Source organism: Streptomyces polygonati, from assembly GCF_042650325.1.
GTDB lineage: Bacteria > Actinomycetota > Actinomycetes > Streptomycetales > Streptomycetaceae > Actinacidiphila > Actinacidiphila polygonati.
Genome location: NZ_JBHSBB010000002.1, coordinates 1 through 56,588, shown reverse-complemented (window position 1 = coordinate 56,588; position 56,588 = coordinate 1). Strand labels below are relative to the sequence as shown.

54 protein-coding genes and 1 pseudogene (1 of these 55 running past the window's edge) are annotated in these 56,588 nt (G+C 71.4%); 30 read left to right on the top strand and 25 right to left on the bottom strand.

The genetic code is table 11. The annotated features are described in order from the left end of the window. The 5 genes from ACFO3J_RS01670 to ACFO3J_RS01650 form a co-directional block, all read right to left on the bottom strand. Nucleotides 1-205: the 5' portion of an FABP family protein gene (locus tag ACFO3J_RS01670; RefSeq protein ID WP_386425220.1), read on the bottom strand. Its footprint begins 359 nt before the window's first position; 205 of the gene's 564 nt are visible here — the first part of the coding sequence; it begins with the start codon at nt 203-205; its stop codon lies off the left edge, out of view. 228 nt (nt 206-433) lie between these two features. Further along, nucleotides 434-1,354 (bottom strand): hypothetical protein, encoded by a 921-nt coding sequence (locus ACFO3J_RS01665; RefSeq protein WP_386425218.1) that lies wholly within the window; start codon nt 1,352-1,354, stop codon nt 434-436. After that, on the bottom strand, nt 1,354-2,205 hold the full coding sequence (locus ACFO3J_RS01660; protein ID WP_386425216.1) for a hypothetical protein: 852 nt from the start codon (nt 2,203-2,205) through the stop codon (nt 1,354-1,356). Before ACFO3J_RS01660 ends, ACFO3J_RS01665 begins: the two co-directional genes overlap by 1 nt. Then, nucleotides 2,202-3,026 (bottom strand): hypothetical protein, encoded by an 825-nt coding sequence (locus ACFO3J_RS01655; protein ID WP_386425215.1) that lies wholly within the window; start codon nt 3,024-3,026, stop codon nt 2,202-2,204. The genes ACFO3J_RS01660 and ACFO3J_RS01655 overlap by 4 nt, the downstream gene beginning before the upstream one ends. 46 nt (nt 3,027-3,072) lie before the next feature. Beyond that, entirely contained in the window at nt 3,073-3,831 is a 759-nt protein-coding gene (locus ACFO3J_RS01650; RefSeq protein ID WP_386425212.1) for a hypothetical protein, read from the bottom strand. A 114-nt stretch (nt 3,832-3,945) separates the two neighbouring features. On the opposite strand from ACFO3J_RS01650, the gene ACFO3J_RS01645 reads away from it, so the two are divergent. After that, on the top strand, nt 3,946-4,308 hold the full coding sequence (locus tag ACFO3J_RS01645; protein WP_386425209.1) for a DsrE family protein: 363 nt from the start codon (nt 3,946-3,948) through the stop codon (nt 4,306-4,308). A gap of 164 nt (nt 4,309-4,472) precedes the next feature. On the opposite strand, the pseudogene ACFO3J_RS01640 reads toward ACFO3J_RS01645, so the two are convergent. The 8 genes and pseudogenes from ACFO3J_RS01640 to ACFO3J_RS01605 form a co-directional block, all read right to left on the bottom strand. After that, a pseudogene (locus ACFO3J_RS01640) lies at nt 4,473-4,727 on the bottom strand (DUF3099 domain-containing protein); the annotation flags it as partial. Nucleotides 4,728-4,918: 191 nt separating this feature from the next. Then, nucleotides 4,919-5,209, bottom strand: coding sequence for a DUF1416 domain-containing protein (locus ACFO3J_RS01635; RefSeq protein WP_386425207.1), 291 nt, complete (start codon nt 5,207-5,209; stop codon nt 4,919-4,921). 28 nt (nt 5,210-5,237) lie between these two features. Further along, nucleotides 5,238-6,074, bottom strand: coding sequence for a sulfurtransferase (locus ACFO3J_RS01630; protein ID WP_386425204.1), 837 nt, complete (start codon nt 6,072-6,074; stop codon nt 5,238-5,240). A 203-nt stretch (nt 6,075-6,277) separates the two neighbouring features. Next, on the bottom strand, nt 6,278-6,358 hold the full coding sequence (locus tag ACFO3J_RS01625) for a putative leader peptide (protein ID WP_370673354.1): 81 nt from the start codon (nt 6,356-6,358) through the stop codon (nt 6,278-6,280). A gap of 227 nt (nt 6,359-6,585) precedes the next feature. Continuing rightward, entirely contained in the window at nt 6,586-7,281 is a 696-nt protein-coding gene (locus ACFO3J_RS01620; RefSeq protein WP_386425201.1) for an LmeA family phospholipid-binding protein, read from the bottom strand. 115 nt (nt 7,282-7,396) lie between these two features. After that, a complete protein-coding gene (locus tag ACFO3J_RS01615) occupies nt 7,397-9,022 on the bottom strand; it encodes a hypothetical protein (protein ID WP_386425198.1) in 1,626 nt (541 codons plus the stop codon). Beyond that, complete coding sequence (locus ACFO3J_RS01610) at nt 9,019-9,312, bottom strand: MoaD/ThiS family protein (RefSeq protein WP_386425195.1); 294 nt, start codon at nt 9,310-9,312, stop codon at nt 9,019-9,021. Before ACFO3J_RS01610 ends, ACFO3J_RS01615 begins: the two co-directional genes overlap by 4 nt. 150 nt (nt 9,313-9,462) lie before the next feature. Then, entirely contained in the window at nt 9,463-10,356 is an 894-nt protein-coding gene (locus ACFO3J_RS01605; RefSeq protein ID WP_386425193.1) for an alpha/beta hydrolase family protein, read from the bottom strand. A gap of 228 nt (nt 10,357-10,584) precedes the next feature. Here ACFO3J_RS01605 and ACFO3J_RS01600 point away from each other — a divergent pair, with 228 nt between their 5' ends. The 5 genes from ACFO3J_RS01600 (at nt 10,585) to ACFO3J_RS01580 (ending at nt 16,140) form a co-directional block, all read left to right on the top strand. Continuing rightward, on the top strand, nt 10,585-11,424 hold the full coding sequence (locus ACFO3J_RS01600; protein WP_386425190.1) for a response regulator transcription factor: 840 nt from the start codon (nt 10,585-10,587) through the stop codon (nt 11,422-11,424). 43 nt (nt 11,425-11,467) lie between these two features. Then, nucleotides 11,468-12,496 (top strand): LacI family DNA-binding transcriptional regulator, encoded by a 1,029-nt coding sequence (locus tag ACFO3J_RS01595; RefSeq protein ID WP_386425188.1) that lies wholly within the window; start codon nt 11,468-11,470, stop codon nt 12,494-12,496. A 181-nt stretch (nt 12,497-12,677) separates the two neighbouring features. After that, entirely contained in the window at nt 12,678-13,838 is a 1,161-nt protein-coding gene (locus ACFO3J_RS01590) for a S1C family serine protease (RefSeq protein ID WP_386425185.1), read from the top strand. Between the two features lie 110 nt (nt 13,839-13,948). Beyond that, nucleotides 13,949-14,689, top strand: a complete 741-nt coding sequence (locus ACFO3J_RS01585) for a response regulator transcription factor (protein ID WP_386425182.1) — start codon at nt 13,949-13,951, stop codon at nt 14,687-14,689. After that, nucleotides 14,686-16,140, top strand: a complete 1,455-nt coding sequence (locus ACFO3J_RS01580) for a sensor histidine kinase (protein WP_386425179.1) — start codon at nt 14,686-14,688, stop codon at nt 16,138-16,140. Before ACFO3J_RS01585 ends, ACFO3J_RS01580 begins: the two co-directional genes overlap by 4 nt. Here the strand turns inward: ACFO3J_RS01580 and ACFO3J_RS01575 are convergent. Continuing rightward, nucleotides 16,130-17,902 (bottom strand): bifunctional metallophosphatase/5'-nucleotidase, encoded by a 1,773-nt coding sequence (locus ACFO3J_RS01575; RefSeq protein WP_386425176.1) that lies wholly within the window; start codon nt 17,900-17,902, stop codon nt 16,130-16,132. The two genes, ACFO3J_RS01580 and ACFO3J_RS01575, sit on opposite strands and share 11 nt — an antisense overlap. A gap of 470 nt (nt 17,903-18,372) precedes the next feature. Between ACFO3J_RS01575 and ACFO3J_RS01570 the strand changes: the two genes are divergently transcribed. From ACFO3J_RS01570 to pstB, 9 genes are all read left to right on the top strand, one after another. Then, the gene (locus ACFO3J_RS01570) at nt 18,373-19,527 is read left to right on the top strand and encodes an MFS transporter (RefSeq protein ID WP_386425174.1); all 1,155 of its coding nucleotides are present in this window, start codon (nt 18,373-18,375) and stop codon (nt 19,525-19,527) included. Nucleotides 19,528-19,613: 86 nt separating this feature from the next. After that, entirely contained in the window at nt 19,614-20,636 is a 1,023-nt protein-coding gene (gene mshD / locus ACFO3J_RS01565; RefSeq protein ID WP_386425171.1) for a mycothiol synthase, read from the top strand. Nucleotides 20,637-21,084: 448 nt separating this feature from the next. Then, nucleotides 21,085-23,307 (top strand): RNA degradosome polyphosphate kinase, encoded by a 2,223-nt coding sequence (locus ACFO3J_RS01560; protein WP_386425168.1) that lies wholly within the window; start codon nt 21,085-21,087, stop codon nt 23,305-23,307. Nucleotides 23,308-23,614: 307 nt separating this feature from the next. Next, nucleotides 23,615-24,838, top strand: a complete 1,224-nt coding sequence (locus ACFO3J_RS01555; RefSeq protein ID WP_386425165.1) for a CHAD domain-containing protein — start codon at nt 23,615-23,617, stop codon at nt 24,836-24,838. After that, nucleotides 24,835-25,284: an NUDIX hydrolase gene (locus ACFO3J_RS01550; RefSeq protein ID WP_386425163.1), complete on the top strand. Its 450-nt coding sequence runs from the start codon at nt 24,835-24,837 to the stop codon at nt 25,282-25,284. The genes ACFO3J_RS01555 and ACFO3J_RS01550 overlap by 4 nt, the downstream gene beginning before the upstream one ends. A gap of 402 nt (nt 25,285-25,686) precedes the next feature. Then, the gene (gene pstS, locus ACFO3J_RS01545; protein WP_386425161.1) at nt 25,687-26,838 is read left to right on the top strand and encodes a phosphate ABC transporter substrate-binding protein PstS; all 1,152 of its coding nucleotides are present in this window, start codon (nt 25,687-25,689) and stop codon (nt 26,836-26,838) included. 111 nt (nt 26,839-26,949) lie between these two features. Further along, nucleotides 26,950-27,939 (top strand): phosphate ABC transporter permease subunit PstC, encoded by a 990-nt coding sequence (pstC, locus tag ACFO3J_RS01540; protein WP_386425158.1) that lies wholly within the window; start codon nt 26,950-26,952, stop codon nt 27,937-27,939. Further along, on the top strand, nt 27,936-29,012 hold the full coding sequence (gene pstA, locus ACFO3J_RS01535) for a phosphate ABC transporter permease PstA (protein WP_386425155.1): 1,077 nt from the start codon (nt 27,936-27,938) through the stop codon (nt 29,010-29,012). Before pstC ends, pstA begins: the two co-directional genes overlap by 4 nt. 62 nt (nt 29,013-29,074) lie before the next feature. Further along, on the top strand, nt 29,075-29,851 hold the full coding sequence (pstB, locus tag ACFO3J_RS01530) for a phosphate ABC transporter ATP-binding protein PstB (RefSeq protein ID WP_386425152.1): 777 nt from the start codon (nt 29,075-29,077) through the stop codon (nt 29,849-29,851). Nucleotides 29,852-29,968: 117 nt separating this feature from the next. On the opposite strand, the gene ACFO3J_RS01525 is transcribed toward pstB, so the two are convergent. Together ACFO3J_RS01525 and ACFO3J_RS01520 are read right to left on the bottom strand one after the other, a co-directional pair. Further along, entirely contained in the window at nt 29,969-30,964 is a 996-nt protein-coding gene (locus ACFO3J_RS01525) for an inorganic phosphate transporter (RefSeq protein ID WP_386425149.1), read from the bottom strand. A 5-nt stretch (nt 30,965-30,969) separates the two neighbouring features. Further along, nucleotides 30,970-31,590: a DUF47 domain-containing protein gene (locus tag ACFO3J_RS01520; RefSeq protein ID WP_386425146.1), complete on the bottom strand. Its 621-nt coding sequence runs from the start codon at nt 31,588-31,590 to the stop codon at nt 30,970-30,972. Between the two features lie 191 nt (nt 31,591-31,781). Here ACFO3J_RS01520 and ACFO3J_RS01515 point away from each other — a divergent pair, with 191 nt between their 5' ends. Beyond that, a complete protein-coding gene (locus tag ACFO3J_RS01515; protein ID WP_386425144.1) occupies nt 31,782-32,108 on the top strand; it encodes a metal-sensitive transcriptional regulator in 327 nt (108 codons plus the stop codon). 47 nt (nt 32,109-32,155) lie between these two features. Here the strand turns inward: ACFO3J_RS01515 and ACFO3J_RS01510 are convergent, their stop codons facing one another. Both ACFO3J_RS01510 and ACFO3J_RS01505 read right to left on the bottom strand, forming a co-directional pair. Continuing rightward, complete coding sequence (locus ACFO3J_RS01510) at nt 32,156-32,290, bottom strand: hypothetical protein (protein WP_386425370.1); 135 nt, start codon at nt 32,288-32,290, stop codon at nt 32,156-32,158. 166 nt (nt 32,291-32,456) lie between these two features. Beyond that, nucleotides 32,457-33,515, bottom strand: coding sequence for a hypothetical protein (locus ACFO3J_RS01505; RefSeq protein WP_386425141.1), 1,059 nt, complete (start codon nt 33,513-33,515; stop codon nt 32,457-32,459). A 534-nt stretch (nt 33,516-34,049) separates the two neighbouring features. Here ACFO3J_RS01505 and ACFO3J_RS01500 point away from each other — a divergent pair. Both ACFO3J_RS01500 and ACFO3J_RS01495 read left to right on the top strand, forming a co-directional pair. Next, nucleotides 34,050-34,268, top strand: coding sequence for a hypothetical protein (locus tag ACFO3J_RS01500; protein WP_386425140.1), 219 nt, complete (start codon nt 34,050-34,052; stop codon nt 34,266-34,268). A gap of 166 nt (nt 34,269-34,434) precedes the next feature. Beyond that, on the top strand, nt 34,435-36,063 hold the full coding sequence (locus ACFO3J_RS01495; RefSeq protein ID WP_386425137.1) for an FAD-binding oxidoreductase: 1,629 nt from the start codon (nt 34,435-34,437) through the stop codon (nt 36,061-36,063). 49 nt (nt 36,064-36,112) lie between these two features. Here the strand turns inward: ACFO3J_RS01495 and ACFO3J_RS01490 are convergent, their stop codons facing one another. Both ACFO3J_RS01490 and ACFO3J_RS01485 read right to left on the bottom strand, forming a co-directional pair. Next, nucleotides 36,113-36,955, bottom strand: a complete 843-nt coding sequence (locus tag ACFO3J_RS01490; protein WP_386425134.1) for a hypothetical protein — start codon at nt 36,953-36,955, stop codon at nt 36,113-36,115. A 170-nt stretch (nt 36,956-37,125) separates the two neighbouring features. Beyond that, a complete protein-coding gene (locus ACFO3J_RS01485; protein WP_386425131.1) occupies nt 37,126-37,794 on the bottom strand; it encodes a hypothetical protein in 669 nt (222 codons plus the stop codon). A gap of 291 nt (nt 37,795-38,085) precedes the next feature. Here ACFO3J_RS01485 and ACFO3J_RS01480 point away from each other — a divergent pair, with 291 nt between their 5' ends. The 5 genes from ACFO3J_RS01480 (at nt 38,086) to ACFO3J_RS01460 (ending at nt 41,066) form a co-directional block, all read left to right on the top strand. Beyond that, entirely contained in the window at nt 38,086-38,403 is a 318-nt protein-coding gene (locus ACFO3J_RS01480) for a hypothetical protein (protein WP_386425129.1), read from the top strand. Nucleotides 38,404-38,481: 78 nt separating this feature from the next. Further along, the gene (locus tag ACFO3J_RS01475; RefSeq protein ID WP_386425127.1) at nt 38,482-39,393 is read left to right on the top strand and encodes a hypothetical protein; all 912 of its coding nucleotides are present in this window, start codon (nt 38,482-38,484) and stop codon (nt 39,391-39,393) included. Further along, a complete protein-coding gene (locus tag ACFO3J_RS01470; protein WP_386425125.1) occupies nt 39,356-39,829 on the top strand; it encodes a hypothetical protein in 474 nt (157 codons plus the stop codon). Before ACFO3J_RS01475 ends, ACFO3J_RS01470 begins: the two co-directional genes overlap by 38 nt. Beyond that, nucleotides 39,826-40,440 carry a hypothetical protein gene (locus ACFO3J_RS01465; protein WP_386425123.1) on the top strand — a complete coding sequence of 205 codons (615 nt, stop codon included), beginning with the start codon at nt 39,826-39,828 and terminating at the stop codon, nt 40,438-40,440. Before ACFO3J_RS01470 ends, ACFO3J_RS01465 begins: the two co-directional genes overlap by 4 nt. After that, on the top strand, nt 40,437-41,066 hold the full coding sequence (locus ACFO3J_RS01460; protein ID WP_386425121.1) for a hypothetical protein: 630 nt from the start codon (nt 40,437-40,439) through the stop codon (nt 41,064-41,066). The genes ACFO3J_RS01465 and ACFO3J_RS01460 overlap by 4 nt, the downstream gene beginning before the upstream one ends. A gap of 15 nt (nt 41,067-41,081) precedes the next feature. On the opposite strand, the gene ACFO3J_RS01455 is transcribed toward ACFO3J_RS01460, so the two are convergent. Both ACFO3J_RS01455 and ACFO3J_RS01450 read right to left on the bottom strand, forming a co-directional pair. After that, nucleotides 41,082-41,771, bottom strand: coding sequence for a phosphatase PAP2 family protein (locus tag ACFO3J_RS01455; RefSeq protein WP_386425118.1), 690 nt, complete (start codon nt 41,769-41,771; stop codon nt 41,082-41,084). 306 nt (nt 41,772-42,077) lie between these two features. Next, entirely contained in the window at nt 42,078-43,076 is a 999-nt protein-coding gene (locus tag ACFO3J_RS01450) for a C40 family peptidase (RefSeq protein WP_386425115.1), read from the bottom strand. Nucleotides 43,077-43,360: 284 nt separating this feature from the next. Here ACFO3J_RS01450 and ACFO3J_RS01445 point away from each other — a divergent pair, with 284 nt between their 5' ends. From ACFO3J_RS01445 to ACFO3J_RS01420, 6 genes are all read left to right on the top strand, one after another. After that, nucleotides 43,361-43,669, top strand: coding sequence for a hypothetical protein (locus ACFO3J_RS01445; RefSeq protein ID WP_386425112.1), 309 nt, complete (start codon nt 43,361-43,363; stop codon nt 43,667-43,669). Between the two features lie 192 nt (nt 43,670-43,861). Further along, a complete protein-coding gene (locus ACFO3J_RS01440; RefSeq protein WP_386425109.1) occupies nt 43,862-44,707 on the top strand; it encodes a hypothetical protein in 846 nt (281 codons plus the stop codon). Then, the gene (locus tag ACFO3J_RS01435) at nt 44,697-46,124 is read left to right on the top strand and encodes a hypothetical protein (protein ID WP_386425107.1); all 1,428 of its coding nucleotides are present in this window, start codon (nt 44,697-44,699) and stop codon (nt 46,122-46,124) included. The genes ACFO3J_RS01440 and ACFO3J_RS01435 overlap by 11 nt, the downstream gene beginning before the upstream one ends. Further along, nucleotides 46,121-47,665, top strand: coding sequence for an SCO6880 family protein (locus tag ACFO3J_RS01430; RefSeq protein WP_386425104.1), 1,545 nt, complete (start codon nt 46,121-46,123; stop codon nt 47,663-47,665). Before ACFO3J_RS01435 ends, ACFO3J_RS01430 begins: the two co-directional genes overlap by 4 nt. Before the next feature lie 32 nt (nt 47,666-47,697). Continuing rightward, nucleotides 47,698-49,119, top strand: a complete 1,422-nt coding sequence (locus tag ACFO3J_RS01425; protein WP_386425355.1) for an ATP-binding protein — start codon at nt 47,698-47,700, stop codon at nt 49,117-49,119. A gap of 10 nt (nt 49,120-49,129) precedes the next feature. After that, nucleotides 49,130-50,812, top strand: a complete 1,683-nt coding sequence (locus ACFO3J_RS01420; RefSeq protein WP_386425102.1) for a type VI secretion protein — start codon at nt 49,130-49,132, stop codon at nt 50,810-50,812. 27 nt (nt 50,813-50,839) lie between these two features. Here the strand turns inward: ACFO3J_RS01420 and ACFO3J_RS01415 are convergent, their stop codons facing one another. The 3 genes from ACFO3J_RS01415 to ACFO3J_RS01405 all read right to left on the bottom strand — a co-directional run bounded on the left by ACFO3J_RS01415 (nt 50,840) and on the right by ACFO3J_RS01405 (nt 55,178). Next, the gene (locus ACFO3J_RS01415) at nt 50,840-52,516 is read right to left on the bottom strand and encodes a cytochrome c biogenesis protein DipZ (RefSeq protein WP_386425099.1); all 1,677 of its coding nucleotides are present in this window, start codon (nt 52,514-52,516) and stop codon (nt 50,840-50,842) included. 130 nt (nt 52,517-52,646) lie between these two features. Beyond that, nucleotides 52,647-53,801, bottom strand: coding sequence for a LacI family DNA-binding transcriptional regulator (locus tag ACFO3J_RS01410; protein WP_386425097.1), 1,155 nt, complete (start codon nt 53,799-53,801; stop codon nt 52,647-52,649). Between the two features lie 231 nt (nt 53,802-54,032). Beyond that, complete coding sequence (locus ACFO3J_RS01405; protein WP_386425094.1) at nt 54,033-55,178, bottom strand: glutathione-independent formaldehyde dehydrogenase; 1,146 nt, start codon at nt 55,176-55,178, stop codon at nt 54,033-54,035. A gap of 298 nt (nt 55,179-55,476) precedes the next feature. On the opposite strand from ACFO3J_RS01405, the gene ACFO3J_RS01400 reads away from it, so the two are divergent. Beyond that, nucleotides 55,477-56,472: a hydroxyacid dehydrogenase gene (locus ACFO3J_RS01400; RefSeq protein ID WP_386425091.1), complete on the top strand. Its 996-nt coding sequence runs from the start codon at nt 55,477-55,479 to the stop codon at nt 56,470-56,472. Nucleotides 56,473-56,588 lie beyond the last annotated feature (116 nt).

The window sequence follows — 56,588 nt, the reverse complement described above, 5'->3', positions numbered from 1 at the left end:
GGACCTTCTTGCCGTCCGCGTCCAGCACCCAGGTGTGCGAGGTGTACTCCAGGAACGGCCGGCCGTCGTGCGTGAAGACGACCTCCTGCCCGAAGTTGCACTTCTCGGCGCCGGGGAAGTCGTGCACGCCGGCGCCCGTCCAACGCCCGAGCAGGAACGCCAGCGGCACCAGCTCGGGGTGCAGGTCGGAGGGGATCTCGATCATGTCAGCGCTGGCCCTGGTAGAGCTTCTTCACCGCGTAGAAGGAGAACAGGGCGACGCCCACGCAGACCAGGACGAGCAGGGCGTCAAAGAAGTACTGGATTCCCACGGACATGCTCCTAGAGCGGGGGGCGGTCAGGGCCGCGCACGAGTCTAATGCGCGGCCCCGACCCGGGCACGGGCAGGCCGGGCCAGCCGGGGGCCGACGGGCGGCGCCGGGGTACGCGCCCGTCAGCCGAGCAGCTGCGCCTGGAGCCGGACGGTCTGGGAGAAAGGCGCCTCGGGGACGAGGCCGCCCGTGCGGGAGACCTCGACCAGGGCCAGTACGTCACCCGAGCGGATGTACGCGTAGCGCGTGTCCTCGGCGTCCGGTTTGCGCTCGGCGTAGGCATTCACGTTCATCTCCGAGGGGATGACCTTCGATGCCACCGTGTTGTCCACATCGGCGTCCTCGACACCCTTCAGATCGTCGGCCTCGACGTCGTTGAGGCTCACCCCGGCATACGCGGTGCTGAGGTACTGCAGCAGATAGACCTGGGTACGGGTGCCGTCCGGCATGGTCCAGCCCTCGGCGGCGATGTGCCGCAGCCCCTCGTCCTTGAGCGTCGTCCTCATCAGCGTGGTGAGATCCGGATCAAGGCTGTACGCCTCCAGGAAAGCGCCGACCGGCAGCCAGCCGGTCTTCCCCGGCAGGGCCGGTTCGGCCGAGGCGGTGAGGGGCCCGGGCAGCAGCAGCGAGCGCAGGTCGACGTAGTGATGCCCGCCCGGGTTGGCCGCCATGTCCAGCGCACGCGGCTTGCCCGCCGGCAGCTTCGGCAGCGCGATCGGCGGATACGTCCAGCGCCCGTCGTCCGGTGTCTTCAGCCCCGGGATCTTCGTCCGCTCGGGCTGGGTCACGGCGTAGGCGCTGGCGCCGCCGAGCGCGGCGAACACCAGCACGGCCGAGGTCCACCGGAGCACGGCGCGCAGCTTGCGGCGGGGGGCTTTGGCGGGGAGGTCCGGGGCGAGCGGGGGCTCGGCGACCGGCGACTCCCCGGGCGCGGCGGACTCGGCGGCCGGTGACTCAGGAGTTGGCTGCTCGGCCGCCGAGAGCTCGGGAGCCGGGGGTTCGGGCGCGGCCTGCGCGGTCCGGACTTGCGTGGGCTCGGTCATCAGACGGCCTGCCCCGGGTCCTTGATGCGGCTCAGCTGCTGGCGCAACAGGTCCACCGCCGATGTCTTGTCCAGCGGCCGGGCGCCGTGGACGGTCATGGTCACCTTCAAGTCGCCCTCCGTGGCCTCGCACGTCATCGAGTCGAGCTGATCGCCGGGCTCGGCGGGCGGCAGCACACAGACAGCCTGCGGGTAGCCCTGCACCTTCGGCCCGACCCGGAAGATGCCCATCGCCTTCGTGAACTCGCGGAAGAACTCGGGTTCGGCCCGCGCCGCCTCCTTGTTCTTCATCTGCACCAGCGCCATCTGGACGACCAGGTCCCCGTTCCAGCTCCGGTAGGTCCGCAGGCCCTCGCCCTCGATGTGCAGGGCGTCGATGGCCGCATCGACTTTCTTGCGGTCCTTCTTCGACATCCAGCTCAGGTCGCCCTTGGCCAGTGCCTGGGCCTGCTGGGCGTCGAGCACGGCGTCGTTGCCGTAGCCCGCCACATCAGGACCCGGTTTGTGGTTCTGATCGACCGGCAGGAGCAGCAGGTCGAGGCTGCCGAAGTGGCTGCCGCCGGATTTCGCGCCGAATGCCTTGGTAGCGGAGGGGGTGGGCGCGATCCACGGCCTGGCAGCGGCTGCGGCGGCGGCGCCTCCCCGGCTGCCGTCGTGCTCGAGTACGGCGTAGCCGATGCCGCCGCCCGCCGCGATGGCGACCAGGGCGCCGGTGATCCCCAGCGCGAGACCGCGCTTCGGCCGGCTGCCGGTGCCCGGGACCTCCGGCGGATCGTCCGGCGGTACGTCGGGCAGGTCCGGCGGTACGTGCGCTACATCCGAAGGCTGCGCGGGAGGGGTCTCGTCGGTCACAGCCGCTCCAGTTGCTGGTCGATCAAAGTCCTGACGGTCGAGGACTTCACCGGGCGGGGGGAGTCCACGAAGACCTCGATGAGGATGTTGCCGACCTCGGCCAGCCCATGACCCCGGTATTCCGGCTGAAAGCCCGACTTCTTCCACTCCTCCCCCGATGGCCACACCGAGCCGTTCTGGACGCCGGCGATCTGCTCGCTCGGACCGAGCCAGGTGTAGCCGTCGATGTCGGCCCACCACTCCGAGAACCTGGCGCGGGCGGACGGGGACGCCTCGTCCCGGAACTGCGTGAGGTCGACCTCGCGGAACACACCGTGCGCGTCCGTCCAGTCGGCGCGCGCGCCCTGCTGGAAGTCGTCGCTCGCCATGTCCTCGAAGGCACCGGCGGGCTTGTCGAAGGTCTCCGCGTAGTCCCACAAGGGCACCCGCAGCCGCTCGGGGTCCTCGCCGCTCTTGGGAACCTGCACGAGGAACTTGAGCAGGTCGCCGTCGTAGAGCGCCGCCCGGTCCTGGCTCACCGGCAGGGCGGGCACCGCCGGGCCCGCGCCCTTCGGCTGGGCCGGCATCGCCCCGGTCAGCGGTGGCGGTGGGGTCGGATCCCGCTGCTGCTGTATTCGGTAACCGACCCCGCCGCCTGCCACCACCCCCAGCACGGCGGCGACGGCGATCAGCCGCGCGGTCCGCCCGCGCCGCCTGGGCTTGTAGACGGTGGGCGCCGCCTCGGAGTCGCCGTCCGGCGCTGCGGCGGCCGGCTCGGGCGCCGGCTCCGGCTCGGCCGGCGGCGCGGTCTCCCCGGCCGTCGGGGGTGCCGTGGGCGGCACAGGGGTGTCCTGGGACAAGGGGTGACTCCACGGGTGGGAGAGCGGGTCAGCGACCCGACCTGAGGCGCTGGTGCTGCTGGTCGAGCAACGACTTCAGCAGCGCGCGGGAAGGGGCCTTGCCGCCGGTCACGGTCAGGGTGATGTGGACATCGCCCTGGTAGGAGATGGCCAGCACGGTGTCCGTGCTCTCGGCCGAACCGGAGGCGAGGTGGTAGGCACGGGCGGGGAAGTCCTCGCCGAGGGAGATCTTCGTGCCCTCGTAGTAGTGCGACGCGTAATAGGCGGCGGCCTGGCTCGGCCCGGCGAAGCGGACCAGCTTGACGGTGACCTCGGAGGCCCCGTCGGCGGTCAGATAGGTACGGAAGGCGCCACCGCGGAAGCCGTACGTCCTGAGGGCGCTACGGGCCTCGGACGGGTCGGAGGCGCTGGCCGCGATGTCGTCGGCGGTCAGCGGCGAACCTGCGGCGTCGCCGTAGACATCCGCGTCACCCGGCGGCTTCAGCAGGAAATACCGCAGGTCACCGGTGTGCGCGCCGTCCTTGACGTGGCCGGCGGCGGAGGCGGCCGGCGAGGCGCTCACCGGGGCCGATCCGCCACTCGCGGACGGACTCGCGGACGGGCTGGAGGCCGCCGAGGTCCGTGTGCCGGCGGACGCGGGCGTCGCCGCGGCGTGGGTCTGCCCGACGGGCGACGGGCCGAAGGCGATCACCGCCCCCGCCGTCAGGGCCACCAGCGCGATCAGACCGGCGGCGGTGGCGAGCAGCCTGCCGCGGCGGCGGCGCGAGCCGCCGTCGTTGTTTTCCACGAAGCCCCCCCGGGCAAAGATCCACACGTGTGCGATGCACACGGATCTGCTTTTATATCACCGCGAGCGAGGCCCTTGATCCCACCACCGGCCGGGGCGGCCTAGGGTGTGGCCATGGCGAAGAAGCTCGTGATCAAGGTGACAGCGGGTGCCGACGCACCCGAACGCTGCTCGCAGGCGTTCACCGTGGCGGCGCTGGCCGCGGCCAGCGGGGTCGAGGTCTCGCTCTGGCTGACCGGGGAATCCGCGTGGTTCGCGCTGCCGGGGCGTGCCGCGGAGTTCGAACTGCCGCATGCCGCCCCGCTGCCCGATCTGCTGGACGCGATCCTGGCGGCCGGGCAGGTCACCCTGTGCACGCAGTGCGCCGCCCGGCGGGACATCGCGGAGAAGGACATCATCGCCGGGGTACGGATCGCGGGGGCGCAGCTGTTCGTCAGCGAGATCATGCCGGACGGCGTCCAGGCACTGGTCTATTGACACGGCCCATTGATACGGCCGATACGACCGGTACAGTCAACACGCCGATATCCGCTTATAACCGAATACCGGAATTCCCGCTACCGGTCCCAGCGATTCTTCGGGTCTTTCGGCCGGCCGGATTTCTTGCCGTCCTTACCGTCCCTGCCGTCCTTGTGGTCGCCGGGCCGTTTCTTGCCGTCCAGCTCCGCCCACCACTCGTCCGACTGCTCGTCCCCGCTCTCCTCGTCCCACCAACGGTCCTCCGGCCCACGCCGGTTGGCCACGATGGCGGCGACCGGCGGGATCGCCGCGGCGATGACGCACATCCCGATGGCGGCGGGTACCGACCACAGGCGCACGACTGACCACGCCAGGACGAAAAGCACCACACAAGTGCCCATCATGGCGAAATACCAGTGACGACGGCGCACATACACAACTCCACCGTACGTCCCCATCACCCGAATGGCACCTGGCGGCGGAACGCCCCCGGGGAAGGCCGAACCGGCCGCCGGCCGGCCCCCTCCCGGGCGCCCGGCGGGCCACCATGCCGAAGGGCCGCGATCCCCTTGCGCGGGATCGCGGCCCTTCGGCGTTCAGTGGGCGGTCGGGCGCCTCGGCGGGCGTCTCAGAGCGCGATCGCCACCTCGGCGGCCGCGCCCTGCTGGGCCACGACCGTACGGTCGACCGTGGCGCCGGGGACGAGAGCGCGCAGCGTCCAGGTGCCGGGGGCCGCGAAGAAGCGGAACTGGCCGGTCGCCGAGGTGGGCACCTCGGCGGTGAACTCACCGCCACCGTCCAGCAGCCGTACGTAGCCGCTGACCGGCTCGCCGTCGCGGGTCACCGAACCCTGGATGATCGTCTCGCTCGCCACATCGACTCCTGCCAGGTCCGGGCCGCCGGCCTTCGCTCCACACATAGGGATCAGTCCTCCAGTCGCGCAGCGGTCAGTTGGCGCCGAGCTCGATCGGCACGCCGACGAGCGAGCCGTACTCGGTCCACGATCCGTCGTAGTTCTTGACATTGGCCTGGTCCAGCAGCTCGTGCAGCACGAACCAGGTGAGCGCGGAGCGCTCACCGATGCGGCAGTACGCGATGGTGTCCTTGGCCAGGTCCACGTTCTCGTCCTGGTAGAGCTGGACGAGCTCCTCGTCGGACTTGAAGGTGCCGTCGTCGTTGGCGTTCTTCGACCACGGGATGTTGCGGGCGCTCGGCACGTGGCCGGGGCGCTGCGACTGCTCCTGCGGCAGGTGCGCGGGGGCCAGCAGCTTGCCGGAGAACTCGTCGGGCGAGCGGACGTCCACCAGGTTCAGCGAACCGATCGCGGCCACGACGTCGTCGCGGTAGGCGCGGATCGAGACGTCCTGCGGCTTGGCGGTGTACTGGGTCTCGGGACGCGCGGGCACGGCCGCCACCAGGTCGCGGGAGTCCAGCTCCCACTTCTTGCGGCCGCCGTCGAGCAGCTTGACCGCGTCGTGGCCGTAGAGCTTGAAGTACCAGTAGGCGTAGGAGGCGAACCAGTTGTTGTTGCCGCCGTAGAGCACCACGGTGTCGTCGTTGGCGATGCCCTTGGCGGACAGCAGCGCCTCGAAACCGGCCTGGTCGACGAAGTCGCGGCGGACCGGGTCCTGGAGGTCCTGCTTCCAGTCGATGCGGACCGCGTTCTTGATGTGGTTCTTGTCGTAGGCGGACGTGTCCTCGTCCACCTCGACGATGACCACCTTGGGGTCGTCGATGTGGGCCTCGACCCAGTCGGCGTCCACCAGTACGTCACTGCGGCTCATGCTGTTCTCCTCCGGGGCAGTACGGATGTGCGGTGCGCGGTGCCGCGGCGGGCGCGACGACATGCGGGCGTGCTGTGCGACGTGCGCGAGGCCGCGAAGACACCGACAGCACGGGATTCGGCGGGTCTGAACGGGCCCTGAGCGGGGGAGGCAGGGGCGCCGGGGCCTACGGCCGGCTTCGGCGCGGGGGAAACTGCCTGCCCCTAGGGCATGCGACAGAGCATGGCGGCTACGCGGCACAGGTCGACTGCCCGCCGCTTGGTGAGATCCGCCTGTCGCGTCATAGGCCCGATCGTAAGGAAATGAACCGTCGGGTGTCACCGCCGTATCGCATAGCGAGACAGGATTGTCCGAATGGCGGTACGAAGGTCAGGACGTGTGTGCGAGAGGGGCGATCGGGGGCGCGAACGCGTTTTCGGACCGCCCGGCTCGGCCGGCGACCGGGGGCGTCCCGGTCAGTGTCCCGGTCACCGTCCCACCCACTGTCTCAGTCGCCGTCTCAGCCGCTGTCTCAGTTGGCGAGAACGACTCCCTTGCCGGTCGCCGCCACGGACACCCCGTCGGGGCCCGGGGTCACCGACGACAGCCCGATGCCCGCCGGGAGGTGGGTGAGCTGGAAGGTGAAGTCGATCTTCTGGCGCAGCTGGTCCTCCAGGCCGAGGGCGGTGAAGGCCTGCGGCAGCGCGTCGGCGTGCAGTCCGATCGAGTCGCTGCCGTGCACCGAGACCTGGCTCAGCACGCTCAGCTGCGAGCCCAGGATCGTCCCGCTCAGCTTGACCATCGGCCGGCCGCTGTTGTCCGTGCCGCCGTAGGCGACGGTGACCCCGGGAGGCGCGACCTTGGTGAGGTCGGCGTAGCTGAGGAAGGCGGCGCCGTCTGCGTGGTCGGCGACCGCGTGGTGGAAGCCGTTGGACAGCCGCACGCCGTGCAGGTCGGCGTGGAAGCTCTGGATCCGGACCGCCTGGCCGCCGTCGGTCGCCGCGATGTCGTCGGCGGTGATCTTCACGTCGTCCAGCTTCTTCCCGGCCACCTGGGTCAGGAAGGGGAATCCCTCGATCGACACCTTCGGCTTGACCGACAGTCCCTCGCTGGTCTGCGCCCGCTGGGCCGCCGTGTTCTGGGCCACATGGACGGCGATCCGGTCCGCCGCGACGAACAGACCCCCGAGGATCACCACGACGATCAGAAGTATCCGCGCCACTCGCATGCGTCCGCCATTCCCCGCTGGTACATGAACCTTCTCTTTCCCGAAACGCCTGACGGGCGAGGGGCTCCGGTGGTTCCCCCACGAGTCGAACTGTTATCCGTACCTCAGCCGGGCCTCAGCTCAGCGCGCGGCCCAGGATGTAGACGAGCGGCGCGGCGGCGGTCAGCGGAAGGGCGACGCCGGCGGTGAAATGGACGAAGCGGGACGGGAAGTCGTAGCTCGCCACCCGCAGGCCGATCAGCGCGCACGCGCCGCTCACCACCGCGAGCAGGGCGGCGTCGGCGCCGCCGAGTCCGGTGGCCGGACCGGTCACCAGGCCGGTCGCCGTCGCGGCGGCCAGCGCGAGCACCAGCGACACGGGTTCGCCGCCGGGCAGCCGCAGCGCGCGGATCACGGTGGCGGCGGCGACCGCGACGACGCCCACGATCACCGGGTCGGTGCCGGCCTGCGAGGTGGCGGTGGCCAGATAGCAGGCGGCCAGTACGGCCAGCAGCGTCGAGGCGGAGGTCGCCGTCAGCGAGGACAGCCGCTCGTCCGGGCTGCCGTGGTGCCGCAGCTGGAGCACGAGCACCAGCAGCAGCCACACCCCGAGGGTGCCGGCCAGCGCGAGCGGGCCGTGCCCGCCGTCCACCGCGAGCAGCGCCACATCGGCGGTGACCCCGCCGAGGAAGGCCAGCAGGATGCCCTGCCGGGCCGGCCACATGCCGTTCAGCCGGAACCAGCCGGCCGCGGTGACCGCCTGCAGCAGCACCAGCACGACGGCGAGCCCGGGCTTGCCGACCGCCGCGCCGCCCGCCAGCAGCAGTCCGAGCGCCGCGGTCAGCCCGGCGGGCTGGATACCGGGCGGAATGATCGGCGAGCCGGTCCGTACCGGGCCCTGCGGCCCGGGGTCCGGCGGCGCGGCTTCCGCGGCCTGCCGCGTGTCCGCGTCCTCGATCACCGGCAGCACGGCGGTGTGCTCAAGGCCGCCCGGGGCGTACGGCTGGGGGTCGGCGTAGGCGTGCGGGGCTGTCCGGGGCTGGTACGAGGGCTGGTACGGGGGCTGGGCCTGATAGCCGTCCGGCTGATAGGAGGGCTGCTGCGCGGGGGCGCCGTAGGCCGGGGGCTGGAGCTGGTCGCCGTACGCCGGCTGGAGCTGGTCGCCGTACGCCTGAGGCCGGCCGTACCGCTCGCCGTACTGCTGGCTCTGCGGCTGGCCGTGCGGCTGCTCCGGGCTGCCGTACGCCTGCCCCGGGCCGTGCTGCTGACCCTGCTGCTGCCCCGGGCCGCCCTGCGGCTGGCTCCCGTACGCCTGCGGCTGACTGTGCTGCTGGCCCTGCGGCCGGCTCTGCTGCTCCGGGCCGCCGTACGCGTAGCCGCCGGCGCCGGGCTGCTCCCAGTCGCCGGCGGGCGCGGCCTGCCACTGCTGCTGGCCGCCCGCTTCCGGCCAGCCGCCGGCCGCCGGGGGCGCCTGCCCGGACCAGGTGCCGTCGGCGGCCGGGGTGCCGTACGCCGCCGGGTGCTGGGGCGGGGTCTGCCCGTCGGCCGCCTGCTGCCCGTAGGTCCCGTCGTCGTATCCGTACGGCTGGCCGGGGCCGTAACCGCCCTGGCCGCCGTACTCCCCGTAGCCGGGTCCGTAACCGGATGCGGACGCCTCGCCGTAGGGGCCGGGCTCCGGCGGGTAGCCGTAGCCCTCGCCGGGCCGGCCGGCCGGGGCGTGGTCGCCGCCCTCCGGGGCGGAGCCGTAGTCGTGGGTGCTCATGCGTTTCCTCCCGCGAACGGTGGGAGGACCTCCACCGTGCCGCCGTCGGGCAGGGGGACCGCGGTGTGGTCGCGGGTGCCGACGGGTGTGCCGTCGACGAGGAAGGAGCAGCGCAGCAGGACCCGGGCGAACTCCGGCTCGCGGGCGTGCCGTTCGCGTGCGGCGGCCAGCGCCTCGGCGAGGGTCGCGGCGCGGTACGGCTCCTCCGCCGTGCCCGCGGCGGCCTTCGCGGCGGCCCAGTAGCGGATCGTGCCCGCCACCTGCCTCGCGGCCGTATCGGGTCCAGCCATCACGGCTCCGTCCTTCGTCGTCCTTCGTCGTCCTGGTCGTCGTACGTCGTCCGGCGCGCGGCGGGGGTCAGCAGGCGTCGTCCGGCCACGGCCGGCGGCGGCCTGCGTCATCGCCGACGTCGTGCCGCCGTCCATCATGGCCCGTCCGCGTCAGATCCCGGGAATCCCGGCGGTCCGCTCGGTCAGCCAGTCGCCGAGGCGGGCGAGCAGCGCGGGCTCGGCGGCGTTCTCGGCGTGCCCGAAACCGCGCTCGATCCACAGCTCGGCACCGCCCTCACCGGCCGCGGCGGCCAGCGAGTAGGGATGGTCCAGCGGGAAATAGCCGTCGCGGTCGCCGTGCACGATCAGCAGCGGGGTCGGCGCGATGTACGGCACCGACTCGACCGGGGACAGCGGCACCGGGTCCCACTCCCCGGCCTGGATGCGGGTCTTGAGCCCGAAGCGGGACACCAGCCGCCCGGCGGGCCGGGTGATCGCCCAGTGCACCCGCCGCATCGGGGCGGTCCCCCGGTAGTACCAGCGGGCCGGCGAGGAGACCGACACCACGGCGTCCACTTCCGCCGGGGCCTGCGCCGACCCTCCCGACCCGCGCCCGGCGCCCCCCGCGTGCCGCAGCACCACGGAACCGCCCATCGAGAAGCCGACCGTGGCCACCCGCCGATAACCCAGACTCCGGGCCCAGCGCACCACCGCGTCGAGGTCGAGGACTTCGAGGTCGCCCACCGTGGAACGGCCGCCGGAGCCGCCGTGGCCGCGGAAGGAGAAGGTCACCACTCCCCCGTAGGCGCTGAAGCCCGCCGCCACCCGTCGCACGGCGGGCCGGTCCAGCGCACCCGTGAAGCCGTGCGCGACGACGATCGCGAGTCGCCCGGGGCGCCCCGGGCGGTCCGGACGGCCGGAAACATCCTGCTCGGGCACCCTCATGGGCAGCTGCTCGGCCTCGATGGACACCCCGTCCGAAGTCAACAGAACCACGCGTCGACCACCCGAAGTGATCGGAAAAACACGCGGACGTTTGTCTTTGGTCTCGGCATGGCTGTCCATGTCGGCTATTCTTCCGTGCAAGAGGACCTGGGCAATGTCGCCCCCGGGTCCTTTCGTGCTTTCCAGCACGAGACATATCGTCCTCGCGGGGACCGAGGAGGGTTCAGTTTTGAGCCAGCTCTGCCAGTTCGGCCAGCTCTGCCAGCTCGACCCGGCGGCCGCGTCCGCTCCAGGTGCGGGACGCACCACGACGTGTCAAGTGCGGACGACGATCGACGGGAGCGCCCGGTGAGTTCACTTCTGCTGCTGACCAATGCCCTTCAACCCTCCACCGAAGTGCTGCCCGCGCTCGGGCTGCTGCTGCACAGCGTGCGTGTGGCACCCGCCGAGGGCCCGGCCCTGGTGGACACCCCCGGCGCCGACGTGATCCTGATCGACGGCCGCCGCGACCTGCCGCAGGTGCGCAGCCTGTGCCAGCTGCTGCGCTCCACCGGCCCCGGCTGCCCGCTGCTGCTGGTGGTCACCGAGGGCGGACTCGCCGCGGTCACCGCGGACTGGGGGATCGACGACGTGCTGCTGGACACCGCGGGCCCGGCCGAGGTCGAGGCGCGGCTGCGGCTGGCCATGGGCCGCCAGCAGATCACCACCGACGACAGCCCGATGGAGATCCGCAACGGGGACCTGTCGGTGGACGAGGCAACGTACAGCGCGAAGCTCAAGGGCCGGGTCCTCGACCTGACCTTCAAGGAGTTCGAGCTGCTCAAGTACCTGGCCCAGCACCCGGGCCGGGTCTTCACCCGGGCCCAGCTGCTCCAAGAGGTGTGGGGCTACGACTACTTCGGCGGCACCCGCACCGTGGACGTGCACGTACGGCGGCTGCGGGCCAAGCTCGGTGTGGAGCACGAGTCGCTGATCGGCACCGTGCGCAACGTCGGTTACCGCTTCGTCACCCCGGAGAAGGTCGAGCGGGCGGCGGAGGAAGAGGCGCGCAGCCAGGCCGCGCAGGGTCGTGGCGGTCCGTTCGCCAACGGCCGGACGGCGGGCGGCGACCACCTCGGCGGCGCTCAGGGCGGCGCCCTCGGCGAGCGTCCCGGCGACGGCCGCACATCGGCAGAACAGACCGTATGAAGATCAGTGTGACGGCCGGATAGACACGCGTAGACTTCGCGCCGTGCCCAAGGTGACGCGCGACGATGTGGCCAGGCTGGCGGGGACCTCAACGGCGGTCGTCAGCTACGTCATCAACAACGGACCCCGGCCGGTCGCACCGGCCACCCGCGAGCGGGTGCTCGCGGCCATCAAGCAGCTCGGCTATCGCCCGGACCGTGTGGCCCAGGCGATGGCCAGCCGCCGTACCGACCTCATCGGCCTGATCGTGCCGGACGCCCGGCAGCCGTTCTTCGCGGAGATGGCGCACGCCGTCGAGCAGGCCGCCTCCGAGCGCGGAAAGATGGTGCTGGTCGGCAACTCCGACTACCTCGACGAGCGCGAGGTGCACTATCTGCGGGCCTTCCTCGGTATGCGGGTCTCCGGGCTGATCCTGATCAGCCAGGGCCCGAGCCAGAACGCCGCCGCCGAGATCGACGCGTGGGACGCCCGGGTGGTGCTGCTGCACGAGCGTCCCGAGGCGATCGACGACATCGCGGTGGTCACCGACGACATCGGCGGCGCCCAACTGGCCACCCGGCACCTGCTGGAGCACGGGCATCCGTACGTGGCCTGCCTCGGCGGCACCGAGATCACCCCGGTCACCGGCGACCCGGTCACCGACCATGTGGTCGGCTGGCGGCGCGCGATGGAGGAGGCCGGCAAGTCCACCGAGGGCCGCCTGTTCCACGCGCCGTACAACCGCTACGACGCCTATCAGGTGGCGCTCGGGCTGCTGGCCGGCCCGGACCGGCCGCCGGCCATCTTCTGCGCGACCGACGACCAGGCGATCGGGCTGCTGCGGGCCGCCCGCGAGCTGCGGATCGACGTACCGGACCAGCTGGCCGTCGCCGGGTTCGACGACGTCAAGGAAGCCGCGCTGGCCGACCCGCCGCTCACCACGGTGGCCTCGGACCGCAAGGCGATGGCCAGGGCCGCGGTGGACGCGGTGCTGGACGACTCGCTGCGGCTGCCGGGCGGCCGCCCCGACCGGCTGCGTACCTTCCCGTCCCAATTGGTCGTACGCGGCTCCTGCGGGTGCCACCCGCGCTGACGGTCGGCGGGCCGGGGGTCCCCGGCGGGTCCGGGGCCCGGCTGCCGCAGGTCCGGGGCGGGTTACGGGCGGTCCGGCGCGAGCCCGGGGCGATCTTCCTTACATCGGGCATACCTACTTCTGTCGGGCTTCTCAGTGTGTGCTCAGGCGACTCTCATGAAGCGGGCGCAGAGTTTTTGTCATGACCGAGAGCAACCGCTACAGCGGCGAACCCCAGGACCCGCACGACGACCCGCAGCCACCGCTCTATTTCGGCCCGCAGACGCCCCCGGAGGCGGCCCCGGCCGCCGAGGCGGAAGCGGCGGGCCACGGTTTTCCCCCGCCCCCCTCGTACACGCCGGTCTATCCCTACGGCGGTCCCGGCAGCTCCGGCGGCCCCGGTGCTCCCGGCGGCCCCGGCGCTCCCGGCCTCCCCGCCGAGCACACCCCGCACCGCAGGCGCCGGGCCGGCAAGCCCTTCGCGCTGTTCGCCGCGGTGGCGGTCGCGGCCGGTGTGATCGGCGGCGGCGCGGGCGCCCTGATCGGCAACGCGACGAACCACAGCACCAGCGCGTCCGCCGCGACGACCGCCGCGATCAACGCCAGCGCGATCGACGGCAGCGTCTCCGGCGTGGCCAAGGCGGTCAGCCCCAGCGTGGTGGAGATCAACGCGACCTCCAACGACGGCAAGTCCACCGGCGCCGGTGTGATCATCACCACCGACGGCCAGATCGTCACCAACAACCACGTGATCTCCGGCGCCGACTCCGTATCGGTGACCTACAGCAACGGCAGGACCTCCAACGCCTCGGTGATCGGCACCGACCCCCAGAAGGACCTGGCGCTGATCAAGGTGCAGGGCGGCAGCGGACTGCCCGCGGCGACGCTCGGCGACTCCTCCGGTCTGGTGGTCGGCGACCAGGTGGTGGCCATCGGCTCCCCCGACGGTCTGGCCGGCACCGTCACCAGCGGCATCGTCTCGGCCTTGAACCGCGACGTGACCGTGCCCGTCGAGGACGGCCAGGGCCAGCAGCAGTTCGACGACGGCAGTGGCAGCGGCAACAGCGGGCGCTGGCCGTTCTCCTTCGGCGGCAACCAGTTCAACGGTGACACCGGCAGCTCCACCACCACGTACAAGGCGATCCAGACCGACGCGTCGCTGAACCCGGGCAACTCCGGTGGCGCGCTGATCAACATGAGCGGTCAGATCATCGGCCTGAACTCGGCGATGTTCTCCTCCTCGGACTCCTCCAGCGGTGATTCCTCCAGCGCGGGCAGCGTCGGCCTCGGCTTCGCCATCCCGATCAACACCGTCAAGGCGGACCTCGGGCAGCTGCGGTCCGGCGGCACGGGCACCAACTGAGCCGGGCATGCGAGGCTGATATCAGTACAGAGACGATCCGTGCGATGTCCGTCGGCTCTGTCGGTTCCGTCAGTCCCGTCAGTCCCGTCCCCAGCGAGGTATCCGACACCATGACCACCGGCGACAGCGGCGAGGCCCCCGCGCGCATCCTGATCGTGGACGACGAGCCGGCCGTACGGGAGGCGCTGCGGCGCAGCCTCGCCTTCGAGGGGTACGACACCGCGCTGGCCTCCGACGGCATGGCGGCGCTGGAGCAGGCGGACTCCTACCACCCGGACGCGATCGTGCTGGACGTGCTGATGCCGCGGATGGACGGGCTGACCACCGCCCGGCGGCTGCGCGCCACCGGGGTAACCACCCCGATCCTGATGCTCACCGCCCGGGACACCGTCGGCGACCGCGTCACCGGCCTCGACGCGGGCGCCGACGACTACCTCGTCAAGCCGTTCGAGCTGGACGAGCTGCTGGCCCGGCTGCGGGCCCTGCTGCGCCGCAGCTCCTACGCGGCCGGCCTCGGCCAGGGCTCCGAGCAGGGCCACACGCTGGCCTTCGCCGATCTGCGGATGGACACCGCCACCCGCGAGGTGACCCGCGCCGGGCGGCCGGTGGAGCTGACCCGCACCGAATACACCCTGCTGGAGCTCTTCCTCACCCACCCGCGCCAGGTGCTCACCCGGGAGCAGATCCTCAAGTCGGTGTGGGGCTTCGACTTCGAACCGACGTCCAACTCGCTGGACGTGTACGTGATGTATCTGCGCCGCAAGACGGAGGCGGGCGCCATGCCGCGGGTGGTGCACACCGTGCGCGGGGTGGGGTACGTGCTGCGGGCGCCCGACGGCGGGCATTCGTGAGCAGATCCTTTCTGAGCAGGCTGCCCCTGAGCAGGCTGCCGCTGCGGTCCCGGCTGACGCTGCTGACGTCGGTGGCGGTCGCCGTGGCGGTCGCGGGAGCGGCGCTGGCCTGCTGGCTCTTCACCCGGAACGAGCTCAATACGCAGCTCGACAAGTCGCTCAGCCAGGGGCAGGTGGAGGCGGCGCAGCAGCTCCGTGACAGCCTCCGCACGTTCCAGTGCACCGGCGGTCCCACCCCCAGCGCCGGCCAGTTCGCCATCAACCCGGCGAATGTCTCCGCGCAGCTCGTGCTGGCCGACGGCACGATCTGCTACGTCACCGGCGCCGGGACCTTCCCGGCCACCGCCGCCGACCGGAGCATCGCCGCCAATGCCGGTTCCGACGCCGCGAACTCGCTGACGCACACCGTGCGGGTCCACGGCCGGGACTTCCGGGTCCACACCACGAGCACCAACCTGGCGCTCAACGACCAGCCCGTCGCACTGTCCGTGGCCCGGCCGCTCAGCGACATCACCGACCCGCTCACCACCCTCGCCTGGGTGCTGCTCGCCGTCACCGGCGTCGGTGTCCTGGGGGCGGCCTCCGCCGGGCTGGTGATCGCCAGGACCGGGCTGCGGCCGGTGGACACCCTCACCCAGACCGTCGAGCACATCGCCCGCACCGAGGACCTCAGCGTCCGCATCCCCGTCGAGGGGCAGGACGAGATCGCCCGGCTGAGTACGTCCTTCAACGCGATGACCGCCGCGCTGGCGTCCTCCCGGGACCGGCAGCAGCAGCTGATCGCCGACGCGGGGCACGAGCTGCGCACCCCGCTGACCTCGCTGCGGACGAATATCGAGCTGCTGGAGCGCAGCGAGGCCACCGGGCGGGCGATCCCGCCCGAGGACCGCAAAGCGCTGCTGGCCTCGGTGAAGGCCCAGATGACCGAGCTGGCCTCGCTGATCGGCGACCTCCAGGAGCTGTCCCGCCCGGACGCGGTCCGCACCCTCGACGTGGTGCCGCTGCACGAGGTGACCGAGGCGGCGCTGGACCGGGCCAGGCTGCGCGGGCCCGATCTGAAGCTGCTGGCGGACCTGCGGCCCTGGTTCGTCCAGGGGGAGGCCGCGGCGCTGGAGCGGGCGATCGTGAACCTGCTGGACAACGCGGTGAAGTTCAGCCCGGCCGGCGGCGAGGTCGAGGTGCGGCTGCACGGCGGGCAGCTGACCGTACGCGATCACGGGCCGGGCATCCCGGCGGAGGAGCTGCCGCATGTCTTCGAGCGGTTCTGGCGCTCGCCGGACGCGCGGAGCCTGCCCGGCAGCGGGCTCGGGCTGTCGATCGTGGCCCGGACCGTACAGCAGTCGGGCGGCGAGGTGACGCTGGCCCCGGCGCCGGGGGGCGGCACGCTGGCCACCCTCCGGCTGCCGGGGGCGCCGACCGCGCCGCCCGAGGAGCCGCCGGCTACGGGATGACGGTCACCCGGTCCGCGGCCGGCGGCGCGATGGGCGCCGACGCGGAGGAGTGCGCGGTCAGATAGGCCGCGAAGGCCGCCAGGTCGTCGCCGCCGACCAGCGGGTTCGTGCCCTGTCCGAGGGCGGCGAAGCCGTCGCCGCCGCCGGCCAGGAAGTTGTTCTCGGCCACCCGGTAGGAGGCGGCCGGGTCGATCGGCGTGCCGCCCAGCGCGACCGAGCCGGCCACGATCTGGTCGGCGCCGGTCTTGGTGGTGTCCAGGGTGTAGGTGAGGCCGGCCGAGATCTGCAGGATCTTCGGGGCGGCCAGATTGGCGCCGCTGACCTGCTGCTGGAGCGCGGCGACGATCTGCGCGCCGGTCAGCGTGGTGAGGTTCACGGTGTTGCTGAACGGCTGGACCGCGAAGCCCTCGGCGTAGGTGACCACGCCGTCGCCCTCGGTGCCGGTGGAGGGGTAGACCAGGTCGGTACGGATACCGCCGGGGTTCATCAGCGCCAGCTGCGTCGTCGGGTCGAGGGTCTTGCCGTAGGCGAGCTGGGCGTCGGCGATCAGGTCACCCAGCGGGGTCTCGCGGTTGCCGGTGCGGCCGATGTCGGCGCTGATCCAGCCGATGGTGCGGCCGGCGACCGGGGCGGCCAGCGTGTTCCAGCGGGCGATCAGCGCGGTCATGTCGGCGGCCTTGGGCTGCACCCGGTCCACCACGTGGTTGGTGCCCTTGACCGAGGTGCGCACGATGTCGTGGGTGCGGACGTCGTACTTCATGTCCAGCTCGGTGTAGAGCCGGCCGAAGGAGGAGGCACTGGTGACCAGCCGGGGGTGCCCGGCGGGGTCCGGGATCGTGCACACGTAGGAGTTGTGGGTGTGGCCGGTGACCAGGGCGTCCACATCCGGCGAGATCTTCTTGGCGATGTCCACGATCGGGCCGGAGATACCGGTGCCGGCGCCGCCCGCGTCGCAGTTGTAGTTGTAGCTGCCGCTGACCGGCACGCCGCCCTCGTGGATCAGCGCGACGACGGCGTTGACGCCCTGCTGCTTGAGGACCTTGGTGTACTTGTTGACCGTCTCGGCCTCGTCCAGGAACTTCAGGCCCGCCACGCCGGCGGCGGTGACGATGTTCGGGGTGCCCTTGAGGGTGACGCCGATGAAGCCGACCTTCACGCCCTTGACGTTCTTGACCACGTAGGGCTGGAGCAGCGGCCGGCCGGTCTGCTCGTTCACGACGTTCGCCGACAGGATCGGGTAGTCGGCGCCCTGGAAGGTCTTGCCGGGCTGGTAGCAGCCGTCGACCGGGTGGCAGCCGCCGTTCTGCAGCCGCAGCAGTTCGGCCTTGCCCTCGTCGAACTCGTGGTTGCCGACGCTGGTGACGTCCAGGCCGATCTTGTTCATCGCCTCGACGGTGGGTTCGTCGTGGAACAGCCCGGACAGCAGCGGGCTCGCCCCCACCAGGTCCCCGGCCGCGACCGTCAGCGAACGGTCGTGCCCCTTGCGGGCGGTGCGCAGACTGGACGCCAGATACTCCACCCCGCCGGCCGGCACGGACTTCACACTGCCGTCCGCCTCCAGCTCGTTGACACTCCCCGAGGAGCCGGCCGGCGGCTCCAGATTCCCGTGGAAGTCATTGAGGGCGAGCATCTGCAGGTCGACCGTCCGCCCCGCCCCCGGCTTGCCACCGTGGCCGTGCGCGGGCGCGGGACAGGCCGCGATCAGGGTGCCGACAGCCGCCAGGCCGGCCACACCCACCGAGATTCTGCGTGCCAGAGACATGGATCCCCTTGGGTCCTCGGGTCAACTACGGGTCAAGAGCGGTTCATGCGCTGTGCAGCATAGAGTCAACGCGCGTAGCCCGGCAGCCCTTTCGGGATGAACCCCACATGACCAGACCCTCACCCCAGGCAGGGCCGGTCCCGCGCCACCCGCCGCGAAGGCGTGGGTACCTGTACGTCCCTCAGCGGGGCCTGCCCGCAGGCCGGTTCGGGCCCGATGGGCTCAGTCGCCGTGTTGCCGCCGCTGCCGCCGGAGAAGACCGACACCTCTTCTCCGCGTGGACACAGCCAGGGCAACGTCCTCAACCGCCTCACGCGGGCGGTGCATCTCATCATGTGGAACATACTGTCTCACTCCCCGGATGACCCGCCATAGTTGGTGGTACCACCCACCGAGGAGGTGACGGCACCGTGCGGCGTTGGATCATGTTGGCGTTGGGGACCGCCGCGCAGACCGCGGCCTGTGCGTTCGTGTATGGGATTCCGTATCTGGGGGACGAGCTGCGGACCCGGCAGCATTTGACGCTGACGCAGGTGGGGCTGCTGGTGGCATGTCCGACGGTGGGGCTGGTGGGGGCGCTCTACGGGTGGGGGGCCGCGGCGGATCGGTGGGGGGAGCGGGTGGTGATCGCGCTCGGGCTGGGTGGGGCCGGCGGGGCGTTGGGGGTGGCGGCCTGGGGGGCCAGCGGGATGGTGGCGCTCGGGGGGCTGCTGGTGGTGGCCGGGGCGGCCGGGGCCTCGGTGTATTCGGCGAGCGGGCGGCTGGTGATGGGCTGGTTCTCGGCCCGGGAGCGCGGGCTCGCGATGGGGATACGGCAGACGTCGACACCGCTCGGCATGGGCCTGGCCGCGCTGGCCATGCCGCCGCTGGCCGGGCGGTACGGGCTGACCGGCGCCTTCGGGTTCCTGGCCGTGCTGTGCGGGGTCATCGCCCTGCTGATCGCGGTGTTCGCCGCCGATCCGGCCCGTCCGGAGGCGGCGGTGGACGCGGCGCCCGCGCCGAACCCGTACCGGGGGGACAACACGCTGTGGCGGGTGCACGGTTCGGCCGCGCTGCTGGTGGTGCCGCAGTTCACCGCCGGGGCGTTCTCACTGGTGCTGCTGGTGGACGTACGCGGCTGGTCGCCGGTGCACGCCGGGCAGTTGATCGCGGTCGCCCAAGGACTGGGCGCCGTGTCCCGGATCGTGGTCGGCCGCTGGTCGGACCGGGTGGGCAGCAGGCTGCGGCCGATGCGGCAACTGGCGGTGCTGACCGGCGCCGTGGTCGCGGCCACAGCGCTGACCACGGCCTTCCCCTCGCCGCTCACCCCGGCCCTGCTGGTGGTCGCGATCGCGCTGAGCGCCAGCACCAACGGGCTGTCCTTCACCTCCACCGCCGAGCGGGCCGGGCCCGCCTGGTCGGGCCGGGCGCTGGGCGTCCACAACACCGGGCAGAATCTGACCGCCGCCCTCGTACCGCCCGCGATGGCCGCGCTCATCTCGGCCACCGCCTACTGGCCCGGTTTCGCGCTGGCCGCGGTCGTCGCCTGCTGCTCCGCGCTGATCGTCCCCGTACCGCGACGGCCGGCCGTACCGGCGCGGACCGCCGACGCCGAAGCCGGGGCCTCCCGTACGACCCCGGCCTGACCGGAACCCGCGCCCGTCCGGGCGGCCCGCGTGCCGCTGCCGGTGGCTGCCACCGAAGCGAGGGGCTCGCGCCGTACGATCTCGGCATGAGCGATCGGCGCATCGAGGCACTGTCCGAACTGAACCAGGCCACCGCCGCCGCGGTCCTGGACCTGATCGGGGCCGCCGCCGACGCCGACGGCAGGCCCGCGGTCTCCGAGCAGGGCCGGCTGTACGTACGGCGGGACGGCACCGCGGGCGTACGCCACCTGCTGCTGTGGACACCCCGCGAGGAGCCCGGCGGCGCGGTCGGCACCGGCGATCCCGGCACCTCCGACGATTCCGGCAGCCCCGGCGGCTCCGACGGCCCCCGTGACTCCGGGGAAGAGGGAGAGGAAGGTGAGGAGCTGACCGGCTACGCCCAGATCGACGGCACCGACCCGATCGAGGCGCCCGCCGCCGAATTCCTCATCCACCCGGCCCGCCGTTCCCGCGGCCACGGCCGGGCGCTCGGCGACGCGCTGCTGGCCGCCACCGGCAAGCGGCTGCGGGTGTGGGCGCACGGCGGTCACCCGGCCGCCCGCCACCTGGCCGCCGTACTCAATCTGAAGCTCTTCCGCGAGCTGCACCAGATGCGCCGCCCGCTGGACGCCGAGCTCAGCGGCCTGCCGGAGCCGCGGCTGCCCGAGGGAGTGACCGTGCGCACCTTCGTCCCGGGCCAGGACGAGGCCGCCTGGCTCGCGGTCAACGCCGCCGCCTTCGCCCATCACCCCGAACAGGGCGGACTCACGCTGCGTGACCTGGAGGACCGCGAGGCCGAGGGGTGGTTCGACCCGGCCGGCTTCTTCCTGGCCTGCCGCGGCCCCGCGATGGCCGGCTTCCACTGGACCAAGGTGCACGACGACGAGGGCCTGGGCGAGGTGTACGTGGTCGGGGTCGCCCCCAGCGAGCAGGGCGGCGGCCTGGGCAAGGCGCTGACCTCGATCGGACTGCGCCACCTGGCCCGCGACCGGGGCCTGCGCACCGCGATGCTGTACGTGGACGCGGACAACACCCCGGCGGTCGCCGTCTACGAGCGGCTGGGCTTCACCGTGCACGAGACCGACCTGATGTACCGCACCGAGAACTGAGACCCGGGGCCGGAAGGGGACGCGGACCCGGGACAGTTCCCCGGGCCCGCCGCACCGGCAGCGGCACCGGCGACAGCAGCGGCACCGGCGGCAGCAGCGACAGCGGCGGCACCCGCGACCGAAACCCGCCCCGGAACGGCACCGGACCAGCCCCGATCCGGTGCCGCGACCCGGCCTCCCCCACCCCCACCGGGCCCCCGGCCCGAACACGCTGTGTCCGGGCGCCCCTGCCGGAAGCACCGCGCTTGCCTTACGGCCATGCGCTCGTTACCGGCGATTCAATCTCACTTGCGAGCATCGCGGGATGCAGCCCGCTCCCCCCACTCCCCCGCCCGACCTGCCGAAACCCGCCGGTACCCGGGACAATGGAGCGACGGCTGAGCGACGCCTCGGAAAGGCCGCCGGTCGCGCGTTCGACGTGCCGGAACCGGAGGAGGGCTCGCAGACCATGGCCCAGACGAATCACCCCAGTGTCCCTGTCCAGCCGCAGCAGGCTGAGGGGGAGCAAGCCGGGGACGGCTCTTTCCGGCCGCGCGTGGTGCCGGACCTGGCGCCGGAGCCGCCTGACCTGGCCTCGGCCGGTGAGGACTACGACGAGGAACTGCCCGAGGGCCGCTTCCTCGACCGCGAGCAGAGCTGGCTCGCCTTCAACGAGCGCGTGCTCGAACTCGCCGAGGACCCGAGCACCCCGCTGCTGGAGCGCGCCAACTTCCTGGCGATCTTCGCGAGCAATCTGGACGAGTTCTTCATGGTCCGGGTGGCCGGCCTCAAACGCCGGATAGCCACCGGCGTCGCCACCCGTTCGGCCTCAGGGCTCCAGCCCCGCGACGTGCTGGACCTGATCCTGACCCGGTCGCGCGAGCTGATGGCCCGGCACGCCGCCTGCTTCCAGAACGACGTGGCGCCGCAGCTCGCCGACGAGGGCATCCACGTCATCCGCTGGGCCGATCTCACCGAGAAGGAGCAGGCCCGGCTGGCCACCCTCTTCCGGCAGCAGATCTTCCCGGTGCTGACGCCGCTGGCCGTGGACCCCGCGCACCCCTTCCCCTATATCTCCGGCCTCTCGCTGAACCTCGCCGTGGTGGTGCGCAACCCGGTCTCCGGGCACGAGCACTTCGCCCGGGTGAAGGTGCCGCCGATCCTGTTCCGCTTCCTGGAGGCCGGACCGCAGCGGTACGTACCGCTGGAGGACGTGATCGCCGCCCACCTGGACGAGCTGTTCCCGGGGATGGAGGTGCTCGACCACCACATGTTCCGGGTCACCAGGAACGAGGATCTGGAGGTCGAGGAGGACGACGCGGAGAATCTGCTCCAGGCCCTGGAGAAGGAGCTGATGCGGCGCCGCTTCGGGCCGCCGGTCCGGCTGGAGGTCGAGGAGTCGATCGCCCCCCGGGTGCTGGACCTGCTGGTGCACGAGCTGAAGATGAAGCACACCGAGGTCTATCCGCTGCCCGGGCCGCTGGACCTGACCGGCCTGTTCGCCATCGCGGGCCTGGACCGGCCGGAGCTGAAATACCGCCGGTTCATCGCCGGCACCCACCGCGACCTGGCCGAGGTCGAGTCGGCCTCGCCGCCGGACATCTTCGCGGCGCTGCGCGAGCGGGACGTGCTGCTGCACCACCCGTACGACTCCTTCTCCACCTCCGTGCAGGCCTTCCTCGACCAGGCCGCCGCCGACCCCGACGTGCTGGCCATCAAGCAGACCCTCTACCGCACCTCGGGCGACTCGCCGATCGTGGACGCGCTGATCGACGCGGCCGAGGCGGGCAAGCAGGTGCTGGTGCTGGTGGAGCTCAAGGCGCGCTTCGACGAGCAGGCCAACATCAAGTGGGCCCGCAAGCTGGAGGAGGCCGGCTGCCATGTGGTCTACGGCCTGGTCGGCCTCAAGACGCACTGCAAGCTGTCGCTGGTGGTCCGCCAGGAGGGCGAGACGCTGCGCCGCTACAGCCATGTCGGCACCGGCAACTACCACCCCAAGACGGCCCGGCTCTACGAGGACCTGGGCCTGCTCACCGCCGACCCGCAGGTCGGCGCGGACCTGTCGCACCTGTTCAACCGGCTGTCCGGCTACTCCAGGCGCGAGTCGTACAACCGGCTGCTGGTCGCGCCGCGCAGCCTGCGCGACGGGCTGATCAAGCGGATCATCGCGGAGATCGAGCACCACAAGGCCGGCCGCCCGGCCTATGTGCGGATCAAGGTCAACTCGATCGTGGACGAGGTGATCATCGACGCGCTCTACCGTGCCTCGCAGGCCGGGGTGCCGGTGGACATCTGGGTCCGCGGGATCTGCGCGGTACGGCCGGGGGTGGTCGGGCTGTCGGAGAACATCCGGGTCCGCAGCATCCTGGGCCGCTTCCTCGAACACTCCCGGGTGTTCGCCTTCGCCAGCGGCGGCGAGCCCGAAGTGTGGCTCGGCAGCGCCGACATGATGCACCGCAATCTCGACCGCCGCATCGAGGCGCTGGTCAGGGTCGCCGACCCGACGCACCGCGCCACCATCGGCCGCCTGCTGGAACTCGGGATGTCGGACTCCACGGCGTCCTGGCACCTGGCGGCCGACGGCAACTGGACCCGGCACAGCACCGACTCCGAAGGCCGGCCGCTGGTCAACATCCAGGAGATGCTCATCGACGCCCGGAGGCGCCGGCGTGGCCCATCAGCAGCTACCTGACGGCCCGCGGGGCGCCATCACCGGCCCCCCGCGCGACCCGGCGCCCGGTGCGGAAGTCGAACGCGCCCCGGGCCGCGGCCGCACGGCCGGGGCCCGGCCCGGCGGCGGGGCCAGCGCCGGAGCGCCGGGCGGCACCGAGGCACGTACCGGGACACGAGCCGGGACACAAGCTGGGACGCCGGCCCGGACACGTACGGAGACACGCTCGGGCCCGCGGCCCGGCGGCGGCCGGGACGCGGGAAGCGGACCGGCGGACAGGGACGTTCCGCGCGACCGCGCGGACGACGGGGACACGGGGAGCAGCACGGTGGCCAGCGGCAAGACGGCGGCGGGCGACCGCCCGGGCAACGCGGCACGGGCCGGCGACGGGGCCGGCCCGGGCAGCCCGGGGAACGCGGGCGGCCCGGCGGCCGGCGGCCGGACACCGGCCGGCGGCGGCACGGGCGGCGGCTCCCCCTTCGCCGACGACAACGAGACCGCGGGCGGCGCGCTGACCGGCTACCTCCGGGAGCAGGCCACCGCCTTCCTGCGGGGCATGAGCCTGCGCGGGGAGAGCGAATACGACGCCGACCACCTGCTGCGGCGCAGCGCCCGCCGGATCGCCGGGGTGCTGCACACCTACGCCCCGCTGACCGACCCCTCGTGGTCCGAGCCGCTGCGGGCCGAACTCGGCTGGCTGTCGGCCACGCTGGGCCGCGAGCCGCAGTACGTGGAGCGGCTCACCCGGCTGCTGGAGGCGCTGCGGCGGCTGTCGCTGCCCGCCGCGCCCGAGCCGATACGCACCGAAGGGCCGGGCGGCGGTGCCAACGGGGCCGCGGACACGGCGGCCGGCGGGGGTCCGCTGGCGCTCGGCGCCGCCCGCGCCGCCGCCCTGCTGGAGCGTCAGCTCACCCTCGCCAGGACCCGGGCGCACTCCGCGACCCTCCAGGCGATGGGCTCCTCCCGCTTCCACGGCCTCGCCGACTCCATCGCGGTGCTCGCCTCGGACGTACCGCTCAGCGCCGCCGGCGACGAGCCGGCCGCCGCCGTACTGCCGCCGCTGGCCGGGCAGGCGTACCAGCGGCTGTCGGACGCGGCCGACGCGCTGCCGCTGCACCGGGCGGCCAACCCGTACAACGCCGAGGCGATGCGGGCCTCGCTCGGCGCCGAGCTGACCGCGGACCTGCAGGACTCGCCCTGGCAGCAGGTACGGATACTGCTGCGGCTGAGCCGTTACGCCGCCGAGGTGCCCGGCGCCGGCGCGCCGGACGACCCGCGGACCGCCGAGGCCTCCCTGCTGCTCCAGCGGCACCGGGAAGCCGCCGAGTCCGCCGCCGCGGTGGCCGCCGCGGCCCGCACCCCCCGGATCGCCCCGGCCACGGCCTACGCCCTGGGCGTCCTGCACGCCGACCAGCGGCACGAGGTCGAGGCGGCCCGCTTCGCCTTCTCCCGGCTGTGGCAGTGGTCCGCCACCGACCCACAGGCGGCGCAGCCCCCGGTGGCGACCGCCGCGCCACCGGGCGCCCGCCTCCCAGGAGCACCCGGCAGATGACCGGGCCGGAGCCGCGTCGAGCGCCGTTCGGCCGGGTGGACCCGAGGACGGTCCGCGCGGCGGGGGTGGTGCTGTGGCGCCGCTCCCCCTATGACGGCCGGGTCGAGATCGCGCTGATCCACCGCCCGCGCTACGACGACTGGAGCATGCCCAAGGGCAAGCTCAAGCGGGGCGAGGAGACCGCCGCGGCGGCGCTGCGCGAGACCCGCGAGGAGACCGGCATGGAGTGCGTGCTCGGCGCGCAGCTGCCGACCGTCCGCTATCTGGTGGAAGGCCGCCCCAAGGAGGTCCGCTACTGGGCCGCCGAGGCGACCGGCGGCGCCTTCGAGGTCAACAGGGAGGTGGACCGGATGGTCTGGCTGCCGCCCACCGCGGCCCGGCACCGGCTCACCAATGACCGCGACCGCCCGCTCGTCGACGCGCTGCTGCGTACGCTCGTCGGCTGAGTGCCCCGCCGCGCCCGTCCGCGTCGTCGTGTCGCCGCGTCGCCGCGCCGCCGCGCCGCCCCCCGGCCCGCGCCCGAGATCGGTTCTGACACACCGTCACCCGCCGGGCCGGCGCCCGTGACCCGTCCGTGACTCCCGTGATCGGGTCGTGATCCCGTCGTTACCGCATCTTTTCCGTGAACCCCGTATGTCACATTCGAGACGCGTACAGCAAGATCCATAAAGTGCGCCACCACCCTGATAGACGAGGTTCACCTCACGTTCACCATCTCCCGAAGGTCGCTTCACCTGATCTGCCTAATTTCGGCCTTACCGGTGAGCACCATGTCGCCGGGTGGATGCAGATACACCAATCCTCTGCTTCGCCGTCCACCGGCGGGCTCTCGGAAGGAACACACGAAGGTGAAGCTTCAGCGTAAGAGCGGGCTCCGGGCCCTGACCGTCGGCGCGGTCGCGATTACCGGCGCGCTGGTCCTGACCGCCTGCGGTTCGGACGACAACTCCAGCAGCTCCGCGACCCCCAGCTCCAGCGGTCAGCCGACCACCAGCGCCAGCGCGGCGTCCTCGATCTCCTGCGCCAAGGGCCAGATCCTCGCGTCGGGCTCCTCCGCCCAGCAGAACGCGATCGAGTCCTGGGTGAAGAACTACCAGCAGGCCTGTGCCGGCGCGACGATCAACTACAAGACCTCGTCCTCCGGTGAGGGCGTCGTCGACTTCAACCAGGGCACGGACGCCTTCGCCGGCTCCGACTCCCCGCTGAAGGACACCGAGGTCGCCTCCTCGAAGAAGGTCTGCGCCGGCGGCGAGGGCATCAGCATCCCGATGGTCGGCGGACCGATCGCCATCGGCTACAACCTCCCCGGTGTCGACAGCCTCGTGCTGGACGCGCCCACCCTGGCGAAGATCTTCAACTCGCAGATCACCTCCTGGAACGACCCGGCCATCAAGGCCCTCAACCCGGGTGCCACCCTGCCGAGCCAGAAGATCCAGACCGTCCACCGCCAGGACGAGTCGGGCACCACCGACAACCTCACCAAGTACCTCAAGGGCGCGGCCCCGTCCGCGTGGCCCTACGAGCACGCCAAGGCGTGGGCGGGCAAGGGCGGCCAGGCGGCCGCCAAGTCCTCCGGTGTGGCCGCCCTGGTCAAGCAGACCGAGGGCTCCATCGGTTACTTCGAGCTGTCCTACGCGACCGCCGAGAGCATCAAGACGGTCAAGATCAACACCGGTGCCTCCGCGCCGGTCGAGGCCACCTCCGCCAACGCCTCCGCGGGCATCGCCTCCGCGAAGATCGTCGGCACCGGTGCCGACCTGTCGCTCGACCTGGGCGCCGCGTACACCACCAAGACCGACAACGCGTACCCGATCGTCCTGGTGACGTACGAGATCGCCTGCGACAAGGGCAACAAGCCGGCCACCCTGCCGCTGACCAAGTCCTTCCTCAACTACATCTCCAGCACGGACGGCCAGGCGCAGCTCACCGCCGCCGGCTACGCCCCGCTGCCCGACGAGATCGCCACGAAGGTCCGCTCCACCGTCGCCGCCCTTTCCTGATCACGCCCGGCGGGTCCCGCGGCCAGACCCTGGCCTCGGGGCCCGCCGTGCATCCGGTGCACCGCCGCCGGGGGAGCCGTCCGGCTCTCCCACCCAGACCGGAGAGTTCCCATGACAACCACCGCCCCACCCCCCAGCGCCCCTCCCGCCCCGCCACGGGCGACGCGGACCGTGACCCGGCCCGGTGACCGGATCTTCGCCGGTCTGTCCCGCGGATCCGGCGTCTTCCTGCTCGTGGTGATGGCCGCGATCGCCATCTTCCTGACGGTGCGCGCGGTGAGCGCGATATCCAAGGACCACACCAACTTCCTGACCACCTTCGAGTGGAACGCCAGCCTCACGCCCCCGTCCTTCGGTGTGGCGGTGCTGGCCTACGGCACGGTGGTCAGCTCGATCATCGCGATGCTCATCGCCGTCCCGATCGCCATCGGCATCGCGCTGTTCATCACCCACTACGCGCCGCGCCGCCTCGGCGGGCTGATCGCGTACATCATCGACCTGCTCGCCGCCGTGCCCAGCATCATCTACGGCCTGTGGGGCGCGCTGTTCCTGGTCCCGCACCTGCGCGGGCTGAACCTCTGGCTGGACAAGTACTTCGGCTGGACGGTGATCTTCTCCAAGCAGGACCCGAACTCGGCGCCCCGCTCGCTGTTCACCGTCGGCATCCTGCTGGCGATCATGATCCTGCCGATCATCACCAACGTCAGCCGGGAAGTCATCCGGCAGGTGCCCAAGATGCACGAGGAAGCGGCGATCGCGCTCGGCGCGACCCGCTGGGAGGTCATCCGGCTGTCGGTGCTGCCCTTCGCCCGCTCCGGCATCATCTCCGCGTCCATGCTGGGCCTGGGCCGCGCGCTCGGCGAGACGATGGCGGTAGCGACCGTGCTGTCCGCCTCCCCGCAGCTGTCCGCGCACCTGCTCGACCCGGTCGGCGGCACCTTCTCGCAGAACATCGTCGCCAAGTTCGGTGAGGCCGACGAGTTCGGCCGCAACGCGCTGATCGCCTCCGGTCTCGTCCTGTTCATCATCACTCTGCTGGTCAACGGCGCCGCTCGGTTCATCATCCAGCGCCGGAAGGAATACTCGGGGGCCAACGCATGAGCGGGACATCGGTCACGAACTCGGCGAAGCACGCGGCGCCCGCCAGCCCTCCGCTGGCCACCGCGCGGCTGCCGCGCTGGGCTCCGCTCGCCATCGCCGCCGGTTCCATCGCGGTCGCCTGCGCCATCGGCGCCGGCTTCGGCCTGGACAGCCAGATCCAGTGGGGCCTGATCGCCCTGGTGCTCTTCATCGCCGGGTCCTACGCCATCACCGCGCGGGTCGAGGGCCGGCGCCAGGCCAAGGACCGGATGGCGACCAGCCTGGTCTGGGCCAGTTTCGTGCTGGCGGTCATCCCGCTCTACTCGCTGGTGGAAACGACCATCAGCAAGGGCGTGAAGGTCCTCGACATCAACTTCCTGACCCACTCGATGAACAACGTGCTCACCATCGAGCCGGGCGGCGGCGTCTACCACGCCATCATCGGCACCCTGGAGCAGGTCGGCATCGCCACCGTGATCGCGGCGCCGCTGGGCATCCTGACCGCGATCTACCTGGTCGAGTACGGCAAGGGCGCGCTCGCCAAGTGGGTCACCTTCTTCGTCGACGTGATGACCGGCGTCCCGTCGATCGTGTCCGGTCTGTTCATCCTGTCGGTGTGGTTCGTGGTCGTCGGCTCCGCCCCGCAGTCCGGCTTCGCCGGCTCGCTGGCCCTGACGATCCTGATGCTCCCGGTCGTGGTGCGCTCCACCGAGGAGATGCTCAAGCTCGTCCCCAACGAGCTGCGTGAGGCCTCGCTGGCGCTGGGCGTGCCCAAGTGGCGCACCATCGTCAAGGTGGTCGTGCCCACCGCGATCGGCGGTATCACCACCGGTGTGGTGCTGGCCATCGCCCGTATCGCCGGTGAGAGCGCCCCGATCGCACTGCTGGTGTTCGGCAGCAACCTGATCAACACGAACCCGTTCAAGAACCCGCAGTCGTCGCTGCCGTACTACATCTTCGAGCAGTACGGCAACGGCAACGAGCCGAGCTACAACCGTGCCTGGGCGGCGGCCCTCGTCCTGATCGCCTTCGTGATGATCCTCAACCTGGTGGCCCGCGGCATCGCCCGCTGGAAGGCGCCGAAGTCCCGATGAGCGGCTCCTCCGCCGCGTGGCCGGTCGCGGACGCGGCCATCAGCAGAAAAGAAGTGATCCCCATGGCCAAGCGAATAGACGTCAGCGGCCTGTCCGCCTTCTACGGCAACCACAAGGCCATCGACGACATCTCGATGACCGTAGAGCCCGGCTCGGTGACCGCGTTCATCGGCCCGTCCGGCTGCGGCAAGTCCACCTTCCTGCGCACCTTGAACCGTATGCACGAGGTCACCCCCGGCGGCCGCGTCGAGGGCAAGGTGCTGCTGGACGACGAGAACCTCTACGGTCCCGGTGTCGACCCGGTGACGGTACGCCGCACGGTCGGCATGGTCTTCCAGCGGCCGAACCCGTTCCCCACCATGTCGATCTACGACAACGTGGCGGCGGGCCTGCGGCTCAACGGCATCCGCAAGAAGGGCGACCTCGAGAACATCGTCGAGAAGTCCCTCAAGGGCGCCAACCTCTGGAACGAGGTCAAGGACCGCCTCAACAAGCCCGGTTCCGGCCTGTCCGGCGGCCAGCAGCAGCGGCTGTGCATCGCCCGCGCGATCGCGGTCGAGCCCAATGTGCTGCTGATGGACGAGCCGTGCTCGGCGCTCGACCCGATCTCCACCCTCGCCATCGAGGACCTGATCGGCGAGCTGAAGGAGCGGTTCACCATCGTCATCGTCACCCACAACATGCAGCAGGCCGCGCGGGTGTCGGACCGTACCGCCTTCTTCAACCTGTCGGCGGTCGGCCAGCCCGGCAAGCTCATCGAGATCGACGACACCGAGCGCATCTTCTCCAACCCGTCCGTCCAGGCCACCGAGGACTACATCTCGGGCCGCTTCGGGTGATCAAGACCGCCGTGCGGTGCTGCATGGCGGTGCCACCGCAAGGCGCGGGCCCCGCTTCCCAGCCGGGAAGTGGGGCCTGATCCATGTCCGGCCACGTCCGGCCACGCGGCCGGGGAGTCAGTGGAAGATCAGCCATATCAGGTAGTAGCAGCCGGCGCCCACCACACCGGCCGCCGGCATCGTGATGAACCAGCCGGCCACGATGTTCTTGGCGACACCCCACCGCACCGCCTTCACCCGCTTCGTCGCGCCCACGCCCATGATCGCCGAGGTGATCACATGGGTGGTGGAGACCGGCGCGTGGAAGAGGTACGCGGACACGTAGAGGATGCTCGCCGAGGTGGTCTCGGCGGCGAAGCCCTGCGGCGGGTCCAGGTCGATGATCCGGCGCCCCAGCGTCCGCATGATCCGCCAGCCGCCCGCGTAGGTGCCCAGCGACATCGTCAGCGCGCACACCACCTTGACCCAGACCGGGATGCCGAAGCCCCGGGCCGGATCGTGGATGACCAGCGCGAGCACCACCACGCCCATGGTCTTCTGCGCGTCCTGCAGACCGTGGCCGAGCGCCATCGCCGCCGCCGAGATGGTCTGCGCGATCCGGAAGCCCCGCTTGGCCTTGTGCGGATTGGCCCGCCGGAAGAACCACAGGATCGCCAGCATCACCCCGAAGCCGACCACCAGGCCGACCAGCGGCGAGGCGAACATCGGCACGATGATCCTGTCCACCACGCCGGTCCAGTGCACGGTGACCCCGCCGGCCAGCGCCGCGCCGATCAGCCCGCCGAACAGCGCGTGGGTGGAGCTCGACGGCAGCCCGAGATACCAGGTGGTCAGATTCCACAGCACCGCGCCGGCCAGCGCCGCGAACAGCACCGCCATGCCCGACCGGCCGTGCGGAGTGGCGATCACCCCCTTGATGACGGTCTGGGCCACCCCCTGGCCGAGGAACGCGCCGAACAGGTTCATCACCGCGGCCATCAGCAGCGCCGCCTTGGGCGTCAGCGCCCGGGTGGACACCGAGGTGGCGATGGCGTTGGCCGAGTCGTGGAAGCCGTTGGTGTACGTGAAGAAGAGCGCGACCGCGATGGTCACGATCAGAACAGAGGTGTCCACGTAGGTCAGGACTCCTTGACCGCGATGGTCTCCACCGTGTTCGCCACGTGCTCGAAAGCGTCCGCCGCCTCTTCCAGGACGTCCACGATCTGCTTGAGCTTGAGCACTTCCATCGCGTCGTACTTGCCGTTGAAGAGCTGGGCGAGCAGCTTGCGGTGGATCTGGTCGGCCTGGTTCTCCAGCCGGTTGATCTCGATCCAGTACTCGGTGAGGTTGTCCATCGTCCGCAGGTTGGGCATCGCCCCCGCGGTCAGCTCCGCCGCCCGCGCCAGCACCTCGATCTGCTGCTCGACGCCCTTCGGGAGCTCTTCGACGTTGTAGAGGACGACCAGGTCAACGGCCTCCTCCATGTAGTCCATGATGTCGTCGAGACAGCCGGCGAGCTTGTAGATGTCCTCGCGGTCGAAGGGCGTTATGAAGGAGGAGTTGAGCTGGTGGTAGATCGCGTGTGTCGCGTCGTCGCCCGCGTGCTCCGCCGCCCGCATACGCTCCGCGATCTCGATCCGGGTGGCCGAATCGGCTCCGAGCAGTTCCATGAGGAGCTTCGAACCGGTGACGATGTTGTCCGCGGACGCAGCGAACATGTCGTAGAAGCTCGTCTCCCTGGGGGTCAGACGAAAGCGCACGTTGAGGTCCTCGGGGTGCTCGGTTTCGGTCTCGTTTGATGCTAGGTGCATCATCCGGCCACGGTTGACCGGTGTCACCCAGTGTCGCCCATCGCACGAAGCCCCCGGACGGGGGATGCCTCGCACAAGATATCGATTCGGTAAGCTATACCCATCGGGGGTATAACGGGACAGAAGGGCGGGCGGGCCGGATGACCTCGGAAAGCGTCGCGGAGGAGATTGTGGAGCCGCACGGGCCCCATGGCTACAGCCATGACAAGGAGTCCCATCTGAAGCGGCTGCGCAGGATCGAAGGGCAGATCCGCGGACTGCAGCGGATGGTCGAGGAGGATGTCTACTGCATCGACATCCTCACCCAGGTCTCGGCGAGCACCAAGGGCCTGCAGTCCTTCGCCCTGCGGCTGCTGGAGGAGCATCTGCGGCACTGCGTCGCGGCGGCGGCGGTCGGTGGGGGGCCGGAGATCGACGAGAAGGTGGCGGAGGCGACGGCCGCGATAGCGCGGCTGCTGCGGACCTGACGGGCGGGGAATCCAGGAGCCGTCGGGCGTCGTCGGGCGTCGTCGGGTCAGTTGGCCGTCGGCGATCCGCAGTGGGAGACTTCCAGCACCTCGTCGATCCGGGCGAAACTGAGCCGCTCCTCGGCGGCGGTGGACGCGGCGATCATCAGCTCACCGCACAACTCGATCTCTGCCAGGGCCACCGGATCGTCCTGCACCGAAGTTCCGGGCGACGGCACCATGCGCGCACCACCTCCTCGCTCACGTCTCGCCCCCAGGCTGCTCGGCCTACTCCAGCGTAGGGACCATACGTGCTCCGGCGCATGGCACGGATGGGCCATTTCAATGAGGCCCGATCCGGCGGGACCCCTAGCGGGGTTGGGCAGAAACGATCTTTCCCGTCCAGATGTCCGCAGGTCGGGGCATGATCACGATCACCGTGGTACCGAAGAGGTCATAGCGGGTGGTAGAGACCACCGTCACATCATGCCGGGCGCGGTACGCGGCGCCGGCGGCGCGGGACCGGGCGGCGGCGCTGTCCGTACGGGCCGGGTCACGGCCGGCCGGGTCCATGTCGGCGGGGGGCGAACCCGGGGTCCCCGGGCGGGTGGCCTTGAGCTTCGCGGGATCGGCGAGGTCGGAAGCGGCTCCGTTCTTGTCGTCGCGGTGCGCGTCGTCCGGCGGCGGGTCCGCCCGGTCCGGAGCGGCGGGACCGGCGCCGGCCGCGGCGAAGGTGAAACTCTGGCTCAGCTCGCGCAGCCGGCCGACCGAATCCAGCCAGGCGTCGAACGGCACCCGGGTCACCGTGAAGCCCACGGCCGCCGCCCGCAGCGGACCGCGATCGGCGGCGGGGGCCGCGCCGGCCGCCCGGGCGATGTCGGCGACGCCCCGGTAGTGCCGCACCCTCACCCCGTCGCGGGTCTCCTCGCCGACGAGGGTCACCTGCCGGGCGCCCCGGAGCAGCTCGGCCGCCACGAGCGGCTCGGTGGCGCCGCCGGTCACCAGATTGCCGTCCGGGAGCCGGGTCGTGTCCATCCGCACCCACTTGGAGGGCGGCACCCCCTCGCCGCGGTTCTTCATATACAAGGCACCGGGTGTCAGCAGCTCGGTGATCGGCTTGTGCTCCTCCGTGCCGGCCGCGTCCTTGGGCAGCTCCAGGGTCAGCTGCCCCTGCCGCCGCGCGTAGTCGAAGACGCCGGTCCCGGTGATGGTCAGCAGGGTGCCGCCGCTGGCCATCCGCATCGACGTGCTCACCCGCGAACTCCCGGCCTGCACCAAGGTGTCCGCGGCCTCCGCCACCGCCCTGGCCGCCACCCCGTCCGGCGACCCGCCCGACCCCCCGTCCTGCCCCTCGGCGACGGCACCGCTGCTCACGCATCCGCTCAGCGCCGCGGCGGTGGCCGCCGCGGCGAGCGCCAGCGCGCTCACGGTGAAGGCGCGCCCTCGGGCCGGGGGGTGGGAGGCGGGAGCGGTACGGGGGCGGCGCGCCGGCGCCGCGCGACCGGAAGGCGGCCGGGGACCGGCCACCGGCCCGGCAGCGGCGACGCCGTCCGGCACCGCCGAGCGGGAGGGGCCTTCCACGCCTCCCGGGACGGCTGATGGCGCCGGGCTCTCCGACCGAGCCGGACTCACGGCACTGGCCAGCCGGGCCGGGCCAGGGCAGCCGTCCGGGCCGGGCAGACGCTTCGGACCGCCCGGACCTTCCGGTTGCGCCGGGCCCACCGGTCTCGCCCGGCCTTCCGGGCGCACCGCGCGTGGCGGCGCGGGGGGCGTCGGAGGGTCCGTGGGCTCGGGCGGTGCCGAGCGCGCCGCTCGCAGCGCTCGCACCCCCGTGGACATCGCTGCTGCCATCACTCATCCATCCCTGTACGACCGCCGCCCGGCGCCGCCGGCCGCTCGGCTGAGGCCTCATCCGGCTAACGACGGTCGTGAGCGGGCCGTCACGCCCGTTACGGTGGAGGCGTGCGCAATGTGATCGCCGACGTTGCTCCTGCCCCTTCGTCGTCCCCCACCGCCGACGCCGGGCCGGCCCCCGCTGACGGGGCCGGCCCGGCGCACCGTACGTCCGTCGTCGAGCGCGGCGCCTTCATCTCGGCCCGTTGCACCTGCGGTTGGGCCGGCCCGGCCCGGCGGGCCAGGGAACGGGCGCGGCGGGACGCGCGGGAACACGGCGGCGGCTGAGCCGCCGCGCCGCCGCCCCAGCCCCATCCCCTGCCCCCACCGGCGAAGATCATCGCAACCGAACCCCGGGCTGCGTCGTCTTGGGTTACCGAAGGTGCCCGGGGGCAGTAGGCACCTGCCATCGGGGTCGGCGTGACCCCGTGCGTGATTGCGGCGGTGGAACACTGTGCACGAGACAACAGCTGACCCGAAGTCCTCCATAACGGCCCCGGCGGCCCGCCCACCGGCGCGGCGTACCGCCCTGCGGGCCGGAGGCGGAGTACTGGCCGCGGCCTGGCTGACCGGCTGCAGGGTCGGCGGCGACGACCCCAAGAGCGTTGCCTCGACACCGAGTCGTACCTCCGCGGCCTCCGCCCCGGCCGGCTCCACCACCGCCACGCTCAAGCCCACCGCCACGCCCAGCAAGGTCGCACCGGACTGGAAGGCGCTGGCCTCCTCCCTCGACGGCGACCTCGTCCGCCCCGACGACAGCGCGTACGAACTCGACCACCGTCTCTACAACACCCGGTACGACAATCTGCGCCCGGCCGGCATCGCGTACGTCAGCGGCGTCGACGACATCCGCAGCTGCCTGGACTTCGCCACCCGGACGGGCACCGTCCCGGTGGTCCGCAGCGGCGGCCACTCGTACGCGGGCTGGTCCAGCGGCGACGGCCGGCTGATCATCGACGTCTCCCGGCTCTCCTCGATCCACCTGGACGGCGCCACGGCCACCATCGGCGCCGGCGCCAAGCTGATAGACGTCTACAGCACGCTGGGCACCAAGGGCCGCTGCGTGCCCGGCGGCTCCTGCCCCTCGGTCGGCATCTCCGGCCTCACGCTCGGCGGCGGGCACGGCGTGCTGAGCCGTTCCATGGGACTGACCTGCGACAATCTGACCGGCGCCACCCTGATCACCCCCGACGGCCGTACCCACGAGGTCTCCGCCGACGCCGAGCCCGACATCTTCTGGGCCCTGCGCGGCGCCGGGAACGGCCAGTTCGGCGTCGTCACCTCACTGCGCTTCGCCACCCGGCCCAAGCCGGACGTCGTCACCGGCTACCTCACCTGGCCGTGGAGCCGCGCGGCGTCCGTCGTCCGCTCCTGGCAGCGCTGGGGGCCCGACCAACCGGACCACATCTGGTCCGCCCTCCACCTGGACTGCGCGCCCGGCGGTACGCCGACCGTCTCCGTCGCCATGATGTCCACCGGCTCCCGGGACGACCTGGCCGCCGCCGCCGACCAGTTGGCCGACGCCCCGGGCGGCCCCGGCCCCGCCGCCACGGTCTCGCTGCGGCCGCACGACTTCCTCGACGCGATGTTCTCCTACGCGGGCTGCTCGGGCCTGTCCGCCGCCCAGTGCCACCTGCCGCCCACCGGCAAGCTCGGCCGCGAAACGTACACCGCCCGCTCCGACTTCTACGACGCCCTGCTCCCCGAGGCCGGCATCGACGCGCTCCTCGCCCAGACCCAGCGGCTGGCCAACCAGTCGGGAGGCGGCGCCGGCAGCATCGCCCTCACCGCCCTCGGCGGCGCCGTCAACCGCCCCTCCCCCACGGCCACCGCCTTCCCCCACCGCACTTCCCGCGTCCTGGTCCAATACCTCGCCTCGGACGCCCTCTCCCGCACGTCCTGGCTCGACACCACCCACTCCGCCCTCCGCCGCTACGCCTCGGGCGCCGCCTACCAGAACTACACCGACCCCACCCTCTCCAACTGGCGCACGGCCTACTACGGCCCCAACGCCCCCCGCCTCACCACCCTCAAGGCCCGCCTGGACCCGAACGGTCTCTTCACGTTCCCGCAGTCGCTCTGACCGGAGCGGGGGGGCGCGTGAGCGCCCCCCCGGGCGAGGGCGTGGCTGGTCAGCGGTTGACGGTCTGGATCTCCTGGACGGTGACCGGCTGCGGACTGGTGGAGTACCCGGGGGCCAAGCCTTGGCCCCTGCCGGGCTCCGCAGCCTGGGTGGGCGTCCATGTCACGGTCCACGTCATCTGTGCCTGCATCCGATACGTGCTCCCCACCGCGGTCGCCTTGCGGTAGGTGATGTTGCACGAGGCATCCGAGCTGTTCACGCTGTAGCCCCCTGCGGTCGGCGTGAACACGTAGTCGCAGCTCTCCGGCGACGCGTAGCTCGTTCCTGCATCGATGTGGAGGCTGCTCGGTACCGCCACGACAGTCGCCCAGACGTTCTCGAGATTGGCCGTCAACGACGCGTAGCCCAACGCATCGCCGAAGCTCACGTAAGTAGCGAGGTTCACCTTCTGGTTCTGTGCAGCCGGGCTCAGCTTCACGGCCGGGACCGGGAGCTTCAATTCCTTGTACGCGGCCTGCGCCAGCATCTCCGGGGTGATCGGCGCCGGCGGCGCGGGGTCTCCTGGCCCCTGCCACATCCAGCCTTGCTGATAGGGACAGACGGCAGTCGGATCGTTCATGTAGGAGTCGTTGTACTCCAGCACCCACCAACTACCCTCGTCACCCTGGTGGTACTTGATGCCCTCCATCTGCGAACGAATACCGTAGTAGTAGTTGTAGATGGTATCGGCGTGGTCATTCCCGGCGGCGTAGTAGCGGCGTTGCAGTTCGGCTTCGAACTGAGCGGGCGTAAAGCTCTTGTACCAGCACACGGGCGGCTTGAAATCCGCATCGGACGACGCGATCGGCTGCGTATTGCCTTTCGACGCACTGCCGCCGGAGGTGTAGCGCACATGGGCCCACAGCCTGTCCGAATCGCTCCCAGCGCTCGAACTGCCCGAGGGGGAAGGTTTCACGCTGAGGTCCGCGACAGCGGGCCCGACTCCCAGTCCGAGCACGGCGACCGCGCTGATTACTGCCAGACCCACGACTGCTACAACGGAGCGGCGCGCACGACCAGCACTCACGCTGTCTGGCACTTCTCCACCCCCTGGACCCACTTGTAGTCGAAGACCTGCCAATCGCCGGTCGAGCCCTTGCTCATGACGTAGGTCCACAAACTGAAACTGTTGAGCGACGGGGTGGTGACGTTCACCTTGCCCGTCTTCAGGTCCTTGTCATAGGCCTTGCTCTGATCCTCGCAGAATGCGACGGTGACCGAATCAGCAGCTTTGTTCACCGTCACCTGGGGCGCGTAGTACCGGAAGGCTCCGGTCGCGACCTTTCCAGCCTTTCCGTACGAGATGAGCTGATCCGCAAGCTCCGCTCCGTGCACCCCCGTGAAGAACCGCTTGAAGTTCGGCGTTTCCGTGGGATGGCCCAGTGCCTCGGTCTCAACAACAGCCGTGGCGGCATAAGTGGCATCCTGAAGAATCGACTTCTGCGACGTGTCGCTCCCGGTGAATGCCGAGAAATCGATCGTGACGTCGGACGGCAACGCGAAGTGCGGCGCGGCGGGCCCCGCCGGCGTCGTGGGCGGCGGAGCCGTGGACGCCGCGGCCGTGGCCGGTGCGGACGTCACCGACGGCTGGATCGGGTCCGAGCCGTCCGATCCGCCCCCGCCGCAGGCGGTCAGCAGCAGGCCCGCCGAGGCGGCGAGGGCGACAGCGATGGGCAGGGAAGAGCGGGTCACTTCGGAGTCCCCCGTGAGTCGTCCGGTGCGAGGCAGTTGAACAAGCAATTGAAGCTGCGCGGTCGTGGTGGAGAACGACCCTACCGGCGCCAGCCATGGTGCTGTAGGGGCGACCGGTGATCCATGCCGACCGTGTCGGCCCCCGCGATGCCGCAGCGGCCACCGCCAGCGGCCGGCTTCCCGTTGCATGATCGATTTTCTCCATCGCTTGGACGAACTCGGTTGCTCGGGGCCAGAATCACCTGAGGCATTGAGCAGTTGGGACCCGGCGGCGGAGGAGGGGACGCGCGGATGACGGACCTCAAGGTCTCGTACGATCGGCTTGAGGAGTCCGCCCGCAATCTCAAGGCGATCCAGCGGGAGTTGGAGGACACCGGCGACCACCAGGCGGACATCGCCGGGGCCCTCGGGTCCAGCCACATGGCGCACGCGATGCACGACTTCGCCGACAACTGGGACTACCACCGGCACAAGTTGCTGGACAAGATCCAGGCCATGGGCGAGATGGCCGAAAAGACGATGGAAGCGTTCAAGGACGTGGACGAGAAACTCAGGAACGGCCTCAGCAACGCCGGCAAGGGCAACAAACAGGGCGGTCCCAAGGAGTAACGGCACCCGGTGGGAGGGATGTTCGGCGCGGAACCCAGCCGCGCGGGGTAAAGCGCGACAGGGGAGGGAACGCGCCGTATGAGCAGGCCAGCCGACTCCGAGTGGGTCGTACTCGACGAACCCGAGGACCCGATACCGGGGGACCCGCAGGAGATACGCGATGAATCGTCACGGCTCGAACAGATGGCCGGGACGATCCGCGACCAGATCGCCCTGCTGAAGGACATCGCGGGCGACGACAACATCGGCGAGTTCGCCGACAAGCTGCGCGAGACCGCCACCGATCTGCGCGACGGTCTGGACAAGGTCGCCACCCGGTACGAGCACGTGTCGGGTTACCTCGGGCACTGGGCCGAGGATCTGGACCAGTGCCAGTCGGACTCCCTGCGGGCGCTGGCCCGGGCCCAGGCGGTCGCCGCTACCGCGAACACACCCGAGGCAAGGCCCGCGCCGGGCAGCCCGCAGCCGCAGCTCACCGTGGAGCAGAAACAGCATCAGGCGGACGCCGAGCGCGCCCGGCACGCCGCTCAGGGCGAGTTGGCGGACGCGAAGGCCCAACTCGCGCGCGTCAAGGACCACCGCGACGAGCGCGGCCGGTTCTGGATGCAGAAGATCGAGGACACCGAGCACGACGGGCTCAAGGACAGCCGGTGGGACTCGTTCAAGGACTTCATCCACGAGCACGCCGAACTGATCAAACTCCTCGCCGACGTCTGTACGTGGATCGTCACCGCGCTCGTCATCGTCTCCCTCTTCATCCCCGGCCTGGACATCGCCACCGCGCTGCTGGGCGGCCTGATGCTCACCGCTCTGCTGGGCCATACGGCGGTCGCCCTCACCGGTGATGGCTCCTGGATAGATGTCGGCCTCGATGTGTTCGCGATAGCGACGCTGGGGGCGTCGAGTTGGGCGAAGGGTCTGCTGGAAGGCTCCACCGGGTTCGCGGGGGGGGGTGGCCGGCGGCCTGCGGGGCGGCGAGGACATTCCTGAGGCGGCGGCGAAGTCCATCGCCGAGGGCAGCGAGCTGCTCGGCGAGGCCGGCCAGAATCCGGCCGCCAGGTTCTTCTCCTCCGTCGGGGACTACGGCCGGGCGGTCGGCGAGAAGTTCGCCGCGGGGGGCGAGAAGGAAGTCATCGAGAACATGTCGAAGCTGCGCACACTCGCCGAGGAGTTCCCCGACACTCGGCTGTTCCCGAACGCCCTTGCCCGTGGCGCGAGTTTCCTGAACACGGTCCGGCTGGCGAACGGCGCCGCCAATGTCGTCGACGAATTCGGCCACTGGGCCGGTGGCAGCGACCTGATCAACTGGGCGGGCAACGGCTTCTCCGGCGGCCTCGCGCATCCTGAACTCGAGGGCGAGACCTCGCCGCACTGGGATGTCTTCGGTCGGCTCAAGGAACTGACCACGGCGGAGATCGGCTCATGACGACGGCTCACGCGATCCGCGGCTACCGGCTGGTGGTGCCGCGCGAATGGCAGAAGATCCCCGTCCAGCGCGGCACCGACCGAGCCCTCACCGCTCTCCTGGACCGGGCCTTCGCCCGGCACGGTCGGGACGAAGTCGCGCAGTACCGGCGGGAATTGGAGCAGCGGCTCAAAAAGCTGATCAACCAGGCGCGCAACAACGCGGGGGTGGATCTGTATCTGCCCTTCGGCCGCCGGGAGCAGAATCTCCCGGCGTCGTTCCTCGTCTCGCTCGTCGAGTTCGCCAAGGTCGACGCACCCGATCCGCAGCGCGTGCTGGCCGAGGTCCTGTCCACCACCGAGGGCGGCGAACCGGTGGAACTCGACGCCACCCCCGGCATCCGTACCGAGCGCGTGTACGACGCCGATCCCGATCGCGAGGTGGCCTATCCGTCACGTCGCGTCGAGTACATCCTGCCGGTGCCCGGAACGGCCGACAGCTGGCTGGTCTCGTCCTTCTCCACCTTTGGCGCGGGGAGCCCGGAGGACGGGACGGCCAGACTTCTCTGCGCACTCTTCGACGCCATCATGGGCACGTTCCGCTGGGAACGACCGCAGAAGGACGACACATGAGCTTCGACCAGCGCAAGTCGACTCCCAACTGGGCCGAGATCGATTACGACCGCTCGACGTGGTTCCCCATCCCCCTCGGATTCAAAGGGACCAAGTGGCTGGACGCGGCCGAGTGGGCCTTCGACTACGCCGGGGACCGCTTCCTGAAGGGCGGCCGCGAACTGACCAAGAAGGTCGTCAAGAAGGAGGTGCTGCCCTTCGCGCGGTCCCTCGTCGTGGCCCGGGAGAAGGTCGCCGGCCATATGGCCGGGCACAAGCTGTACTGCCACTGCCCGGACTACACCAAGCTTCCGGTGCCCGTGGCGGTCGGCCTCTGGAAGTGCCAGGGGACATGGGAGGAGGCCATCGGCTACTACGCCTCCTGGGGCACCGAGAGCGCCACCACCCAGCCGGCCACCGAGCGGTTCGAAACCGAGGCCCTCGGCACTGGTGTCAGGGCCCAGTGGAGCGGCGTCCACGGACCGGGTCCGTACGACCAGGTCAACTACGTCTTCCGCGACACGGCCTTCGACACCGACGTCCATGTGTTTCTGACCTCGTGGGACCACCAGCGCTTCACCGAGATCGTCCCCGACCTCGACCGGCTGGTACGCGGCATCCGCTGCGTCCCCGGCTCGGACGGCTGACCGAGAAATCCCGCCCTACGCCGCCAACCCCTTGTCGTCCGCCCGCAGTCGCGGCGCCTGGGCGTCCTCCGGCGGGGAAACGGTCCCCGGGCGGACCCGGACGAGGAAGGCGAAGCGGGTGGTCGTGAGGGATGTGGTGAGGGCGGTCAGGAGGGCGAGGGCGAGGGGGGCCAGGAGGAGGGTGGTGGCGGCGCCGAGGGCGAAGCCGCCGATGACGTCGGTGGGGTAGTGGGCGCCGAGGTAGACGCGGCTGAAGCCCTCGGCGAGGGCGAGGAGGAGGGCCGCGGCGCCGGTGCGGCGGCTGACCATGAAGAGGCCCACGGCGAGCGCGGCGGCCAGCGCGGCCTGGTCGCTGACGAAGGAGTAGTGGTGGCCGCCGCGGATCAGGACGTCGAGGCCGTCGTGCTCGGTGTACGGCGGCGGTCGGCGGACGAAGGCGCGGATCGGGATGTTGACCAGCAGGGCGATGCCGCCGGCCAGGAAGGCCCACAGGACGCCCGCCACCGCGGCGGGGGCGTCGGCCGAACGGCGGGCGACGCGCCACCAGCACCAGCCGGCCAGCAGCGCCATCAGGGCCAGCAGCCCGTAGCCGCCGAGGAGTTCAACGGCGCGGTCGACACCGCGCGGTGCCTGCTTGGCGAAGTCGTTGATGTCGCGCAGCAGACTGATGTCGGGGTTCACACTGTCGTTAGCAACCTCTGCCATAGCGGTGGTGCCCCTTACGTGCGACTGGCTGTACGTGCGGCCTGGGCTCGTCCGCAACCCCCGTCGCTTGCGTCCCGTGCCATTCTCCCCCGTACAACCGCTGCCACGGTACGTAGCGTTCCGGTCTTCGCCAGATGATCACCATGCCGTTATCCAAGGGTGACCAGGGAGAAGGGACAAACCACCGCCGACCGGTGAGGCTTGGGCCAAGACATCACCCTGCGCACGCGTCACACGAGCCCCAGCCAGTGGGCCGGCAGGCGACCCCCGCCCCGCCGGGCCCCGGCCCCCGGGCCGGCGCCGCCCTCAGACCGCCGACGTCGGCAGCGCCTGCGCCCCCGCCTGCGTCACCCGGGTCGCCCCGATGTAGTCCGGCGAGTCGATCGGGTCGAAGCGGATCACCGCCCCGGTGTGCGGCGCGTCGATCATGTACCCGCCGCCGACATAGATCCCCACATGGTGGATGGACCGCGGGTCGTTGAGGTCGTACGCGAAGAACACCAGGTCCCCGGGGAGGAGTTCGGCCCGGCTCGGGTGCGGTCCCGCGTTCCACTGGTCGTTGGCGACCCGCGGCAGCGCGATGCCGACCGAGTTGTAGGAGGCCTGCGTCAGGCCCGAGCAGTCGAACAGCCCGCCCTGCGCGGCCTTGCCCTCGCCGCCCCACAGATACGGCTTGCCGAGCTGCTGCTGGGCGTAGTAGATCGCGGCGGCCGCCTGCTGCGAGGGCGCCACCGCCCCGACCGGCGCGGCGAAGCTCTTCTCCAGTGTGCGTATGGTCCGTACGTAGTTCTGCGTCTCGGCGTAGGGCGGGACGCCGCCGGCCCGTATCACCGCGTACGCGCCCGCGTTGTAGGAGGCGAGCATGTTGTCGGTGTTGTTCCCCGGCACGTTCTTCACATAGGACGCCAACTGGCAGTCGTAGCTGGCCGCCGACGGGATCGCGTCCTCGGGGTTCCAGACGTCCGCCGTGCCGTCGCCGTTGCCGTCCACGCCGTGCGTCGCCCAGGTGCCCGGGATGAACTGCGCTATCCCCTGGGCCTGCGCCGGGCTCTGCGCCCCGGCGTCCCAGCCGCTCTCCTGGTAGAGCTGGGCGGCCAGCAGCGCCGGATTGAGCGCCGGGCACAGATTGCCCCACTTCAGGATGATCGGCTGATAGACGGCCGGTACCGTACCCTTGGCGAGAGTGACCGCCCCGGCGTTCCCGGCCAGGCCGGCCGCGGCCGAGAAGGTGCCCACCACCAGCAGCGCCAGGAACGAAAGCCCCAGGCCCACCCCGACGATGACGGTGAGCCAGACTTTGCGCACGGCTGCCGTTCCCTTCCGCTCGCGTTCCGCGTTCCGGGTCCCGTACGTTGTCGTACGTTCCCATCGTTGCCCTATGGTCACTCTCGTGATACACAGAGTAGTCGTCTACGTCCTTCGAACACCGGTCCGCCAACCAGTCTGACGGCTGCGGGCCGATTTGCACGGACGATCCGCCGAGAAAGTCGCCGAGTCGACATGCAACAGCGGAATCCTCCGTCAGACTGGGTCCTGGCCCCTTGCGCCCCGGCGAGGGAGTCAACTGATCGAGCGGGGTGGTGAGTTACATGTTCCTGGCAGCGGCGAAGGGCGACATCAACACCATCATCGGTGGCATCGCGCCCGACTGGGGACCCTTCGGGGCCCTGGGCAACGAAGCACGCGTGATGATCGAGGTGGTCATGGCGACAGCGATTCTGCTGTGCATGGGGATCGCGATCTGGGGTGCGGCGAAACAACGGATCGGCGCGACGGCGATGCGTGACACCTTCAGCGCGGAGCAGGGCAAGGGGTTGATCATCGCCGGGCTGACCGGCGTGTTCATCATCGGCTCCCTCGGCACCCTGTTCACCATCGTGTACGGGATGGCCGTGTAGCCCCGCGAGGAGCCCGGCCGCCCAGTCGGTACCGGTTCCGCCCGGTGCCTACGCTCTCGTTCCGGAGCCCGTCCCCGGCTCCGCCTTTCCCTTCCGAGGCTGCGTGCTGATGCCCACTCGACCAAGCAGCGGTGCCGTCCGCGACCCGCGCCGCTCCGGCGTGCCCGCGGGGCCCCAGGGGGCGACCGCACGATGAGTCTCGGCCAGGACGGCCCCCCGACCCGGACCCGGATGCCCGAGGGGCACGCGGGGACCGGCGGTTCCGGCCGCCGTTCCCAGCCCCGGCGGGCCCTGGTGACGGTGGTGAGCATCGTGGTGCTGCTCATCGCCGCGATCGCCTTCGCCAACCGCGGCGGCGACCACTCGCCCTCGGCCGCGCCCGGTTCGGCCGGCGGGGCCGACGCGGGCTCCGGTTCCGGCGGCTCGCGCTCCGGCCGGTCCGCCCCCGTCTCCACCGCCGCCTCGGGCCAGCAGCCCGTCACCGGCAAGTCCGCCGCCGGCATCCCCTCGGGCTTCCCGCACACCGGGCAGGGGGCCCAGTCGGCCGCGGCGAACTACGCGGTGGCCCTGGGCGGCGTGGACATGTTCAACACGGAGCTGCGGCACCAGATCGTGGCGGCGGTGCACGACCCCGCCGTCACACCCGCGCTGCAGACCGCGCTGGACCAGGCCTACTCGGGCAGCGCGCTGAAGTCGCTCGGTCTCAACGCGGACGGCACCGCGCCCACCGGTCTGACCTTCGTGTCCCGGACGGTGCCGGTGGGCACCAAGGTGACGGCGAACGCGGCGGACGCGATCACCGTCGAGGTGTGGTGCACCGACCTGGTCGGCCTGGCCGGTCAGGGCTCGACGAACCCGGTCAGCAGCGCCTGGTTCACCACCACCGAGAAACTCGTATGGGTCGGCGGGGACTGGAAGATCGAGTCCTCCAGCCAGAAGGACGGACCCGCGCCGGTCAGCGGCGACAACCGCGCCGCCACGGCCGATGAGATCGCCGGCGCCGTACGGGACTACGGAGGCTTCACTTATGCCAGGTAGCCGACCCATCGCGGGCAGCCCTCACCTCACCCCGGGCGGTCCGCAGAGCCCCGCCCGTACTCCCGCCCGGCCCCTCCTGAGCGGCAGGCTCCGCTGGTCCGCGCTGGGCGCCGTCACCTTCGCGCTGGCCGCGCTGCCCACCGTGGCCCTGGCCGCCACCCCGACACCGAAGCCCACCCGCGGCGCGGCCCCCGCCCCCGTCGACAAGTGCCGGCTGCTCGTCGGCTCCGCCAAGGACTTCTGCGAGAAGGACTCCGGCGGGGGCGGCGGCGGAAGCGGCGGTGGCGGCGGCGGGATCACCAGCACCCTGGACCCGCTGACCTCCCTCGGCAGGGGCTGCGCCGACGCCGCCGCCTGGACGATCGGCAAGCTGTCGACCGCGGTCACCAAGACGACGCAGGTGGACTTCACCAACACCGCCTTCCTGCGGCAGTACGCCGTGGTCTTCGCCGCCTCGACCGTCCTCACCCTGGTGCTGTGGCTGCTCGCGGTGGCCAAGCGGGCCGTGCGCGGGGTGCCGCTGACCGAGGCGATCACCGAGGCGGTCGGCTTCCTGTGGCTGACGGTGCTGGCGTCGGCCTTCACCCCGCTGATCCTGTACACGGTGGTCTCGGCCACCGACGCGGTCACCGATGTGATCTCCTCGGGCACCAAGTCGAACACCGATGTCTTCTTCGGCTCGTTCTCCGGCGCGCTCACCAAGGGCAGCGACATCGGCGGCGGTCCGGTGATGCTGATCCTGGTGTCGCTGGTGTCCGTGGTGGCGGCCGGCGTGCTGTGGCTGGAGCTGGTGATCCGGGCCGCGCTGCTCTACGTGGGCGCGCTGCTGGGCACCGCGGTCTACGCCGGGCTGGTCGACAAGAACATGTGGCACAACGTGCGCCGCTGGGCCGGGATCATGATCGCGGTGATCATGGTGAAGCCGGTGATCGTGATCGTGCTGGGGCTGGCCGGCGCGCTGTCGTCCAGCAGTGACGGGCCCAACGCCTTCTCGGCGGTGGTCTCCGGGCTGGCCATCATCCTGCTGGCGATCTTCGCCAGCTTCATGATCTACCGCTTCGTGCCCGGCTTCGGCGACGACGTGGTCAATCTGCGCAACAGCCGTAAGTCGGCCGGCGGCCAGAGCGGCGCCGCCGCGGTGATCTCCTCGCCCGCCGCCCTGGTCAAGCAGGGCATCAAGACGCACAGCGCCCGCGGCGGCCCGCAGGAGCAGGCGCAGGGCGGCGGCCAGCCGGCGAATCCGATGGCGGGCGGCATGGCCGCGCACGGGGGCAACCGCGGCGGAGGCGGCGGCACCGGTGGCGGCGGCGCCCCGGCCGCCAACCCGATGAGCGGCTCCCCCTTCCGGTCGGGCCCCGGCGCCAACCGGGGACAGGGACCAGGCAACAACGGCACTTCGGGAGGTGATCGCAGGTGACGGCCCAGCCCTTCACCCAGCCACGCCGTACGTATCTGATCGGCAAGGCCAGGCCCAACGCGATCGTGGGCAAGAACCGGGAGACCGGAGAGATCGCGCTCATCATCCTGGGCGCCGGCCTCGGCATGATGTCCGGTCTGCTGGTCCCGGTCCTCCTGCTGCGCATCGTCGGCCTGGTCGGCTGGCCGCTGCTGGCCCTGGCCGCGGTCTACATGCCCTATCGGCGGCGGACGTTCTACCGCTGGTTCGAGATCAACCGCACCTACCGCCGTACGCTGCGCACCGCCGCCACCTACCGGTCCACCGTGCAGGAGGCCGGGACGCATCTGGACGGGCGGGAGGTGGAGATCGGGCCGCCGCCGGGAATCGGGCGGATCAGCTGGCTCGCCTCCCCCTTCGGCCCAGACGAGATCGCGGTACTGCTGCATGTCGACCGGCGGACGGTGACCGCCGCCATCGAGATCGAGGGGCCCGGCGTCGGCCTGCGCGACAGCGAGGACCAGGAGGCGCTGGTCGAGCGGTTCGGCACGCTGCTGAAGCATGTGGCCAACGGCGACGGCTTCGTGAGCCGCCTTCAGATGCTGGCCCGCACCCTGCCCGCCGACCCCGACGCGCACGCCAAGGACGTGGCCCAGCGCGGCGACCCGGACGCCGACCGGTGGCTGAAGGACTCCTACGACCAGCTGCAGTCCATGGTGTCCACCTCCTCGGAACAGCACCGCGCCTATCTGGTGGCGTGCATGCACTTCACCCGCGAGCTGGCCGCCGAGGGCACCGCCATGGCCCGCGCGAGCTCCCACCGCGGCGCCAGGATCGACAAGGACTCCGGGCTGGCCGCGGTGATGGCCCGTGAGCTCAACGACATCTGCGCCCGGCTGGCAGAGGCCGACATCCGGGTGCGGCAGCCGCTGGGCCAGGCCCGGCTGGCGTCGCTGGTGCACTCGATGTACGACCCGGACCACCCCATCGACCACATCCAGGCGATGACCCGCCGCAACGCCTGGCCGGCCGAACTCGACGCCACCGACCCGACGTTCCTCCAGGCCAAGACCCGCGAATCGTCCACCAGGGCGCCCTGGCACCACTCCACCGCCTGGATCAAGGAATGGCCGATGACCCCGGTCGGGGTGAACTTCCTGGCGCCGCTGCTGGTGCACACCCCCGATGTGATCCGCACCGTCGCGGTGACGATGGACCTCGAACCCACCGATGTGGCCATCGAGCGGATGCTGACCGAGAAGACCAACGACGACGCCGAGGCCAGCCGCGCCGCGAAGATGAACCGGGTGCTGGACCCCCGCGATGTCGCCCACCACGGCCGGATCGACCAGCGCGGCGAGGATCTGGCCAGCGGCGCCGCCGGGGTGAACATCGTCGGCTACATCACCGTGTCCTCGCGCTCCCCGGAAGCGCTGGCGCGCGACAAGCGCACCATCCGTGCTTCCGCCGGTAAGTCGTATTTGAAGCTTGAATGGTGCGATCGTGAGCACCACCGGGCATTCGTGAATACGTTGCCGTTCGCGACCGGCATCCGCCGCTAGCCCGCCCGTACGAGGAGGCCACTGCCATGCCCATGCTGGACCCTCTGGCGGCTCTCACCGACGCGTTCACCAGCTTCCTCTTCGGCCGGGTGGAGACGACACGACTGCCGGTACGCACCTCGACCGGCCAGGCGCAGGCGGTCTACCTGCCGACCGCCGCGCCGGGCCTGGGCGATTCGGGTGTGATCATCGGCCGTGAGGTTTACTCCGGCAAGGGCTACATCTACGACCCCTTCCAGCTCTACGGCCAGCAGCTGCCCGCCCCGCACTGGCTGGTGCTCGGCGAGTCCGGCAACGGCAAGTCGGCACTGGAGAAGACCTATGTCCTGCGCCAGCTGCGCTTCCGCGACCGGCAGGTGGTGGTGCTGGACGCGCAGGGCGAGGACGGCGTCGGCGAGTGGAATCTGATCGCCAAGGCGCTCGGCCTGACCCCGATCCGGCTCGACCCGATGGCCGCCCTGGACGGCGGCATCAAGCTCAACCCGCTGGACCCGGCGATCACCGTCACCGGCCAGCTCGCGCTGCTGCGCACCATCATCGAAGTCGCGATGGGCCGCGGCCTGGACGAGCGGTCCGGCTTCGCGCTGAAGGTCGCGCACGCCTATGTGGCCGAGACGGTGACGGACCGCCAGCCGATTCTGACCGACATCGTGGAGCGGCTGCGGCACCCGCTGGAGGAGTCCGCCGAGGCGATGAACGTCGATCTGGACGACGTCCGCGCCTGGGGCCTGGACGTGGCCCTGGTGCTGGACCGGCTGGTCGACGGCGACCTGCGCGGCATGTTCGACGGGCCGACCAGCGCCGGCATCGACCTGGACTCGCCGCTGATCGTCTTCGACCTGTCCCACATCGACCGCAACTCCATCGCCATGCCGATCCTGATGGCCATCGTCGGGGTGTGGCTGGAACACACCTGGATCCGCCCGGACCGCAGAAAGCGCATCTTCCTGGTCGAGGAAGCCTGGCACATCATCAACTCGCCCTTCGTGGCGCAGCTCTTCCAGCGGCTGCTGAAGTTCGGCCGCCGGCTCGGCCTGTCCTTCGTGGCCGTCGTCCACCACCTGTCGGACGTGGTCGACGGCGCCGCCGCCAAGGAGGCGGCGGCGATCCTGAAGATGGCCTCCACCCGCACCATCTACGCCCAGAAGGCCGACGAGGCCCGCGCCACCGGCCTGGTGCTGGGCCTGCCGCGCTGGGCGGTGGAGATCATCCCGACCCTCACCCCGGGCATCGCGGTCTGGGACGTCAACGGCAATGTGCAGGTGGTCAAACACCTGATCACCGAGACCGAACGACCACTGGTCTTCACCGACCGCGCCATGACGGAGACCTCGGTGGAGCACGCGGCGGATCTGGAGGCCGAGGCGGAAGCCGAGGCCGAGGCCCGCGCGGAGGCCCATGTGGCGGCCCAGGTCGCGCTGGCCAAACAGCTGGCAGACGACGCGGTCGCGTGACGGGGACGAGATGCCGCAGCGGAAGAGAGAGTCCTCGGGGGGCCTGCCGGACGGTCTGATCGTCGGCATCATCGGCCTGCTGCTCGGCGTGACCCTGCTGGTGTGGACCGCCACCGGGATCGCCGGGCTGCTCTCCCACGGCGGTCTGCCGCACGGGGCGCACTTCACCCGCACCCCGCAGGCGATGCGCTCGCTGATCGGCCGGCCGCACGACCTGGCCGGGGCCTGGCCGCAGACACCCGCGGGCCAGCTGCCCGGGCCCGGGCTGTTCTGGGGGGTGTTCATCGCCCAGTTCATGGTGCTGTTCGTGCTCACCGTGTGGGCGCTGAACGTCATCGCCCGGCTGCGGTCCCGCGAGGCCCGCGGCTACCGCCCGCGCCAGGTCCCCGTCCCAGCGGAGGCCGAGCCCCCGTCCGGCCGGAAGTCCGGTCCGGCGTCCGGTCCCGGGTCCGCGTCCGGGGACGCCCCGCTGCCCGCCCCGCGCCGCGACGACCGCGGGCGGCCGCCGGCGAAGGGGGGCGACAGCCTGGACGCCTGGTTCCGCACCGTCCCCCACGGCCTGCCGCTCGTCCCGGACGACACCCCGACCACGGTGCTCCCGGCGGCCGGTCCCGACGGATACCCGGTCACCGCCGCCCGCCCGGTGCCCGCCGCCGAGCACCTCGCCGACGGCGAAGTCACCCGCACCTACGCCCTGTTCGCGGCGCCCCGCGGCGACAAGGCCAAGCGGATCACCCAGCCCGCCGTACTGGCCGCCGCCGGACCGGTCGTCGTCACCACCGCGGACCCCGACACGTACCACCAGACCGTCGGCAACCGCGCCAAGCTCGGCCCGGTGCACGTCTACGACCCGGCGCACCTGCTGGACGTGCCCGGGCGGCTGCGCTGGGCGCCGCACGACGGCTGCGCGCGGCCCGAGACCGCGCGGACCAGAGCCGCCGCGCTGCTGGCACCGCTGCGGCCCACCCGCCCCGACGAGGCGATCGTGCACGAGACGGCCACGACGCTGCTGCGCTGCTGGCTGCACGCCGCGGCCGTCGACGGCCAGCCCTTCCGGCAGGTGCAGCGCTGGGCGGCCGGCGGCGCGGGCGCCGGCGAGCCGGTACGGATTCTGCGCTCCCATGTCGGGGCCGCCTCCGGCTGGAGCGGCGAGCTGGAATCCGTGCTGCACGCCCACCCCGAACGCCGCGACGCCGCCCAGGCGCTGATCCGGCACCTGCTCGAACCCCTCAACTCGGTGCACATCCGCGACGCCTGCAATCCGGCCAGGACCGGAGGCCTCGATCTGGAGTCGTTCACCTCCGAACGGGGAACGCTTTACGTAGTGGGCGAGCGGATCGAGGACCCGCGGTCCCATCCGGGTGCGATGCCGCTGCTGACCGCACTCCTCTCCAGCGTGGTCGAGCACGGCCGGTGCATGGCCGCAGGGTCATCCGCCGGTCGGCTCGACCCACCACTGACCTTCGTGCTGGACGACATCGGCGCGCTGGCCCCGGTCCCCTCCCTGCCCGCACTGCTCGCCGGCGGCCGCGCCGCGGGCCTGCCCACCCTGGCGGTCCTCCGCTCCCCCGAACAGGCCCTGGCCCGCTGGCACGCCCCGCTCTGGCAGGACGCCGACATCCGGCTGGTCCTCGGCGACGAGACCGCGGACACCCTCGCCCCGGCGGTACGGGACGCGGTCCGCATCCGCTGAGCCGCCGGGAGATGCGAACGGCCCGCCTCACCCGAAGGTGAAGGAGTACGCGCTCAGCCCCGACGAGAAGGTCAGCTTCACCGTGCCGTGCTGCTCGCTGCTCCCGCCCACCACCGTGTAGATGTTCGGCGCCCCCGCGATCGTGAACGTCTTGGTGTGCCCGCCGAAGGTCGCGATGACGGTACCGGTGCCGCCGACATCCAGATACACGTCGTTCGCCATGAAGTTCAGCTCCATGGTCGCCCCCGACCCCGCGGTCAGCGCCTCCGCCGCGACCGACCACTTGCCGCCGAGCCCGAACTCGTCGGCCGGCACCGCCGCCGGCAGCGTGAAGGAGTGCGTGCCGGACTTCAGCGGCCCGTTCGCCAGCCCCTGGGCGCGCTCGGCGCCCAGATACGTCTCCGGGGTCTGCCCGGGATCGGTCGGCGTCGTGTCCGGCACATCGGTCGACTCCGGCAGGTCCGCCCCGGGATGCGCGGCGGTCAGCAGCTGCCGGATCAGCGACTCGTCGTCGCCGTAGCCACCCTCGCCGATCGCCACGTGCCGCACCTGCCCGGTCGAGTCGATCAGGTACGACGCCGGCCACGAGTCGTTGCCGAACGCGTTCCAGGTGCCGTAGTCGTTGTCGAGGGCCACCGGATAGGCGATGTGCAGCCGGGCCGCGCCGGCCTTCACATTGGCCGGCTCGTGCTCGAAGGCGTACTCCGGGGTGTGCACGCCGATCACCACCAGGCCGTCCTTGCGGTAGTCCTGATACCAGGCGTTGACATGCTGGATGGCCCGCTGGCAGTTGATGCACGAGTAGGCCCAGAAGTCGACCAGCACCACCTTGCCGGTCAGATCAGCCTGGGTCAGCGGCTTGTCGCCGGGTGTGTTGAACCACTGCTGGATGCCGGTGATCGCCGGCGCCTTGCCACAGTCGAGCAGCTGCGCGGTCTGCTCGGCCGCGCACGCCTGGAGCGCCTGGCTCTGCTGGGGGCCCAGCCCCGAGATCGCCCCCGAGTTGTCCAGCGCCTGATTGAACTTGGCGGTGTAGTCGGGGATCGCGCGCTGGATGGCGTCCGTGACGTTGAAGGTGAGCGCCACCGCGAGACCGATGACGACCAGGCCGGCGACGAAGCGCACCGACCGCTGCCGCTCCCGGAACGCCCGCACCCGCTCGGCCACCCCGCGCCCGGCCAGCGCGAAGAACAGCAGCGGCGCCGCGGTGCCCACCGCGAAGGCCAGCGTCAGCGCCACCGTCTGCGCGCCGATCCGGTGAGTGGCCCCCGCCACCGTGATCGCGGCCAGCACCGGCCCCGCGCACGGCACGTACACCGCGCCCAGCGCCAGGCCGAGCACGAAGCCGCCGTGCCCGCCGCTGACCTGACGCCGCCCCACATAGGCGAAGGGCCGCTCCAGCAGATCCTGGACCCGGGGGAACATCATCGCGACGCCCAGCACGGTCAGCACCGCCAGCCCGGCCCAGCGGATGGTGTCCGACGGCAGCGGCAGCACGCTGAGCACCAGAGTGCCCAGCAAGGTGAACACGCTGAAGCTCACCGCCAGCCCGGCCACCACCAGATACGGCCGCCGGCTGCCGCCCTTCGCACCGGGCTGCGCCGCACCGGCGGTCAGGAAGATCACCGGCAGCACGGGCAGCACACACGGCGAGACGCCGGTGATGAATCCGCCCACCAGCCCGATCAGCACCAGCGTGACCACGATGACCTCCGGAAGCGCCCGGCCGCCGCGGTCCAGGTCTGGCGGCGGGTCCGGCTCCCTGCGAACGCTAGCCGCCGCACCTGTGGACAGCGGGGTCCGCGCGCACCGGTCATCGATCCGTAAGAACTCCCTACGAGCCTGGGGCAGGGCCGGGCGGCAGGCCGGGGGAACGCCCGGGCGGCGGGCCCACCGACCCGCGCCGCACCAGGCGTGTGGCCAGTACGTGCCGCTGCTGGGCCGTGCCGCTCGCGGCTCCGTCGGCCCGCTCGGCGGCCTCCGCGAGGGCGAGCCGCACCGCCTCCCGGCCCAGTTCGTCGGCCGGAATGGCGACTGTGGTCAGCGGCGGATCGAGATCCTGGGCGAAGTCGTCGTCGTTGTAGCCCACGATGGAGAAGTCCCGCGGCGCCCGCAGCCCGTGCTCGCGCAGCGCGGCCATCGCCCCCGCCGCCACCTGGTCGTCCCCGGCGAAGACCGCCGTGAAGTCGGGCCGCCCAGCGCGGTCCGCGAGGATCCGGCGCATCGCGGTGTAGCCCTCCTCCCGGCCGAGCCCCTGCCCGGCGACACGCTCGGCGGCCGGCCCCAGGCCGTAGTCGGCCAGCGCCCGGCGGTACCCGGCGATCCGCGGCTCGACGGTGGTGTGCCCCGGCATCGCGCCGAGGTAGAGGATCTCGCGGTGCCCGGTGGCAAGCAGCAGGCTGACCGCGGCGTACGCGCCCGCCTCGTTGTCGTACTCGACGACCAGCACCGGCATGTCCGGGCTGGGCGCCGGCCGCCCGCACAGCACCAGCCGGGACCCGGCGGCGGCCAGGCCCCGCGCGTACCGCGTGAGCCGGGCCCGATACCGCTCGTCCTCGACGGCGCCGCCGACCAGGACCACGAACTCCGACCGCTGCTCCCGCATCATCTGCACCAGCGCCAGCTCGCGCGCCTCGTCCCCGCCGTGGCCGCACACCATGCACAGCCGGCCGCGGGCGGCGGCCTCCTGCTCCACGCCGTGGGCGACAGCGGCGTAGAACGCGCTGCGCACCGAGGAGACGACGACAGCCACCGTTCGCGGCCCGGTGCCGGCCAGCGCGCGGGCCCGCCCGTCGATGACGTAGTCCAGCTCCTCGACCGCGCGCAGCACCTTCGCGCGGGCCCCCGCCGATGTCGGGTAACTGCCCGCCAGCACGCGGGAGACGGTCGCGACCGACACCCCGGCCCGGTCGGCGACATCCCGGATGGTGACCCGGCGCCTGCCGTCCGCCGTGCCGGGCCCAGGTGTTGACTCCGCGATCCCCGCCATTCCCGCGATCCCCGCCGTCCGTGCGTCCGTCGCTCAGCTGCCCGGGTGCCCGGACCTGCCCGGTGTTTTCGCGGCTCAGCGTAGTACCGCCGGCTGGCGACGGCCCGGACGCGGCATGGGCCCCGGCCCCGATCGAGGTCGGGGTCGGGGCCGGGGCCCATGCCGGTCACCGGCTCCCCGGGTCCCCGCGGGCGTCCGCGCGGACGGCGGGAGGAGCCTGCGGCGGAGGCCTCACGCGGCGAGCGCGGGGTGCAGGACCACCTTGGTGTAACCGTCGATCCGCTTGTCGAACTTCTGGTACGCGTCCGGCGCCTGGTCCAGCGGCAGCTCGTGCGACACGACGAAGCTCGGCTTGGCCCGCCCGGTGATGATCAGATCACGCAGCTGGCGGTTGTACTTCTTGACGTCGCTCTGACCGGTCGCCACCGCGAGCCCCTTCTCGAACAGCTTGCCGATGGCGACGAGCAGCTGACCGTGCTGGGCGCTCTCGTTCGGGCCGCCGGGGTCGGACGGCACATACAGTCCGGGCACACCCAGCTTGCCGGTGGCGCGGACCGTCTCGACCAGGGCGTTGAGTACGATCGCCGGCTCCTCATGACCGGTGTCCTGCACCTTCGCCTGGTAACCCACCGCGTCGATGCCCTTGTCGGTGCCCTCACCGCCGGTCATGTCGCGGATCTGCTCGGCGGGGTCGCCAGCCGTGAAGTCGATCGGGATGGCGCCGATCTGCTCGGCCTTGGCCAGCCGCTCGGGCACCCGGTCGACCACGAAGACCATGGAAGCCCCACGCAGCAGCGCCGCGTAGGCGGCCATCAGCCCCACCGGACCGGCGCCGTAGACCGCGACGCTCTCGCCGGGCGAGACGTCCGCCAGCTCACAGCCGTGATAACCGGTCGGGAAGATGTCCGCGAGCAGCACGAAATCGCTTTCGAACTCGTCGCCCTCCGGGAGCTTCAGACAGTTGAAGTCGGCGTACGGAACGCGCACACGGTCCGCCTGGCCACCGCGGTACGGGCCCATCGCCACATACCCGTAGGCGCCGCCGGCGAAGCCCGGGTTCACCGTCAGACAGAAGGCGGTCTTCCCGGCCAGGCAGTTCTTGCAGAAGCCGCAGGCGACGTTGAACGGCATCACAACGCGCTCACCGACCTTCAGCGACGTCACACCGCTGCCGATCTCCTCGATGATGCCCATGTTCTCGTGCCCGAAGACCGTGCCGGGCTCGACCGCGGTACGGCCCTCGTACATGTGCAGGTCCGATCCGCAGATCGCCGTGGATGTCACGCGGACGATCACGTCGTTCGGGTGCTGGATCCCGGGGTCCTCGACGTCCTCGATCCTGACCGTGTAAGGCTCCTCGTAGACGACAGCCTTCATCTTCGTCACCTCCGTGCGGAGAGTCGTGCGCAGAGTTCTGGACGACCGCCGACGGGACGACTGCCGTCATCTGCCGTCATCCGGTCGGCGGACACTCCTTCCAGGTAACCCCCGCTCGGCACCCGGTGCACGTCGGCGCTCGGACGCGAGGGGATCAGGGCCGAGGGCCGGGTCGGTCCTGCTGAGTTCCGTTGACGCACGGCGAGCGCGGGCTTACTCTCCACGGGTTGCGGATGTAACCGATTACACGTCGACCACTCGTCGATCGCCGCAGGTCATCGACACGTGAGGGGCAGATATGGCCGAGCGGCCGAAGCTGGTGCTGGCAATGCGTCCGGACATCGTCGACCTGGTCCTTCCTGCCCCGGTGCGGGCCCGGCTCGACACCCTCGCCGAGGTGACCGCAGGGCCGCTCACCGACTGGTCCGGCGCAACCGGCGAGCTGGCGGCCGCCGAGCTGCTCCTCACCGGCTGGGGCTGCCCGCCGCTGGACACCGCCTTCCTGGCACGGGCCCCCCGGCTGGCCGCCGTCATCCACGCCGCCGGCACCGTCAAAGGCCATGTCGGGCCCGAGGTGTGGGAACGCGGCATCGCCGTGTCGTCGGCCGCCGACGCCAACGCGGCACCGGTCATCGAGTTCACCCTGGCAACGGTGTGGCTGGCCGCCCGCCACACCCTGGGCGCCGCCGCCGCTTACCGCACCGGCCACTACCCCGGCTACCGCGAGCGGCAGGGAGCCGACGGTGCCGTGGTCGGCGTCATCGGTGCTTCCCGGATCGGCCGGGGTGTCATCGCCCGGCTGCGTGCCGCCCCGGCCGGCTTCCATATCCTGCTCGCCGACCCCTATGTCTCGGCTGCCGAGGCCGACACACTCGGCGTCGAACTGGTGGACCTGGACGCGCTGTGCCGCCGGGCCGACATCGTCTCCGTACACGCCCCGGACCTGCCCGAGACCCACCACCTCCTGAACGCCCGGCGGTTGGCGCTGCTCCAGGACGGCGCGGCCGTCATCAACACCGCCCGCGGCCGGCTGGTGGACACCGACGCCCTCGCCGCGGAGTGCGCGACCGGCCGTCTCGACGCCTATCTCGACGTCACCGACCCCGAGCCCCTCCCGCCGACCCACCCGCTGCGCGCCCTGCCCAATGTCCTCATCACTCCGCATATCGCCGGCTGCCAGGGCACCGAAGTCCAGCGCCTCGGCGCCTACGCGGTGGACGAAGTGGAGCGCTGGATCAAGGGTGAGGCATTGCTGGGGACGATACGGGCGGAGGAACTGACGCGCATCGCATGAGGGAACGCAGAAAAGCCCCCGCCCCGAGTCGGAGACTCGGGGCAGGGACTGAATAATTGTTCGGCGGTGTCCTACTCTCCCACAGGGTCCCCCCTGCAGTACCATCGGCGCTGAAA

Coding starts and splice junctions, on each gene's coding strand:
- ACFO3J_RS01665 (WP_386425218.1), bottom strand. CDS start 1,354: ATGACCGAGCCCACGCAAGTCCGGACCGCGCAGGCCGCGCCCGAACCC.
- ACFO3J_RS01645 (WP_386425209.1), top strand. CDS start 3,946: ATGGCGAAGAAGCTCGTGATCAAGGTGACAGCGGGTGCCGACGCACCC.
- ACFO3J_RS01635 (WP_386425207.1), bottom strand. CDS start 5,209: ATGTGTGGAGCGAAGGCCGGCGGCCCGGACCTGGCAGGAGTCGATGTG.
- ACFO3J_RS01630 (WP_386425204.1), bottom strand. CDS start 6,074: ATGAGCCGCAGTGACGTACTGGTGGACGCCGACTGGGTCGAGGCCCAC.
- ACFO3J_RS01625 (WP_370673354.1), bottom strand. CDS start 6,358: ATGACGCGACAGGCGGATCTCACCAAGCGGCGGGCAGTCGACCTGTGC.
- ACFO3J_RS01620 (WP_386425201.1), bottom strand. CDS start 7,281: ATGCGAGTGGCGCGGATACTTCTGATCGTCGTGGTGATCCTCGGGGGT.
- ACFO3J_RS01615 (WP_386425198.1), bottom strand. CDS start 9,022: ATGAGCACCCACGACTACGGCTCCGCCCCGGAGGGCGGCGACCACGCC.
- ACFO3J_RS01610 (WP_386425195.1), bottom strand. CDS start 9,312: ATGGCTGGACCCGATACGGCCGCGAGGCAGGTGGCGGGCACGATCCGC.
- ACFO3J_RS01605 (WP_386425193.1), bottom strand. CDS start 10,356: ATGGACAGCCATGCCGAGACCAAAGACAAACGTCCGCGTGTTTTTCCG.
- ACFO3J_RS01590 (WP_386425185.1), top strand. CDS start 12,678: ATGACCGAGAGCAACCGCTACAGCGGCGAACCCCAGGACCCGCACGAC.
- ACFO3J_RS01585 (WP_386425182.1), top strand. CDS start 13,949: ATGACCACCGGCGACAGCGGCGAGGCCCCCGCGCGCATCCTGATCGTG.
- ACFO3J_RS01575 (WP_386425176.1), bottom strand. CDS start 17,902: ATGTCTCTGGCACGCAGAATCTCGGTGGGTGTGGCCGGCCTGGCGGCT.
- mshD (WP_386425171.1), top strand. CDS start 19,614: ATGAGCGATCGGCGCATCGAGGCACTGTCCGAACTGAACCAGGCCACC.
- ACFO3J_RS01560 (WP_386425168.1), top strand. CDS start 21,085: ATGGCCCAGACGAATCACCCCAGTGTCCCTGTCCAGCCGCAGCAGGCT.
- ACFO3J_RS01550 (WP_386425163.1), top strand. CDS start 24,835: ATGACCGGGCCGGAGCCGCGTCGAGCGCCGTTCGGCCGGGTGGACCCG.
- pstC (WP_386425158.1), top strand. CDS start 26,950: ATGACAACCACCGCCCCACCCCCCAGCGCCCCTCCCGCCCCGCCACGG.
- pstA (WP_386425155.1), top strand. CDS start 27,936: ATGAGCGGGACATCGGTCACGAACTCGGCGAAGCACGCGGCGCCCGCC.
- pstB (WP_386425152.1), top strand. CDS start 29,075: ATGGCCAAGCGAATAGACGTCAGCGGCCTGTCCGCCTTCTACGGCAAC.
- ACFO3J_RS01515 (WP_386425144.1), top strand. CDS start 31,782: ATGACCTCGGAAAGCGTCGCGGAGGAGATTGTGGAGCCGCACGGGCCC.
- ACFO3J_RS01480 (WP_386425129.1), top strand. CDS start 38,086: ATGACGGACCTCAAGGTCTCGTACGATCGGCTTGAGGAGTCCGCCCGC.
- ACFO3J_RS01475 (WP_386425127.1), top strand. CDS start 38,482: ATGAGCAGGCCAGCCGACTCCGAGTGGGTCGTACTCGACGAACCCGAG.
- ACFO3J_RS01465 (WP_386425123.1), top strand. CDS start 39,826: ATGACGACGGCTCACGCGATCCGCGGCTACCGGCTGGTGGTGCCGCGC.
- ACFO3J_RS01460 (WP_386425121.1), top strand. CDS start 40,437: ATGAGCTTCGACCAGCGCAAGTCGACTCCCAACTGGGCCGAGATCGAT.
- ACFO3J_RS01455 (WP_386425118.1), bottom strand. CDS start 41,771: ATGGCAGAGGTTGCTAACGACAGTGTGAACCCCGACATCAGTCTGCTG.
- ACFO3J_RS01445 (WP_386425112.1), top strand. CDS start 43,361: ATGTTCCTGGCAGCGGCGAAGGGCGACATCAACACCATCATCGGTGGC.
- ACFO3J_RS01440 (WP_386425109.1), top strand. CDS start 43,862: ATGAGTCTCGGCCAGGACGGCCCCCCGACCCGGACCCGGATGCCCGAG.
- ACFO3J_RS01435 (WP_386425107.1), top strand. CDS start 44,697: ATGCCAGGTAGCCGACCCATCGCGGGCAGCCCTCACCTCACCCCGGGC.
- ACFO3J_RS01425 (WP_386425355.1), top strand. CDS start 47,698: ATGCTGGACCCTCTGGCGGCTCTCACCGACGCGTTCACCAGCTTCCTC.
- ACFO3J_RS01420 (WP_386425102.1), top strand. CDS start 49,130: ATGCCGCAGCGGAAGAGAGAGTCCTCGGGGGGCCTGCCGGACGGTCTG.
- ACFO3J_RS01410 (WP_386425097.1), bottom strand. CDS start 53,801: ATGGCGGGGATCGCGGAGTCAACACCTGGGCCCGGCACGGCGGACGGC.
- ACFO3J_RS01405 (WP_386425094.1), bottom strand. CDS start 55,178: ATGAAGGCTGTCGTCTACGAGGAGCCTTACACGGTCAGGATCGAGGAC.
- ACFO3J_RS01400 (WP_386425091.1), top strand. CDS start 55,477: ATGGCCGAGCGGCCGAAGCTGGTGCTGGCAATGCGTCCGGACATCGTC.